The organism is Stenotrophomonas sp. YJH_SMC_16, from assembly GCF_059367875.1.
Window position 1 is genome coordinate 849660 of record NZ_JCAFRH010000001.1, and the last position, 56989, is coordinate 906648.

Sequence of the window (56989 nt, forward strand, 5' to 3'; positions counted from 1 at the left end):
TACTGGTCGGGCCGCTTGTCGTAGAAATCGCTCAGCGGAATCGCGTCGCGGCGGTACATGTTGACCGCACCGTAGATGTTGAAGCGGTTCTCGGCCAGGTCACCGAAGCCGGCGGTGATGCTGGCCTGGCGCTCGCCGTAGGAGTCGATGCGCGAGGAGGTGTCGTTGGTGAAGCTGACCTCGGCGCCCTGGAAGTTGCGCTTGGTGATCACGTTGATCACGCCGGCCACCGCGTCGGTGCCGTACACCGCCGACGCGCCGTCGGTCAGCACTTCCATGCGTTCGATGGCCGCAGCCGGGATCGCGTCGATGTTGACGAACTGGGTCTGGAAGCCGGCCGGTGCACCGTAGTACGACAGGCGACGACCATTCAGCAGCACCAGCGTTCCCTGGGCACCGAGGCCGCGCAGATTGGCCTGCGAGGCACCGTCGGAACCGGTGAACAACGAACGCGCATCCTGCTGCGCCGGACGTGCGGCAGGCAGGTTGTCGAGCACCTGCAACAGCGTGCGCGCACCCATGTTCTGGATGTCCTGCTTGCTGATCACCTGCACCGGCGAGGCGGTTTCAACGTCGGTGCGGCGGATGTTGGAGCCAGTGACCTCGATGCGGGCCAGGTCGGTGGCCTTGTCCTTGCTCTCCTGGGCGAAGGCAGGAACGGCGACCGACAGCAGCACGCCGGCGATGGCCAGCGACAGCGGAGCGATCGAACGACAGGGGGGGCGGTGGTGGCGGGCGGGCAACATCGGGGTTCTCTCCTGGCAGGGGTGCGGCGCGAATGGTGAGCGCGTGGGCGTTCGGCGGGCAAAACGCTCCCGGGCCACGGCCATGGGGGCCGTAGTCGGAATGGGCGGGGGGAGGAGCGGTGTTACGAGGGGGTCATGGGGCGACGATGCTGGCGGAGTCGCCCTCCTGGCCGATCAGTACGGCATTGGCCCAGTTGGCGCAGACCTGGGCGGGTTGACTGCCCTGCGCACCCAGCGTGCGCAGGCTCAGGGTGGAAAGGCCACGGATGTCCAGCTCCGGCTTGACCACGCCGGGTGCCTTCACCAGGCCGCTGTCGTACAGCAGGCGGTTGTCGCCCCAGACCTGGAACTGCAGGCCACCGGCACTGCGGCAGGCGTCGTCGATGCCGAGGTCGGCACGCAGCAGGTGCCAGCCGCCCTGCAGGCGCAGGTCGATGCGGCTGTTGGCGCCGACGCCCAGGCCACGGCGGAACTGCAGGCCGTTCATGCGCATGCCGGCATCGCCACGGAACGACTGGTCGGCGCGCACCTGGCTGGCCAGCGCGGCCGGCACCGGCAGCTCGGAGAGATAGCGCTGCCGGGCCGGTCGCTCCGGTTCCTGGTGTTCGAGGATGTGGAAGGTGGACAGTGCGATCGGGCCGACGTCGCGCGGCTGCAGCGCATCGAAGGCGCGGGCACTGCCCTGAGCGGCGGTGACCATCGGATCGGTGCTGCTGGCACCGTCGCCTTCCGGGTTCTGCACGCTCAACACGCGGAAGCGCAGCAGGCGGCCGGCATGGGCCGGGAAGTCGATGCGCTGCACGCCTTCCTTCAACTGCAGGCGGCCACGCGCGATCGGCTCGCCCCACTCGCCGTTGCTGTCGCCCAGGTAGACCTCGTAATCGCGTACCTGGCCGTGCTTCCAGTTCTTGTCGTTGCGCGGCGCGATGTCGATGCCATCGATCATCCTGCGCTCGCCGAACCCGATCACCCATTCATGCGCACCGGTGCGCACGGCCTGGTTGCGCACGCTGCGGAACCAGGTGTTGGGATCGTCATCGAAGGCGTTCTCCAGCGCATGGCCGGGCTCCTCGGCCGGGCGGTTGACCACCAGCAGGCTGTCGGCCGGCAGTTCGCGGCCGAGCACCGGCGCGGCCGGATAGGCGTCGTCGGCAGCGGCGGCGGCGACCGCGAAGTCCAGCTGCAGTTGCAGGGGCTGGCGGATGTCCTGGCTGGCGGTGCGCACATGCAGCGTGCCGCGTCGTTCGGCGGCATCGAAGTACCAGCCTTCAGCAGCAGCGTTGAACGCAGCGGCATCAGCCAGCGCCGGCAGCGCGCGGCCAGCGGCCTGCACCGCACGCGGCGCCTGGCGGCTGAGCACGCGCAAGCCGTAGCGGCGCTGCGGCAGCTGGCTGTTGTACTGGCCCTGCACCGCATCGATCTGCACCTGCACCGGGCCACTGCCCTGCGCTGGCGCCTGCACGCGGATCACCTGCGTGCTCGACTCGCCCTGCTGGTAGCGGCGCGTGTTGCCATCGTCTTCGTACAGCGTGTAGTGCGACTCGCCCTGCGGGTACAGGTCGAAGGTCACTTCATCGAGCGGCTTCTCACCGTCGAACAGCATCGACGGGTACATCGGCAGGATCGCTCCGGCACGCACGAACACCGGCAGCGTGGCCAGGTCCACCTGGCGGTCGAGCTGGCGGCCGTCGGCGCCGGCCTGCACGCGGCGGCCGTCCCAGTAGTCGATCCAGCCGCCGGCCGGCAGGTGGATATCGCGGCGCCAGCCACGGCTGGCCGCCTGGCTGCGGTACACCGGCGCCACCAGCAGATCGCGGCCAAGCAGGAACTGGTACTTGTAGGTTTCATCCTGCGCGTGCGGGTCGCGCGGGTTGTCCCACATCAGGCCACGCACCGGTGGTGCGCCGGTCTGCGCGGCCTCGTGCACCAGGCCGTACATGTACGGGGTCAGGCGCATCTTCAACTTCAGGTAATCGCGGTTGATGCTGCGGTAGGGCTCGTCGTACCACCACGGATGCTTGCGTGCGTTCGACGACCAGCCGCTCATGCCCATCAGTACCGGCGTGAACGCCTTCCACTGCAGGTCGCGGGTGAAGGTCTCGGCGCTGCCGCCGAAGATCGCATCGACGTCGCCGCTGGCATAGGCCATGCCGGACAGGCCGGAACCGACCAGGGTCGGCACGTGCCAGCGGATGTAGTCCCAGCTGCTGCTCTGGTCGCCGGTCCAGGCCACGGCATAGCGCTGGATGCCGGCCCAGCCCATCACCGTCCACAGGAACGGGCGCGAATCGGAATTGTCGAGGATGCCGTTGAACGCCTGGCGGTTGGCGTCCATCGCGAACTGGTAGCCCTTGCCGGTCCAGGCCACGTCCAGCTTCTGCACGCGGCTGCCGGCCTTGCCCACTTCCCAGGCGATCTTGTCGACGCCGTTCTCGGTCCACAGTCCGGTGCGGAAACCGTAGCCGGCCAGCCCCTTCACGGTTTCCGGCAACTGCTTGTAACCGCAGCCGTAGCCGTCGTTGGGCAGGATCCAGCCACCGGGCATGTCGTGGGCGCGGTACTGCTTGGCCACGCTGTCGATCACATCGGGGGTGGTGCCGGTCGGGCCGTCGCTCCAGCCTTCGGGTACGGTGCCGGGCTTCTTGCTGTTGTCGCCATCGTTGTAGCAATCGGCGTCGCCGTAGGACAGCGCCCAGCGCGCGACCATGTTCGGGCGGCCAGTCAGCTGGGTGTAGCGCTCGATCAGTTTCGGCAGGTCGGCGCCGACGAAGTAATAGGCATCGAAGCGGTCTTCGCGATGCAGCAGCGTGGACTGGTCGGCCTCGCGCAGATCGTAGCTGCCATCGCTCCAGGTATTGCGCAGCATGCCCCAGCCACGGCTGCTCAGCAGCATCGGTGCAGGGCTGGGGCGGTCGCCCTCTTCCCAGCCGCCGGAATAGGACACCTCCAGCTCGCGACCCTTGAACTGGTAGCGGCCGTTCTGCTGGCCGCCACCGAAGTAGCCCTCATCGGCCTGCGAGGACAGCACCTGCACGCTCTGCGTGGCATCCAGGTCCAGCGGCTGCAGTTCCTGCCACAGCGCGGTGGGCTGGCCGTTGTCCAGCCGTTCCAGGCGCATGCGCAGCGGCTGCCGCTGTACATGCAGCACCAGGGACTCGGTCCGCACGCGGATTTCCTGCGCGTCTTCTTCCAGCTTCGCCTGCACGTTGGCCTTGGGCTGCGGCAGTACGATCGGCGCGGCCTTGTCGCCGGCGCCGGTCAGCGTGCCGTTGCGGCCGGCCTGCACGCGGACGATGTCGGTGGCCGGCAGTTCGATGCGGAGGCGCGCGCCCTTGTCGGTCTGCAGGTCCCAGCCCTGCACGCCGTCGCGGCTGGCGCTGGCGGCAACCGAACGCAGGTTGCCGACCGGCTCGGCCTGGGCCGGCATGGACGCCAACATCAATGCCGGCAACAGAGCCAGCATCAGCGGCGAGCGACGAACGCAGATTTCCACACGGACTCCCAACCCGTTCACCGGGCGTTTCGAAAGCGGTTGGGCCGACTCTAGGGCAGCGATTCGAAAGATGTCAACAAATTGAAAGGAAAAAGGAAGATATATTCCACTGAAACGAAAGTTGTTGCGTCGCAATACTTTGTGTAATCGATTGCAGCTGCCTGTTAAGCATTGTGCGATACGGCATTCGCCCCGTTCTTTCGTTTTCCCGAGCGCCCGGCAGCGGGAAAAGTTATCGCGTCATTTTCTTTCTTTTTACTTTCGATGTTTGACATTTCGAAAGAAAACGCAGATGGTGCGCTGGCCCAACTGGAACCTCCGAATGGACGTCACCCTGCTTTCCGATGTGTCCGCCTGGCAGCGCCTTGGCGGAGCCGATACCGCTACCGAAATCGCCCAGCAGCCAGCGCTGTGGGAAGCCCTCGCCCAGGATCTGTCGCGTGCCCGCGACCGCCTGCAGGCCTTCCTCGGCGGCAGCCTCAACGATCCCAACCAGCGCGTGCTGTTCACCGGCGCCGGCAGCTCCGGCTTCATCGCCGAGATGGTGGCCGATGCGATCAACGCGCAGTGGCCGGCCGAGGTGCGCGTGGTGCACACCACCAGCCTGCTGACCCATCCGGCGCTGTACCTGCAGCGCGACCGCCCCACCCTGCTGGTCTCGTTTGGCCGCAGTGGTTCCAGTCCGGAAAGCGTGGCCGCGGTGGACCGCGTGCGCGCCGATGTGGATGAGGCACGCTTCCTCGACATCACCTGCAACGCCGATGGCGAACTCGCCCGTCGTGGTGCCGGCCGTGCCGATACCTGCACGCTGCTGATGCCGTCGGCCAGCTGCGATCGCGCCTTCGCCATGACCAGCAGCCTGACCTGCATGCTGCTGGCCGCACTGACCGTGTTCGATCGTTCGCCGTGGGATGCGCGCGTGGCGCGCCTGAAGCAGATCGCCGCGCTGGCCCGCGAAGGCCAGGCGCAGTGGGATGCACCGGTGGCGGTGCTGGCGCAGCGCCCGTTCAACCGCATCATCTACCTCGGCAGCGGCCCGCTGGAAGCGCTGGCGCGCGAGTGCGCGCTGAAGGTGCTGGAGCTGACCGCCGGCCGCGTGCTGGCGCTGGCCAACACACCGCTGGGCTTCCGCCATGGCCCGAAGTCGACGCTGGACGGCAACACCCTGGTGGTGGTGCTGCGCAGCGTGCAGCCGCTGGCGCGCCGCTACGAACAGGACCTGCTGGAAGAACTGCGCCGCGATGGCGTGGCCGGCCAGGTACTGGCGATCGGCCCGCATTCGGACATCGGCGCCGACGACGAATACACCCTCACCGTGCCGGCACTGGACGATCCGTGGCTGGCACCGGTGTGGCTGGGCTTCGCGCAGCTGTTCGCGCTGCAGCGCTCGGCCGCGCTGGGCCTGACCCCGGACAACCCGTTCCCGGACGGCACCGTCAACCGCGTCGTCAAGGGCGTCACCATCCACCATGGCTGAGCTGATCGCCCACGCCTGCTACGGCATCGACATCGGCGGCACCAAGATCGAGCTGGTGGCGTGCGATGCGGCGATGCAGGTCACCTGGCGCCGCCGCGTGGCCACCCCACAGGGTGACTACGACGGCTTCCTGAAGGCGGTGGTGGCGCTGGTGGCCGAGGCCGATGCGGCGCTGGGCCGCGGTGATGCCGCCATCGGCATCGCCCTGCCCGGCGTGCGCGACCGCCGCAGCGGCCGCCAGCTCAGCGCGAACGTGCCGGCACTGACCGGCCAATGCGTGGCGCAGGATCTGCAGGCACGCCTGCAACGCCCGCTGCACTTCGGCAACGACCTGCAGTGCTTTGCCCTGTCGGAAGCGCATGGCGGGGCCGCCGACGGCTACCCCAGCATGTTCGGCGCCATTCTCGGCACTGGTGCCGGCGGCGGCTTCTGCCTGCAGGGCCGCCTGCTATCCGGCTTCAACGGCCTGGCCGGCGAATGGGGCCACTGGAGCGTGCCCGGCCACCTGCTGCAGCGACATGGCCTGCCGCTGATCGACTGCGCCTGTGGCCTGCAGGGCTGCGTGGAGCGCTACGTGTCCGGCAGCGGGCTGGCAATGATCGAGCGCCACCTCGGTGGCAGTGCCGCAGACGCCAGCGCCGTGATCGCCCTGGCCGAAGCCGGCGATGCACATGCGCGCAAGGCGCTGGACATCCACCGCGATCTGCTTGGCCACAGCCTGGCCGCGCTGGTGCTGGCGCTGGATCCGCACGTGATCGTGCTCGGCGGTGGCCTCTCGCAGTACGCGCCGCTGTACCAGCAGCTGCCGGCGGCCATCGCCGCTCATCTGTTCAACGGCGTGCAGGTTCCGCCGATCGTGCCACCGCGCTTCGGCGATGCCGGTGGCGCACGTGGTGCCGCCCTGCTCGCCTGCCAACCCTCGTTTTCCTGATTGACCGGAGCCTGACCATGTCCCCGTTGCAGACCCTGCTTGCCTCCCACCGCGCCGGTGCCAACGTCGGCCTGTACAGCGTCTGCTGCAGCAACGAGCAGGTGCTGCGTGCGGCCATGCACGTGGCGCTGGCGCACGGCACCGTGCTGCTGATCGAGGCCACCTCCAACCAGGTCGACCAGTTCGGCGGCTACACCGGGATGACCCCGCCGCAGTACCGCGATTACGTCAGCACGCTGGCCGATGAAGAAGGTTTCCCGCGCGAGCGGCTGATCCTGGGTGGCGACCACCTCGGCCCGAATGCCTGGCAGAAGCGCCCGGCTGCCGAAGCGATGACCCACGCGCGCGTGCTGATCGAAGCCTACGTCGCCGCCGGTTTCCACAAGATCCACCTCGATTGCAGCATGTCCTGCGCCGATGACCCGGTGCCGCTGCCCGACGCCATCGTCGCCGCGCGCTCGGCCGAGCTGGCCGAGATCGCCGAACGCACCGCCGCCGATCATGGCCTGCCGCCGCCGGTCTACGTGATCGGTACCGAAGTGCCGATTCCCGGTGGCGAAGCCTCGCTGGCCGAAGGCCTGCAGGTGACCACGCCCGCTGCTGCCGCGCAGACCCTGGCGATTCATCAGCAAGCGTTCGATACGCCGCAGCTGCGCGATGCGTGGCAGCGCGTGATCGCCATGGTGGTGCAACCGGGCGTGGACTTCGACCACAGCAGTGTGCACGAGTACGACCCGGCCGCCGCCAGCACGCTGGCCGACTTCCTCGAACAGCAGCCGCGCATCGTGTTCGAAGCGCATTCCACCGACTACCAGCGCGAAAGTGGCCTGCACGCCTTGGTGCGCGACCACTTCGCCATCCTCAAGGTCGGCCCGGCGGCGACCTTCGCCTACCGCGAAGCGCTGTTCGCGCTGGCCGCGATCGAGGCCGAACTGCTGCCGGCCGCACAGTGCTCGCGCCTGCCGCAGGTGCTGGATGAAGTGATGGCGGCGCAGCCGAAGTACTGGCAGTCCTACTACCAGGGCGATGAGGCAGCGCTGCGCCTGCTGCGCAGCTATTCCTTCAGCGACCGCTGCCGCTACTACTGGGGCGAGCCCGCGCTGGTGCAGGCGGTGAAGACCCTGTTCGCCAACCTGGAACAGCACGCGCCGCCGCTGGTACTGCTCAGCCAGTACCTGCCGGAGCAGTACCGCGCCGTGCGCGAGGGCACCCTGGCCAATACGCCTACCGCGCTGGCACGGCATCGCGTCGGCCTGTGCCTGGGCGAGTACGCCCGTGCGTGCAGCGCCAACCAGGCCGGAACCCGCACGCATCACGCAGACGCGGCTGCCGCCGTTGCTGCGAACGGCTAATCTCTACCTTTCCCCGCGACACCGAGAATGGCCATGCGCAACACCCGCTCCCGCCGGCAACAGATCCTGCAGCTGCTGATCGAGCACGGCTCGGTGCAGGTGGCCGATCTGGTCGAGCGCTTCGGCGTGTCGGCGGTGACCATCCGTGCCGACCTGACCCACTTCGAATCGCAAGGCCTGGCCAACCGTACCCACGGTGGCGCCACGCTGGTACGCACGCCGCCGCAGGAACAGGACATCCACGAAAAGGACGCACTGAACCTGCCGCTGAAGGAATCGATCGGCGCGTGTGCCGCGCGCCTGGTGCGGCCCGGTGACAACATCATCATCGACTCCGGCTCGACCACGATGACCCTGGCCCGTCACTTGCGCACCCAGCGCGACGTGACGGTGATGACCAACGGGCTGAACATCGCCTGGGAACTGGCCAACGCGCCCGGCATCAACGTGCTGCTGACCGGTGGGCTGCTGCGCCAGCAGTCGCTGTCGCTGCAGGGCAGCCAGGCCGAAGCCAGCCTCAACTCCTACAGCTTCGACACCCTGTTCCTGGGCGTGGACGGCCTGGACCTGCAGTTCGGCCTGACCACCCACGATGAAGCCGAAGCCCGCCTCAACCACCGCATGGTCGAGCGCGCGCGCCGCATCGTGGTGCTGACCGACGCCTCCAAGTTCGGCCGCGTCAGCCTGCACCGCATCGCACTTCTCGATCAGATCCACGCCATCATCACCGACGCCGGCATCGACGACGCAACCCGTGAAGGGCTGCAGCGGCTGGGCATCGAAGTGATCATCGCCGAGCCCACTGCATGACCGACACCCGCACCCTGCATGGCCGCATCCTCACGCCGCTGGGTTGGCGGCGTGGCCACGTCCACTTCGATTCGCACATCCGCCAGCTGCAGGTGGACGACCACAGCGGCGCTGACGACCTGCAGCTGCCGGTGATCCTGCCCGGCTTCATCGACCTGCACGTGCATGGTGCGGCCGGCGTCGACCTGATGCAGGGCGGCGACGTGGCACGCACCATCGCCCGCACCCATCTGCGTTTCGGTACCACCACACTGCTGGCGACCACCATGACCGCCGGCCTGGATGAGATTGAGCACGCGCTGCACGGCGTGGCCGCAACCATCGCAGCGCCCGATGCCGATGCCGCCTGCATTGCCGGCGTACATCTGGAAGGGCCGTTCATCAGCCCGCAGCGGCTGGGCGCGCAACCCAACCGCACCATCGAGGCGACGCTGGCGCTGGTGCAGCAGCTGCACGCGCTGGCACCGATCCGGGTGATGACGCTGGCGCCGGAAATCGGCGAGCACACCGCACTGATTCCCGCGCTGGCGGCAATGGGCATTCGCGTGCAGCTCGGCCACAGCGCCGGCACTTACGAAGAGGGTGTTGCTGCCCTGCAGGCGGGTGCCTCCGGCTTCACTCACCTGTTCAACGGCATGACCGGCGTCGACCACTACCGGCCTGGCATCGCCGCGGCGGCACTGGCGCATGCGCAGTACGCCGAGATCATTCCCGACCTGCAGCACATCCATCCCGGCGTGATCCGCCTGGCCACACGGGCGATTCCGCGCCTGTACGCGGTGACCGACGCCACGGCGGCCACCGGCATGCCCGATGGTGAGTACGCGCTGGGCGAACAGCGCGTGCACAAGTGTGGAGGCTGCGTGCGCCTGGCCACCGGTTCGCTGGCGGGTAGTGCACTGACCATGGACCAGGCGCTGCGCAATCTGGTGCAGGTGGGACTGGAACTGGCCGATGCCTCGCATCGCGTGTCCACCTTCCCCGCCGATTACCTGGGCCTGGATGATCGCGGTCGCATTGCGCCCGACGCCCGTGCCGACCTGGTGGTACTGGATGCCGGATTGCGCCTGCAGCAGGTGGTGATCGGCGGGCGCGTCGTCGATCTGACCTGACGCAAGCGATGCGGCCCGGATGCCGCGCGGGCTCCCTGTAGAGCCGAGCCATGCTCGGCTCGCCGCGCGAAGCGCGGCATGGGGAACCTCGATATCGGAACGGAAAGCAGCCGAGCATGGCTCGGCTCTACAGAATGCACTCTGCGACGAACCGCCGCCGGGCCTGGCCCGGCGCTACCACAGGAACTGCCGATGACTGCAAGCACCGCCCCGCGCTGGCCCGTACGCTACCTGCTCTTCATCGGCGGCCTGGGGGGCCTGCTGTACGGCATCGACATCGGCATCATCGCCGGTGCCCTGCCCTATCTTGAAGCGACCGCCAGTCACGCCTGGCAGCTCAGCAGCCAGCAGCTCGGCTTCGTGGTGGCGGCCGTACTGCTGGGCAGCGTGCTGTCCTCGCTGTTCGCCGGCATGATCGCCGACCTGATTGGCCGCCGCGGCGCGATGCTGCTGGCCGGCCTGCTGTTCACCGCCTCGATTCCGATCATGGCACTGGCCTCCGGCTACACGCCGCTGCTGCTGGGACGCCTGCTGCAGGGCATCAGTGGCGGTTTGATCGGCGTCGTGATTCCGCTGTACCTGGCCGAAGTGCTCAGCCCCGAACGGCGCGGGCGCGGCGCGGCCATGTTCCAGCTGCTGCTGACCGTTGGCCTGGTGCTGGCAGCCCTGATCGGCCTGTACCACGCCCATGCCGTGGATGCCGCCGCCGAGGCCGTGCGCTCGCTGCCGGTCGCGCAGCAGGCGCAGGAACTGTTCACGGTGAAGGACCACGCTTGGCGCACCATCTTCTGGACCTGCCTGGCGCCCGGCCTGCTGTTCTGCGCCGGTATCTTCTGGCTGTCCGAATCACCACGCTGGCTGGTGCGCCGCGGCCGCATCGATGAAGCCCGCCGCAGCCTTCAGCGCGTCCTCCCCGCCGCAGACGTCGAGCCCACGCTGGCCCAGATCCAGGCGCCGGAATCGAGCAGCAGCGACGGCAAGCGCGACCCGCTGCCCAGCCGCCGCTACGTGGTGCCGTTCGTGCTCGCGTGCGTGGTGCTGGCCTGCACCCAGGCCACCGGCATCAACTCGGTGCTGGCCTACGCGGTCAACATCCTCAACCAGGCCGGCCTGTCCGGTTCGGTGGCCAACGGTGCCGACGTGGCGATCAAGCTGCTCAACGCGGTGATGACCGTGGTCGCGCTGCTGCTGGTCGACCGCAAGGGCCGCAAGTTCCTGCTGATGCTGGGCAGCGGTGGCATCTGCGTGGCCCTGCTGGCGGCGGCCACGCTGTTCTTCCAGGCCGAGCGCGGACGCGCCGATGTGCAGCCTCAGCTGCAGGCGGCGGCCAGCGGCGACGGCCTGCAGCTGGTGCTGGATGACGCGCAGTGGCAACGCCTGAGCAATGGCATCGACAGCCAGGGCCGACCGATGCAGCTGACCGTGTCGTACGCCTATGGTGATTTCACCAATGTGCGCGCCCTGCGCAGCGACAACCTGATTGATCGCGAACTGCGCATCGAGCGCACCGGCACCGTGCAGCCGGACAGCGTGATCGGTGCGTTCTTCCGCAAACTCCACCTGAATCCATTTGCCGACCCGGCCAGTGCCAGCCAGGCGCCATTGCGCATCGAGCAGGCCCGCATTGGCCCGGTGCCGCCACCGGCACACGGCTGGGCCGTGGCCACCTGCATCCTGGTGTTCGTCGCGTTCTTCGCCGTCGGCCCCGGCGTGTGCGTGTGGCTGGCACTGTCGGAGCTGATGCCGAACCGCATCCGTTCCAATGGCATGAGCATCGCGCTGCTGATCAACCAGTTCGTGTCCACCACCATCGCCGCCCTCTTCCTGCCCACGGTGGGCCACTACGGCTACGCCAGCATGTTCGTGTTCTGGGCGGCGTGCACCTTCGTGTTCTTCCTGGTGGCCGCATTCTGGCTGCCGGAGACCAAGGGCAAGTCACTGGAGGAGATCGAGGCACGGTTCGCCCGGTAGCAGTCGACCTTGGTCGACCTCCGCGCGCAACGCGTTGGTGTTGGCGCGCCCGTCACTGACCGGTGATGTGCTTCGCCAACGCCTGCGCCTCGGCGATGCTCGGCAACCCGCTCAGCATCATCGATTCACCGAACGGGCCTTTCACCGTCGCCACCATCAGCACGCGGCCGTCCACGCTGAGCGCCGCGCGCTGGCCCACCAGTGCTTCCGTACCATCGTGGATGCGCTGGTGCGCTTCGGGCCGATAGCGGATCTGCAGGCCCGGCTGCTTGGCCTCGTCCAGCACGTAGCGCACATCGGCGATGTCGGCGCTGCCAGCGATCGGCGGCTCGCGCAGGGCGAGCGTTTCGCCCTGCCACTGCGCCTGCCTGCCCTTGCCGTCCGCATCGACCGCGCTCAGGCGTACATCCACACCCGCGCGCGGCGCATGATCCTTGCCTGCCAGCGCACCGGGCGTGGCACCCGGCATGCATCCGGCCAGCACCAGCGCTGCGCCCAGCAGGAACGGAAACGCGCCCCTCACTTCAGCTTCCGCAGCTTGAACGCCACCAGCACCTGCAGCAGCCCGTACAGCAGGCTGCCAATGCCGATCCACAGAGTGGTCACCGCCACGCCTGCATACGGATTGGCCGCGAACAGCAGCCCCAGCACCACCGCCAGCACGCCACTGAGGATCAGCAGCCACTCGCCCTGGATCTGCTTGCGCACGCGGATCGCGAACACGATGCGATAGATGCCGGCCACCAGCAGCCACGCCGCCAGGAACAGCACCAGCACGCTGGCGGTGGCCAGCGGATTGATCACCGCCAGGATGCCGAAGCCCAGCGAGGCGATGGCATACAGCGCCAACCAGCCACGCGAGGCACCACTGCCGCCGCTGATCAGTGCGAACAGGCTGATGACGCCTTCAACGATGGCCATCACGCCCAGTGTCCAGGCCAGTGCCATCGCTGCGGACAGCGGCCAGCCAATGGCAACGATGCCGAAACCCAGTGCGACGAGCCCGTACAGCAGCAGGATCCACCAGCTGCGCCCAACCGCCGACAACAAGGGAGACAAGGGGGAATTCATGGCCACTCCTCCGATCCGGAACCGGCCTCATCCTAGCCCCTGTGGATGAAGAGGGCGATCACGGCGCCCGCGCACAGACCCACACGCGCACCTCCGCTGCTCCGGCCAGGCGTAGCGTCTCGGCGACCTCCATCACCGTGCTGCCAGTCGTCATCACGTCATCGACCACGGTCAGCCGCGAGGGCACGGAACCACGCACGTCGAACGCATCGAACAGGTTTTCCCTGCGCTGTTCGGCCGTGCGTTCGGACTGCGGCGCGGTGTGGCGGCGCCGGTACAGCCCTTGCCAGACCGGCATCGGCAGCAGGCGGCACAGCTCGCCCGCCTGGTTGTAGCCGCGCTGGCGCAACCGGCGATTGTGCAGCGGCACCGGCACCAGCGGTGGACACCACCAGGGCGGCGGTGCGCGTTGCATCAGCTGCGCGAGCAGGCGTCCGGCTGCGAGATCCTGATGGAACTTGTAGCGCACCAGCAGCTGATCCACGGGCGGCAGGTACAGCAGGCTGGCATGGGTGGCGGCCTGTGGCGGGACCTCCTCACGGCAGGTGCCGCAGACGATCAGCGCGGTGTCCGGCAACGGCAACGCGCAGCGCAGGCAGGCCCGGCGTGCCCAGGGCAGTCCGACCAGGCAGGCATCGCAGAGATCGAGTCCATCGTGGCCCGGGTCACCGCAGACCAGGCAACGAAGCGGTAGCAGCACGCGAAGTGCGGCCTGCACGTAGCAGCCCGGGTCGAAGAAGGCAGACATGCGCTTCAGCATGTCGCCGCCGTCAGCGCGTTGTTATCGGGGGTGCCCTCAATGAGCCGTAGGGGTTTTGTCGCCCACCCGCTGCCCCGATCACTTCACCGCGTTGGCGCAGGCTTCGCATCCACCCGGGTGCGATACACCATGTACGGCGTCTGCCGGCGATCCACGCCGCCATTGAATCCGGCCTGCCGATGCAGCTGGTTGGCGGTGAAGTACAGGTAGCCATCCGGCCCCATCGACAAGGTATCCGGCCACAGGATGCGTGGGTCGTGCACCACGGTCGTCCAGCGCCCCTGCGCATCGCGGGCATGGATGGCATTGTGCTCATAATCGCTGGCATACAGCTGCCCGTTGGCATCCATTTCCATGCCATCGGACGCCCCCTTGTCGCCCAGGTCAACCACGGCCGCAGCCAGCGCCGCTTCACTTACCTTGGGCTCGCGCAGCAAGGCGGTCGGCACGCTGTACAGATGGCGGCTGGACAGCGGGGTGTAGAACAGCGTGCTGCCATCGGGCGACAACGCAATGCCATCGGCAGCCACGGTGAAGGGCTGCGACGTTCCATCGGCGTTGCGCAACCGCATCTGCTGCCCCTCCACGATCGGTACGAACGCCGGATCGGCCGACGTGGACACATGTCCGATCAGGCGCTTGGACGCGGCGCCGGTGGCCAGGTCGATCACGATGATGCCGCCGATGCCGCTCAGCGACGAGTCGGTCACGTAGGCGACGCCCTCGCGGCCGACACGGAAATCGAAGCGGACATCGTTGACGTAGGTACGCGCGTCGATGACGTTGGCCGGGAACACCAGGGTCTTGGCCACGGTATTGGTGGCCAGATCGATTGCCACCAGCTTGGCGCCACCGGCCTGCGGGGCAGAGAACCCGGGCGCGGCGGTGTCCAGCACCCACAACCGGCCCTGGCCATCGGCCACCACACTCTGCACGCTGATGAAGTGGGCCGCCGGATCGGGACCGTCCTTGCGGTTGATGCGCGCATCCGGATAGGGCACGGCGCGGCCATCACGCCACTCGGCCACGCTGTAGGGCACCTCATCGCCCCAGCGCGGGAAGTTGACGAAGATCCGCCCGGTCTCGGACACCGCCACGCCGGTGGGCATGGCACTTTCGAAACGCGCCACCGGTTCGATGATGCCGATGCTGCGCTCGCTGGGCAGCAGGGGCGTTCCGGCCAGCGTCAGCGCGGGGGAACTGGCCAGGGCCAGGACGGCAGCCGCCAGGCTGCGGATACGGCAGTTGATCATGGTGGCTCTCGATGCAGGTCCGGGTGCAGCCCCGGGGGTCGACGCATCTTCAGCGGCGCACCTGGCATCGGGTAGACGGTGCAACGGGGAATCAGCTTCACTGCAAAAGTGAAGATTTCGACCTGATTGATCCTGTTGATCAAGGTAATCAGTGATGCCTATCCGCTGGCTCTGCTTTCGGCACCATCAACAACTCCGCCAACCCACGGTAGATCGGCACCCGGCAGACCAGCCCGGACACGCCACGCGCGATCAGCACCGTGGCCAGGATCGGCAGCAGCAGATCACCACTGTCGGTCAGCTCCAGCGAGATCACCGCCGAAGTCAGTGGCGCCTGAGTGACGCCGGTGAGGTACGCACACATGCCCAGCAGCACGAACGCGCGCGGGTCCACGCCGGGCATCAGCACCGCCAGGTTGTGGCCCAGTCCCGCACCGACCGCCAGCGCGGGCGAGAACAAGCCTCCGGGAATACCGGCCACGTACGATGCGAGGTTGGCCAGCAGCTTCATCAACCCGAACTCGTGGCCGACCATCGCCTGCCCCTGCACCAGGCTGCGCGCCTGCTCGTAGCCGGTGCCGAACGCGCCTTCACCGAAGACCAGGGCGAGCAGTACCACCACCAGACCGCAGCCTGCGGCCAACAGAACCGGATGCCGCTGCCGCAGTTGCCCGAGCCAGCGCGGGCGGCCCGCCGCACTGGCCAGCACCGCACGCGCGAACAGGCCACCCAGCAGGCCCGCCACCACGCCGCACAGCAGGATTGCCAGCCAGCCCTGGCCGAGCGGCAGGCGTGCGCTCACATGGCCGAAGTAGGTGTAGTTGCCCAACAGGCCCAGCGACACCACGCCACCGACGATCACCGCGGTCAGCAGGGTGCCTGAGAAGCGATGCTCGAAACGACCGCTGAGCTCCTCGATGGCGAAGACGATGCCGGCCAGCGGCGTGTTGAACGCCGCCGCGATACCCGCCGCACCACCGGCCAGCAGGAAGTGCGAGAGCTCGCGGGGATCCTTGAAGCCGAACCAGCGGCCGAACAGGTACATCAAGCTGGCGCCTACGTGCACAGTCGGGCCCTCGCGGCCCACCGAGGCGCCACCCAGCAGTGACAGCGAGGTCAGCAGCAGCTTGCCGGCCGAAACCGCGGGTGAAAGGTTGGTCTTCCGGAACGGCTCATCGGCCTTGTCCAACGCGGCGATGACCTGCGGAATGCCGCTGCCGCGCGTGGGCTTCAGCACACCGGCGGTCAACCAGGCCAGCAGCGCGAAGATGCCCGGCGTGAGCAGCAGGGCCCACCACGGCGAGTGCGACGTGATGCGCTGGAACAGATGGAACGCCGCGTCGCTGGCCTTGGCGAACAGGATCGCCACCAGCGCCACGGCCACGGCGCCGCCCCAGAGCGCGGCGCGGCGGCGCCAGGCTTCGCTGAGAACCAGCGCGGTGATGCGGCCGCGAAGGCGATGGAGATCGGTCATGGGAAAGAGTCTGCGCGCCAGCGCTTCCGTTGGGCAGCGGCCACTTTGGCCGCAGCCCTTGCAGGATGCGGTGAAATGCGGCGTTTCCGCCAGGCTTGATGGGAGCGGCCAACCGTAAACCACAATAACATCATTGAGGTTGACAGGGTTCATCAACGCACCCACACTGCCGCCCTCGCTCCACTCGTACCCAAGGTCCCGCCATGGCTGCTGCCATCCGCCACGACTGGCAACACGACGAACTGCAGGCGCTGTTCGATCTGCCGTTCCCCGAGCTGCTGTTTCGCGCCGCAGCGGTCCATCGCGAGCACTTCGACCCGTCGCAGGTGCAGGTGTCCACGCTGCTGTCGGTGAAGACCGGCGGCTGCCCGGAAGACTGCGCGTACTGCCCGCAGGCGCAGCGCTACAGCACCGGGGTGAACGCGCAGAAGCTGATGGAGACCGACGCGGTGCTGGCCAAGGCACGCCAGGCCAAGGCCGCCGGTGCATCGCGCTTCTGCATGGGTGCCGCATGGCGTTCGCCGAAGGATCGAGACATTCCGAAGGTCGCGGCGATGATCGCCGGGGTGAAGGCACTGGGTCTGGAGACCTGCGCCACGCTGGGCATGCTCAGCGGCGAGCAGGCGCGTGCGCTGAAGGACGCCGGCCTGGACTACTACAACCACAACCTCGACACCGCGCCGGACTACTACGATTCGATCATCCACACGCGCCAGTACCAAGACCGCCTGGATACGCTGGAACACGTGCGCGATGCCGGCCTGAAGACCTGCTGCGGCGGCATCGTCGGCATGGGCGAGACGCGCGCGCAGCGCGTCGGCCTGCTGCTGGCGCTGGCCACGCTGCCGGCGCATCCGGATTCGGTGCCGATCAACAAGCTGGTGCAGGTGGCGGGTACGCCGCTGCATGGCAGCGCCGAACTGGACCCATTCGAGTTCGTGCGCATGATCGCGGTGGCCCGCATCGCCATGCCGCGCTCGATGGTGCGGCTGTCGGCCGGGCGCGAGGCGATGAGTGACGAACTGCAGGCGCTGTGTTTCCTGGCCGGCGCCAACTCCATCTTCTACGGCGACAAGCTGCTGACCACCGGCAACCCGGAAAGCGAGCGCGACCTGGCCCTGTTCGCTCGGCTGGGGTTGCAGCCGATGGCGGTGCAGGTGGATGCCGAAGGCCACGACCACGGCGGTACCGTGCACGCCGATATCAGTGCCGATACGCCCGGCTGTGGCTGCGCTCACGCGGCCTGAGACGGGCCGCAAGCAGGCGCCGCGGCAACGCGCTACCCTAGCCGCCCCGTCGACGCATTCAGCCACCATGGCCCGCCCCGACCTGACCGCCCGCCTCCACGCCCAGCGCGCTCTGCGCGATGCCCAAGGCCGTCGCCGCCCGCGACGCACGGTCACCCGTCGTGATGGCGTGCGCCTGGAAGTGGACGGCCAGTGGCTGACCGGCTTCTGCAGCAACGACTACCTGGGCCTGGCCCAGCAGTTCAGCGTGGTCAACGCGCTTCAGGATGCCGCCGCACGCGAAGGCGCTGGCGCCGGTGCCTCGCACCTGGTCTGCGGCCATCATGCCTTGCATGAGGCGCTGGAACGCGAGGTGGCCGAGTGGCTTGGCTATCCACGTGCGCTGCTGTTCGGCAGTGGCTTCGCCGCCAATCTGGCGGTGCAGCAGGCACTGCTGAGCGAAGAGAACGATGTCTGCGTACAAGACAAGCTCAACCACGCCAGCCTGCTCGATGCGACCCGGTTGGCCGGTGCACGTCTGCGCCGCTATCCGCACCTGGATCCGGAAGGCGCAATGCGTCAGCTCAAGCACGCGCCCGATGGCGCGGCCATGCTGGCCACCGATGGTGTCTTCAGCATGGATGGCGACATCGCACCGCTGCGTGCATTGTCGCTTGTGGCACGCCTGCAGCAGGCGCTGTTCTATGTGGATGATGCGCACGGTGTCGGCGTGGTCGGTGATGGCCGTGGTGCCGTGGCCGCCGCCGGGCTGGGCGTGGACGACGTACCGCTGCAGCTGGTCACACTGGGCAAGGCACTGGGCGGTTCCGGTGCGCTGGTGCTGGGCCGCGACGACCTGATCGAGCATCTGGCCGAAACCGCGCGCCCGTACATCTACACCACCGCCGTGCCACCGGCGATGGCCGCTGCTGCGCTTGAAGCAGTGCGCCTGGCGCGCCGCGACCACTGGCGTCGCACAAAGCTGACCGACCTGATCGCGCTGTTCCGCACTGAAGCGCGTCGCCATGGCCTGGACCTGATGGCTTCGGAAACACCGATCCAGCCGCTGCTGTGCGGCGATGACCGCACCGCCGTGGCGATGTCCACGGCGCTGGAACAGGCCGGCTGGCTGGTCGGTGCAATCCGCCCGCCGACGGTGCCGGAAGGCAAGGCACGCCTGCGCGTGACACTGTCCGCGCTGCATACGCCGGAACAGGTGCGTGGCCTGGTGGAGGCCATCGCCAGCGCGCGCGATCGCGTGACCCTGGCCGTGCGTGAAGCCGCGCCACCGCCGCTGCCCGCTTTTGCCTGAGTTCCGTGTCGTTGCCCATGCATATTGACGTCACCGGCCGTGGGCCGGACCTGGTACTGATCCACGGCTGGGCCCTGCAGGGCGGTGTATTCGCGCCGCTGGTGCAGCGCCTGGCAGACCAGTTCACCCTGCACCTGGTCGACCTGCCCGGCCATGGCCACAGCCGCGACGACACCACGCCGCTGCGCCTGCCGTTCGTGGTCAGTGCCATTGCCGCGGCCACACCGCCGGCGGTGTGGTGCGGCTGGTCGCTGGGTGGCCTGTTCGCACTGCATGCGGCGGCCACGCTGCCGAAGGTCCGCGGCCTCGCGATGATCGCCGCCACGCCGCGCTTCGTGCGTGGCGAGGATTGGCCGCACGGGGTCGAACCGGCAGTATTCGAGCAGTTCGGGCGTGAGCTGGCGACCGACTTCGGCGGCACGCTGGAACGCTTCCTCGCGCTGGACGTGATGGGCTCGGCGCATGCCCGCGAGGAACTGCGCACCCTGCGCCAGCGCCTGGTCGAGCGCGGTGCGCCCACCGAACGCGCCCTGCTGGAAGGCCTGCGCCTGCTGGAGAGCACCGACCTGCGCGGGGCACTGCCGACGCTGGGCAAGCCCAGCCTGTGGATCGCCGGCCAGCGCGACCGCCTGGTGTCACCGGTCGCCATGGAGGCCGCTGCGGCGCTGGCCCCGGGTGCGCAGGCGCTGACCATCGCCCACGGCGGCCATGCGCCCTTCCTCGGCCATGCCGACGAAGTGGCTGCCGCCCTGCAACACTTCGTTGCCGGCCTGTCACCGGCCGATGGCGGACAATGAGCCCCCTCCGAATTCCGCAGGATTGACGCATGGATCTGGGTATCAACGGCCGCTGGGCACTGGTCTGCGGCGCAAGCAAGGGGCTGGGCCTGGGCTGCGCGCGTGCGCTCATACGCGAGGGCGTGAACGTGGTGATCGTGGCGCGTGGCGAGGCTGCACTGAAGGTCGCCGCCGACGAACTGCGTGCACTGCCCGGTGCCGGTGAGGTGCGCGCCGTCGCCGCCGACGTCACCACCGAGGCCGGCCGCACTGCGGCGCTGGCCGCCTGCCCGCAGGTGGACATCCTGGTCAACAATGCCGGTGGTCCGCCGCCCGGTGATTTCCGCAATTTCGAACGCGACGACTGGATTGCCGCGCTGGACGCCAACATGCTGGCGCCAATCGCGCTGATCCGCGCCACCGTCGACGCGATGATCGAGCGCGGCTTCGGCCGCATCGTCAACATCACCTCGTCGGCGGTGAAAGCCCCGATCGACATCCTGGCGTTGTCCAACGGCGCGCGCAGTGGCCTGACCGGTTTCGTCGCCGGCCTGGCGCGCCGCACGGTGGCCCACAACGTCACCATCAACAACCTGCTGCCCGGCCAGTTCGACACCGACCGCCTGCGCGCCAACTTCGCCCACAGTGCGGGCAAGGACGGCGATGCCGGCGAAGTCGCCGAACGCCGCCGCCAGCAGATTCCCGCCGGCCGCTTCGGCACGCCTGACGAATTCGGCGCCGCCTGCGCCTTCCTGTGCAGTGCACAGGCCGGTTACCTCACCGGACAGAACCTGCTGATCGACGGCGGCGCCTACCCCGGTACGTTCTAAGAGACTTCCGCAATGCCGTCCCACTTCGATGCCCGCCATGTCCGCCGCGCGTTCGCGCGTGCCGCCAGCAGCTATGACGCCGCCGCCGCCCTGCAGCGCGAGGTGCAGTCGCGGCTGATCGAATCGCTGGACTACCTGGAGGCACGCAAGCCCGAGGTGGTGCTGGACATCGGTGCCGGCACCGGCCACGCCAGCGCGTTGATGAAGAAGCGCTGGCCGAAGGCGCAGGTGATCGCGCTGGACGTGGCGCTGCCGATGCTGGACCAGGCCAAGCGCCAGGCCGGCTGGTGGAAGCCGTTCCAGCGCCTGTGCGGCGACGCCGCCGCATTGCCGTTGGCGGACAACAGCGTGGATGTGATCTTCAGCAACCTGTGCCTGCAGTGGGTGGACGACCTGCCGGCGGTGTTCGCAGGCTTCCGTCGCGTGCTCAAGCCCGGTGGCCTGCTGCTGTGTTCCACCTTCGGCCCGGAAACCCTGATCGAACTCAACGAAGCCTTCGCGGCCGCCGATGACCGCCCGCACGTGAGCCGCTTCGCGCAGATCGCGCAGTTCGGCGACGCACTGATGATGGCCGGCTTCCGCGACCCGGTGCTGGACCGCGATCTGTTCACCCTGACCTACGACGACCTGCCCTCGTTGATGCGCGAACTGCGCGCGATGGGCGCGACCAACGCGCGGGTGGACCGCCGCCACACACTGACCGGGCGTAGCCGTTTCGCGGCGGCGGCAGCGGCGTATGAACCGATGCGGCGCGCCGACGGCAAGCTGCCCAGCAGCTGGGAAGTGATCTATGCCCATGCCTGGGCACCGGACCCCGGCGCACCAATCCGCGAAGGCGGGCATGATGTGGCCTCGGTGCCGGTGTCGGCGATTCCGATCCGGCGCAAGCAGACCTGATCGAAAGCCGCCGGGCATGGCCCGGCGCTACCGGGCGCGCGATAGGGGCCGCGCCGGGTGCACCAATGGTAGCGCCGGGCCATGCCCGGCGAGCGCAGCGGCGCGGCAGCCGCTCAGGTGTTGGCCGGCGAACTCAGCGGCGGGCGCACCAGGTCACGGTGGAAGAAATAGATTTCCTGCACCAGGAAGCGCCAGCTGGTGTGGAAGCTGCGGAAGCGCGTGCTGGGCGTGGACGAGGCCAGCGCATCGATGCCCAGTGCCTTGCTCAGTCGCAGCGCGCGCGCCATGTGCAGCGGGTCGCTGACGATGATCACCCGGTGCAGGTCGCGCTGGTCCATCAGTCGCTTGGCTTCGACCAGGTTCTGCACGGTGTTGCGCGAAGCGGTCTCGATCAGGATCGCATCGTCCGGCACGCCATGCTTGAGCGCGTAGCGGCGCGCCACCTGCGATTCGGAGAAGCGCGCACCGGTGCCGCCATAGCCGCCGGTAAAGATCAGCAGCGGCGCGTACCGGGCCTCGTACAGGTCCAGTCCATGCCGGATACGTTCTTCGAACACCGGCGATGGCTTGGCGTCATAGGCGGCCGCACCCAGCACGATGATGGCATCGGCCTTGGCGGCCTGGTCGCGCTCGCCGACCCAGACGATCCAGGCAGTCACACCCAGCAGCCAGATCACCAGCAGGACAAACAGCCGCCACAGCCAGCCCAGCAGGCCGGTGCGAGGCCGATGGCGGTCGCGGCTCATGGCGCCCCCCAGCGCAACGCGGGCAGGTCGACGTTGCCGCCGGACAGCACCAGGCCCACGCGCAGGCCGGCAAAACGTTGCGGCTGTGCCAGCACCGCGGCCAGTACGGTGGCCGAGGATGGCTCGACCACCTGCTTGAGCACCTCCCACAGCAGGCGCATTGCGGCCATGGTCGCAGTGTCATCGACCACGATCACCTCGGCACCGGCCGCGCGCAGCAGTTCGAAATTCGGCGCGCCGATCAGGGTACGCAGTCCATCGCAGATCGTGTCCGGGGTGAACGCGCCCTGCCGCTCGCCAGCGGCCAGCGAGCGCGCGGTATCGTCGGCTCCGGCTGGCTCGGCCAGCACCAGGCGGGTCTGCGGGCTGGTGTGCTGCAGCGCCAGCGCAGTACCGCTGGCCAGGCCACCGCCGCCCACCGGCACCACCAGCACATCGAACGGGCCGTCGCTGTGCAGCAGTTCCAGGGCCGCAGTGCCCTGCCCGGCCATCACCGCCGGGTCCGTATAGGGATGCACCAGGGTCGCGCCGGTATCGGCCTGCACCCTGGCACAGGTGGCCTCGCGGTCGGCGATGGTCGGCGGACAGCGCCAGAGCGTGGCGCCGTGGCGGGCGATGTTCGCCAGCTTGGCGGCCACCGCCCCTTCCGGCACCACCACATGGCAGGGGATGCCCCGGGTGCGTGCGGCCAGGGCCAGCGCGGCACCGTGGTTGCCGGAGGAATGGGTCACCACGCCAGCGATGGCACGATCAGCATCAAGCGACCACACCGCATTGCAGGCACCACGGAACTTGAATGCGCCACCGCGCTGCAGGTGCTCGGCCTTGAACGCCAGCTGTGCGCCGGCCAGCGCATCGAGCGTGCGCGACCGCAGCACCGGCGTCACGCTGGCGTGCGGGGCGATCCTCGCCGCAGCAAGCAGGACGTCATCGGCGCGGGGCAACAGTGAATCGCTCATGACGCAAGATTAACGTATGGCTTCGCGCTGGCGACCGGGACACAGGTCATGCCAGCATGCAGCCCTACGCCTCCATTCATCCTGGCCGGCGGAATTAAGGGCCGATTCAACGCTGGCGCCCGAAGCTGACTGCACACCCGTCCTCTGGGGGGACCCACCATGAAAATGCGCCTGATGCTTGCCGGTGGCCTGCTGCTGGCCCTGACCGGCTGCACCACCTACGACTATGTCGGCGGCGGCCGCAGCGGCAGCTACTACCACGGTGCGCCGTCGGTGGAGTACCGCTACCCGGCCGGCTATCCCTACAACTACGGCCCCTACTACGGTGGCTATGGCGGCTACTACGGCGGCTACGGCAATCCGTATTACTCGCGCCCGATCTACCGCCCGCCGCACAACCATCGCCCGCCGCCGCGCCCGGGCAATGGTGGCGAGCACCGTCCGCCGCCGCCGTCGCGACCGTCGTACAACGGTGGTTCGCCGTGGCGGAACATGGACTCCATGCGCCGCCCGCCGCAGTCGAACGCGCAGCCGTCGGCGCCCCCGCCGCAGGCCCGTCCGGCACCGGCACCGAGTGCGCCGAGGATGAACGGTTCCCCCTGGCGCAACATGGATCGTGCGACGCAGCGCACAGTTGAGCGCTGAACCGTCTTGCATTTCACACGGTCTAAGCCGCAATCTACGCGGACAGTGACGGCCCGCGTCACAAAGTGACAAAAACGACACGGGCCGCCGCAAAAAGCTCTACGTCGATATCCGACAGGAACATCTGGATCCCCCCTGTTCCGGCCCTGTCGGATGTCGGCACCTCTGAAGGCAGACGGCCCCGCAATGCGGGGCCGTCTGTTTTGTCGGGTCGCCGACCGGCGAAGGCCCCAGCTTCAGTAGATCCACGCCATGCGTGGATGGCGCCTTCCCGACAGCCCAAAAAAACAGGGCCGGACAGTCCCCCGACTGCCGGCCCTCTGCTCCCCCACCGTGCGCCTGTACCGGCCCCTGTTCCAATTCCGGTCACGGGCGCCTACGGCGCCAGCCACGGTGGGTGCTATTGGGTTATCTGCAAAAATCCTGCCAACTTTAGGGCTGATTTCGCCGCCAACTGGCCGGCGCCGGCGTCCGGACCCCGAATGGCGCTAAAATCGCCACCCCGGCGGCGCCCCCGGCCGCGCCTGCCCCAAGCTGAACAGCCCCCATGAACCCGTCCTTCCATCGTTACGACGTCATCGTCATCGGCGGTGGCCACGCCGGCACCGAAGCCGCGCTGGCCGCGGCCCGCACCGGCGTGCGCACCCTGTTGCTGACCCACAACATCGAAACGGTGGGCGCGATGAGCTGCAACCCGGCCATCGGCGGCATCGGCAAGGGCCACCTGGTCAAGGAGATCGACGCCCTGGGCGGTGCGATGGCGCATGCCGCCGACCGCGCCGGCATCCAATGGCGCACGCTCAACGCATCGAAGGGGCCGGCCGTGCGTGCCACCCGCTGCCAGGCCGATCGCAACCTGTACCGCATGGCGATCCGCGCCATCGTCGAAGGCCAAGACAACCTGACGGTGTTCCAGGCCGCGGTCGATGACCTGGTCATCGAAGGCGATGCCGTGCGTGGGGTCATCACCCAGACCGGCCTGCGCTTCGACGCCGAGGCCGTGGTGCTGACCGCCGGCACCTTCCTGGCCGGCAAGATCCATGTCGGCCCGACCCAGTATGCCGCCGGCCGCATGGGCGACCCGCCGGCCACCACGCTGGCCGCGCGCCTGCGCGAGCGCCCGTTTCAGGTCGACCGCCTGAAGACCGGCACGCCGCCGCGCATCGATGGCCGCTCGCTGGACTACAGCGTGATGGACGAGCAGCCGGGCGACACGCCGCGCCCGGTGATGTCCTTCCTCGGCTCGGTGGACGAGCATCCGCAGCAGGTCAGCTGCTGGATCACCCACACCACCGAACAGACCCACCAGATCATCCGCGACGCGCTGCACCGCTCGCCGCTGTACAGCGGCCAGATCGAAGGCATCGGCCCGCGCTACTGCCCGTCCATCGAGGACAAGGTGGTGCGCTTCGCCGAGAAGGCCAGCCACCAGATCTTCGTCGAGCCGGAAGGCCTGGGCATCGTCGAGATCTATCCCAACGGTATTTCCACCTCGCTGCCGTTCGACGTGCAGCTGGAGATGGTGCGCAGCATCCGCGGTTTCGCCAACGCGCACATCACCCGCCCCGGTTATGCCATCGAATACGACTTCTTCGATCCGCGCGGGCTGAAGGCCTCGCTGGAAACCAAGCTGGTCAACGGCCTGTTCTTCGCCGGCCAGATCAACGGCACCACCGGCTATGAAGAAGCCGCCGCGCAGGGCCTGCTGGCCGGCCTCAACGCTGCACGCCAGGTGCGCGGGCTGGACGGTTGGTGCCCGCGTCGCGACGAGGCGTACCTGGGCGTGCTGGTGGATGACCTGATCACCCACGGCACCAACGAGCCGTACCGCATGTTCACCAGCCGCGCCGAGTACCGCCTGCAACTGCGCGAAGACAACGCCGACCAGCGCCTGACCCCGGCCGGCCGCGAGATGGGCCTGGTGGATGACCGCCGCTGGAACGCGTTCGAGACCAAGCAGGCCGCCGTCGCCGCCGAGCGCGCACGCCTGGGTGCACTGTGGGCAACCCCGGCCAATGCGCTGGGCCGCGAAGTGCAGGACACGCTGGGCGTGGCGGTCAGCCGCGAAACCAACGTGCTGGACCTGATCAAGCGCCCGGAGCTGGACTACGCGCAGCTGATGCAGGTGCCGTCGCTGGGCCCGGCGGTAGCCGACGCCAAAGTGGCCGAGCAGGTGGAGATCGGCGTGAAGTACGCCGGCTATCTGGATCGCCAGCGCGAGGAAATCGAGCGCCAGCAGCGGCACGAAGCCACGCCGATCGCTGAAGCCTTCGATTACGCGACGGTGCGCGGGCTGTCGGCCGAAGCACTGCAGAAGCTGGAGCGCGTACGCCCGCAGACCATCGGCCAGGCACAGCGGATTCCCGGCATGACGCCGGCGGCGATCTCGCTGCTGCTGGTGCATCTGGAACGCGCACGCCGCGGCCGCGTGGCGTAAGCGGTCGCACCTGCCTCTGGTGGGTGCCGACCTTGGTCGGCACATGAGTCTGCCTTGGTGGGTGCCGACCTTGGTCGGCACGGAAGCATGGAGTGTCGCGATCTGATGATCCGTGCCGACCAAGGTCGGCACCTACCAGAGCAGTTCGCGTTACTGCGCGTCCGCGCCGCCGCCCAGCACCTTGAACAAGGTCACCCGGTTGCCCGCTTCCTGCTGCTGCAACGCGATCAGGTCCTGCTGCGCGGCATACAGGTTGCGCTGTGCGTCCAGCGACTGCAGGTAGCCGTCCAGCCCGGTGCGGTAACGCGCATCGGCCAGCGTGTAGCTGCGCTGGCTGGCGGCCACCAGCGCGCGCTGCGCGTCCATCTGTGCGGTCAGGTGGTCACGCGTGACCAGCGCATCGGCCACCTCGCTAAAGGCCTGCTGGATCGCCTTCTCGTATTGCGCGATGCCGATGTCCTTGCCGATCTTCGAGGCATCCAGCGACGCCTTCAGTGCGCCGGCATGGAAGATCGGAGCGGTGATACTGGGCGCGAACGACCAGCCACGGGTACCAGCCGAGAACAGCGTCGACAACGCGGTGGAGCTGTGGCCGTAGTTGGCAGTCAATGTCAGCGTCGGGAAGAACGCGGCGCGCGCGGCGCCTATATCGGCATTGGCCGCCTGCAGCGCGTGTTCGGCGGACAACACGTCCGGGCGCTGCAGCAGCACGCTTGAGGGCAGGTCGGCCGGCAACGGCGCCAGTGCCACGCTGCCCTCCAGCGCCTGCGCGGTCGGCAGCAGGGCCGGATCCAGCGGCGCCCCCACCAACAGCTGCAATGCATCGCGATCCTGCGCCTGCTGCGTCTGCAGCTTGGCAAGCACGCCGCGCGCGGCTTCCACGCTGGTCTGCACCTGCGACAGGTCCAGCCCCGAGGCCAGCCCCTGCGCATGGCGGGCCTCGGTGCGCTGCAGGGTCTGCTGCTGGCTGTCCAGGGTCTGTTGCGTGAATGCCAGCGACTGCCCATCGGCGGCCAGCGCCAGCCACGCCGTCGCCACTTCGGCGACCAGACTGGTGCGCGCCGCACGCTGGTTCTCGGCACTGGCCAGCCAGTTCTGCAGGGCTTCGCTCTTCAGGCTGCGGATGCGCCCGATCAGGTCCAGCTCCCAGCTGCTGATGCCGACCTGCAGCGCGTCGGACTCGGTTACCTGGGTGGCCCCGGTCTCACTGTTGGCGTCACTGACCCGCGAACGGGTGACGCTGCCGCTGGTATTCACCGACGGCAGCAGCGCCGCACGCTGGATGCGGTACTGCGCCCGCTCCTTCTCCACCTGCAGCACGGCCACGCGCAGGTCGCGGTTGTTCTGCAGCGCCAGCGCGATCACCTGCTGCAGGCGTGGTTCCAGGAACACCTCACGCCATGCCGGCATCGCCAGCGCAGGATCAGCCTCGCCGGTGGCCGCATTGCCGAACTGCACCGGCACCGGTGCCCCGGGCCGCTGGTAATGCGGCGCCATGCCCACGCAGCCACCGAGCACGGTGGTCATCGTCGCGGCCGCCAGGGCGCGCAGCAGCATCGGCTTCATGGGCGTGCCTCCGGGACAGTGGCTTCGGTCGGTGCGCGGCCCGGGAACATGCGGCGAACCAACAGGTAGAACAACGGCACGAAGAACATGCCCAGCACCATCGAGGCGACCGTGCCGCCGGCCACGCCGGTACCCAGCGATCGGCGCGCGGCTGAACCGGCACCGGTGGCGAACACCAGCGGCAGCACGCCCATCAGGAAGGCCAGCGAGGTCATCACGATCGGCCGCAGCCGCAGGTAGACCGCCTGCAGGATCGCCTCGCGGGTGCTCTTGCCCTGCTGTTCGAGGATGCGCGCGAACTCGACGATCAGGATGCCGTTCTTGGCCGCCAGGCCAATCGTGGTCAACAGGCCGACCTGGAAGTACACGTCGTTGTTGAGGCCGCGCAGGTTCATCATCAGCACCGCACCGAACACGCCTACCGGCACCGCCAGCATCACCGCGAACGGCACCGCCCAGCTTTCATAAAGCGCGGCCAGGCACAGGAACACGAACAGCAGCGAGATGGCGTACAGCATCGGCGCCTGGTTGCCCGACAGCTGTTCCTGGTAGGCCATGTCCGACCACGCGTGGCTGAAGCCTTCCGGCAGCGTATCGGCCAGGCGCGCGATCTCGGCCATCGCCTCGCCGGAGCTGACGCCCGGCGCCGGCTGGCCGGTGATCTCCATCGCCGAGATGCCGTTGTAGCGCTGCAGCGCGGCCGGTGCGCTGGACCAGTGCGCGCTGACCAGCGATGACAGCGGCACCATCTGCCCAGCCTGGTTGCGCACGCTCCAGCGCTCGATGTCCTGCGGCTGCATTCGTGCTTCGGCAGCGCCTTGGATGAACACCTTCTTGATGCGGCCCTTGTAGATGAAGTTGTTGACGAAGTCGCCGCCCAGCGCCGCGTTCAAGGTGTCATTGATGTCCTGCGGATTCACGCCCATCGCCTGCGCCTTCGCGTCGTCCACCTTCACCGCATACACCGGTGCATCTTCCAGGCTGGCATAGCGCACGTTGACCAGCTTCGGATCCTTGGCAGCTTCCTTCAGCAATGTGTTGCGTGCAGCCACGGCGGCGGCATGGCCGGCACCGCCTTCGTCCTGCAGTTCCAGGGTGAATCCGCCCGCATCGCCCAGGCCGAGGATGGCCGGCGGCGAGGTGATGAACACCTGCGCATCGGGCACGCTGGCCATGGCCTTGGTCAACCGTACGGCGATGGTATCGGCATCATCCTTGCGGTCATCCCAGTCCTTCAGGCGAATGAAGGCCTGGCCGACATTCTGGCCGCTGCCGGTCACGCTGAAGCCGGCGGTGGCCTGGATCGACAGCACGCTGTCGTCTTTTACTGCGGCGGCACTGAGGCGATCCATCACAGCACGGGTCTGTTCCAGCGTGGCGCCGGCCGGCAGCTTCACCAGCGCGTTGAGCATGCCCTGGTCCTCGTCGGGCAGGAACGCGCCAGGCAGGTGCCACAGCAGCAGGCCGGTGACCACGCTCAGCACCAGGTAGAACACTACGCCGAGCGTGCGCCGACCGAGGAAGCCATCCACCCGACGACGCAGGCCGTTGGAGGTGCGCTCGAAACGGTGGTTGAACCAGATGAAGAACTTGCCCAGCAGGCTCGGTTCGCCGCCGTGGTCGCCGTGCGGATGGCCGCCCTTGGGAATCTGGTGCAGGATGCTGCCGCACAGCGCCGGGGTGATGGTCATCGCCACCAGCACCGACAGGATCATCGCTGCCGCAATCGTCACCGAGAACTGGCGGTAGATCACGCCGGTGACACCGCTGAAGAACGCCATCGGCAGGAACACTGCGGTCAGCACCAGCACGATACCGACCAGCGCGCCGGTGATCTGGCCCATCGCCTTCAGCGTCGCCGGCTTCGGCGCCAGCCCTTCGAAGGTCATCACCCGTTCCACGTTCTCCACCACCACGATGGCATCGTCCACCAGCAGGCCGATGGCCAATACCAGCGCGAACATGGTCAGCGTGTTGATCGAATAACCGAACGCGGCCAGAACGCCGAACGTGCCCAGCAGCACCACCGGCACTGCGATGGTCGGGATCAGGGTGGCGCGCCAGTTCTGCAGGAACAGGTACATCACCAGCACCACCAGGATGATCGCCTCGATCAGGGTGATCACCACTTCCTTCAGCGAGATGGTCACGAACGGCGTGGTGGTGAACGCCACGTGGGCGGTGTAGCCATGCGGCCAGTACTTCTGCAGCTGCTGAAGCCGTGCATCGATGGCCTTGGACACGGCGATGGCGTTGGCACCGGCATTGAGTTCGATACCCAGCGATGCAGACGGCTTGCCGTTGAAGGTGCTGATGCTGTCGTAGCTCTCCGGGCCCAGCCCGATCTTCGCGACGTCACCCAGATGCACCACGCTGCCGTTGGCATCGGCCTTCAGCACCACCTGCGCGAACTGTTCGGGCGTGTGCAGGCGGCTGCGCGCGGTCACCGTGGCGTCAAGCTGCTGGCCCTTCAGCGCCGGCTGGCCGCCGAGTTCACCGGCCGAGACGTCGGTGTTCTGTGCCTGCAGCGCGGTCTCGATGTCCGACGGCATCAGCGCGTACTGGCGTATCTTCTCCGGGTCCAGCCAGATGCGCATGGCGTACTCCTGGCCGATCGGCTGGATGTTGCCGACACCGCTGACGCGGCTGATCTGGTCATCGATGCGCGCTTCCATGAAGTTGGCGACATCGAAGTTGTCCATGCTGCCGTCTTCGCTGGTGAACGACAGCACCTCGAAGATCGAACCACTGGACTTGGTGATGGTCAGGCCGTTCTGCTGCACCGCCTGCGGCAGCGTGGCCATGGCCGCCTGCAGCTGGTTCTGCACCTGCACCTGCGCGGTGTCCGGATTGGTGCCGGTGGCGAACACCAGGTTGACCTGCGCCGAGCCGTCGGAGGCACTGGTCGAGGTCATGTACATCAGGTGATCGAGGCTCTGCTGCGACTGCTCGATGACCTGGGTGACCGCATTTTCCACGGTCTGCGACGAGGCACCGGTGTAGGTGGCACGGATGGTGATGGTGGGCGGGGCGATCTGCGGGTAGCGGTCCACCGGCAGGATCAGGATCGCAAGCAGGCCGAGCAGGCTGACCGCAATGGCGATCACCCAGGCGAAGATCGGCCGGTCGATGAAGAAACGAACCATGCGCGGCAGGCCTCAGTGCGACTTTTCGTCGGTGTTGCCGTTCGGGTCGATCGCCGGCATCGCCGCCAGCTGCGCCGTGGTGGCCGCCACCGCCTTCACCTGCTGGCCCAGTGATACCGCACTGCCGTTGCTGACGATCACCCGTTCGCCGGTCTTGAGACCATCGGTGATCTGCCACTGGTTGCCGACCACCTGGCCGGTGCGGACCCGGCGCTCGACCACATGATCCTTGGCGTCGAGCAGGCGCAGCAGCGGCTCGCCGCGTTCGTTGCGCGTCACCGCCTTCTGCGGCACCAGCAGCGCGCGCGCGTCGGTAGCCATCGGCAGCACCGCCTTCAGGTACATGCCGGGTAGCAACAGGCCGTCCGGGTTCGGGATGACCGCACGCAGCACCACATTGCCGGTACCCGGATCGACCGCGCTGCCGACGAACTCCAGCGTGCCTTCGTGCGCATAGGTGCTGCCGTCCTCCAACAGCACCTTCACCTGTGCCTTGCCATCGATGGCCTTCACCAGGCCGGCATCGAGCTGCTTGCGCAGTGCCAGCATCTGCGTGCTGGACTGGGTGACATCCAGGTACACCGGGTCCAGCCGCTGGATGGTGGTCAGCGCGGCGTCCTGCCCGGCCGCGACCAGCGCACCAGCGGTCACGCTGGAGGTGCCGATGCGACCGTCGATGGGCGCGGTCACCCGGGTGTAGTCGAGGTTGATGCGGGCGGCCTGCAATGCAGCGCGCGCGGCAATCACGTTGGCCTGCGCCTGCTTCAGCGCCGAGGTGGCGTCGTCGGCATCCTGCTTGCTGGCCGCATCCATGCTCACCAGCGCGCGGGTGCGCTCGGCCTTCGGCTGTGCCGACAACACGGTGGCCTCGGCCTGCGCCAGCTGCCCGCGGGCGGTATCGAAGGCCGCCTGGTATGGCGCCGGATCGACCTGGTACAGCAGCTGCCCCGCCTTGACCTGCTGGCCTTCGGTGAACAACCGCTGGCGGATCAGGCCGCCGATCTGCGGCCGCACCTCGGAGATCTCGAACGGCACGGCGCGGCCGGGCAGCGTCTGCTGTAGTGCCAGCGGCTGCGCGCTGGCCGTGATGACGCCCACTTCGGGCATGGCCGGTGCTTCAGTCCTGCCCGCCGAACAGGCCGCCAGGGCCAACAGCAGGGGCAGCAGCAGGGGACGCGGGGAACGGGACAGCGGGCGCAGGAGTGACATGGGGGGCGTGGGGGCCTTGCGTTGACCCGTGCACGCTGCCGTGGAACTGTGCAGAGAATATGGAGATTGTGCGACCGGCTCAGCTGGCGCTTGCTTTCGGCGCCGCATGCGCCGCTAATGGCCTCCGCGATGGCGAAGATTCGACTCAAATTCGGCCTGACCGCGAAGACCTTCCTCGCGATCTTCACCGCCTGCCTGCTGGTGCTGGCAGTGAACGGTATTGCCAGCCGCGTGGCCTTCCAGACCGGATTCCTGGACTACCTCAACGACCAGGGCGACCTGCGCATGCAGCGGCTGATGCCCCACCTGCAGCGTGAGTACCGCGAGCACGGTGGCTGGGGACATCTGCATGGTGATGGCGACCGCTGGGCGCGGTTGCTGCGCCCGGATCTGGCCCATGGGCACGAAGGGCCGGTGCCGCCGCTGTCCGACCAGACCGGCGTGCCGTCGCGTCTGGGCCTGTTCGATGCGCAGCACCACTTCGTGGCCGGCAACCCCGACGCCACCAGCGATGACGAGCCGCATGCGGTGCAGGTGGACGGGCAGACCGTAGGTTGGCTGGGCATGGTGCCGTTCCAGACCGTCATCGCCACCAACGACCTGAATTTCTACAACACCCAGGTGCGCGCCTGGTGGGTGATCGGCATCGCCCTACTGCTGGTGACGGTACTGCTGGCCTGGCTGGTATCGCGGGCGCTGCGCCAGCGCCTGGCCAAGCTGGCCGCGGCCACGCACCGGCTGGCGGCCGGTGACTACGCCACCCGCATCGAGCGCACCAGCGACGATGAGCTGGACGCACTGGTCAACGACTTCAACCGGATGGCGCAGGCGCTGGACGATACCGAGCGCAACCGCCGCGCCTTCATCGCCGACATCTCGCATGAGCTGCGCACGCCATTGGCGGTGGTGCGCGCCGAGCTGGAGGCGATCGAAGATGGCATCCGTCCGCTGGACCGCGCCAACCTGGTGGGCCTGCAGGGCGAGATCCGCCAGCTGGGCAAGCTGATCGACGACCTGCACGACTTGTCGATGACCCAGTCTGGCGGCCTGGCGTACCGCTTCGCGCCACTGGACTTGGCGGCACTGCTGCGCAGCGAACTCAACGGCATGCGCGTGCGCTTCGCCAATGCAGGCCTGGCGCTGGAGGAAGATCTGCCCGCCATGCCGTTGCAGGTGTCCGGTGACGAACGGCGCCTGCAGCAGGTGCTGGCCAACCTGCTGGAGAATGCACTGCGCTACACCCACGCCGGTGGCCGCGTACTCGTGCAGGCAGCGCACGTGCCTGCCGGCGTGCAGCTGATCGTGGAAGACACCGCGCCGGGCGTGCCGGCCGACAAGTGCGCGCTGTTGTTCGAACGCTTCTACCGCGTGGAGAGTTCGCGCAATCGTGCCAGTGGTGGCAGCGGGCTGGGCCTGGCCATCAGCCACAACATCATCCTCGCCCACCACGGCGTCATCCACGCCGAGCCTTCGCCACTGGGCGGGCTGCGCGTGGTCATCACCCTGCCGGAGCCTGCATGAGCACGTCGCCCGCCACGTCCGCGAAGATCCTGATCGTCGAGGACGAGCCACGCCTGGCCTCGGTACTGCGCGACTACCTGGCCGCTGCCGGCATGGCCAGCGAGTGGGTGGACGACGGTGGCCAGGTGATCGACGCGTTCGCGCGCTACCAGCCCGATCTGGTGCTGCTGGACCTGATGCTGCCGCAGCGCGACGGCGTGGACCTGTGCCGCGAACTGCGCGCCAGCAGCGATGTGCCGGTCATCATGGTCACCGCACGGGTGGAAGAGATCGACCGCCTGCTGGGCCTGGAGATCGGTGCCGACGACTACATCTGCAAGCCGTTCAGTCCGCGCGAAGTGGTCGCTCGGGTAATGGCGGTGCTGCGCCGCTACCGCCCAGACCCCGGTGCGCGCGCCAACGGCGGCCTGCACATCGACGAGCCGGCCGCACGCGCCACCTGGAACGGCAAGGGCCTGGACCTGACGCCGGTGGAATACCGCCTGCTGCGCACGCTGCTGGCCACGCCAGGCCGGATCTGGGCGCGCGATGAACTGCTCGACCGGCTGTACCTGGACCATCGCGTGGTGGTCGACCGCACTGTCGACAGCCATGTGCGCAACCTGCGCCGCAAGCTGGCCGACGCCGGCATGGAAGGCGAGCCAATCCGTTCGGTGTACGGCATGGGCTACAGCTACGAGCCGTGATCGCGTTCGCCGGGCTTGGCCCGGCGCTACCCCGTCATGCCTCGTCGACGAACGTCACCCCCTGGTAGCGCCGGGCCATGCCCGGCGAGCGCAGCGATGCAGACCTGCGCTACAGTCGAGAACGCTCGACATCAACGAATCACGACTGCATGGACGACATCCACCCGATCGCGCCGGACAAGCGCGCCGCCATCCTTTCGACCCTGGCCGACATCGAACAACGCTACGACGTACGCGTGCTGCTGGCCTGCGAGTCGGGCAGCCGCGGCTGGGGCTTTTCCTCGCCGGACAGTGACTACGACGCGCGCTTCATCTACGTGCATCGCCAGCCGTGGTATCTCAGCGTCAACGAGAGCACCGGTCCCGGCGAAGCGCAGCGCGATGTGATCGAACTGCCGATCGACGATGAGCTCGATGTCAGCGGCTGGGACCTGCGCAAGGCACTGCGGCTGGTCTCAAAATCCAATCCGACACTGATCGAATGGCTGCGTTCGCCGATCATCTACCAGCAGGATCACGCTGCGATGTCGCAGCTGTGGAAGGCAGCTGAGTCGTTCTATTCACCACTGGGAACGTGGTGGCACTACTTCAACATGGCGCGCTCGAACCATCGCGGTTACCTGCGTGGCGAAACGGTACGCACGAAGAAATACCTGTACGTGCTGCGCCCACTGCTGGCCTGCCAGTGGATCGAACACGAACAGACACCCCCGCCGATGGCCTTCGAGGATCTGCTGGACCGGCTGCTGCCGCTTGGCCCGGTGCGTGAAGCCATCGATGCCCTGCTGGCCGTGAAACGCGCCAGTGCCGAGTTCAGTGCCGGACCACGCATCGCGGCGATCAGCGATTTCATCGATCGTGAACTAGCCGCCCGCGCCGGGCAGGCCCCACGGCTGCCTGCTGGCCAGGGCGACAGCGCCTGGCTGGACGCGCTGTTCCGGCAGATGCTGGCCGAGCACGCGCCGTCCTGAGCGGTTGCACCCGTTTCTGGTAGCTGCCGACCTTGGTCGGCACCGAGATCACCATCCACGCATGGCGTGGATCTACTGTGTATCCGCGCGGCCCCAGGGCGGTACCTCCCCCAGCGTTCGCACGCGTATCATCGTCGCGAACGCCCTGATTTCCGGAGACTTCGATGAACCCGCTGCGCCCCTTCCGCGACAAGATGCCCGTCCTCGGCGAGCGCGTGTACATCGACCCGGCCTGCACCGTCATCGGTGACGTGGAGCTGGCCGACGACGTGTCGGTGTGGCCGGGCACGGTCATCCGCGGCGATGTCAACTACGTGCGCATCGGTGCGCGCACCAACGTGCAGGACGGCACCATCATCCATGTCAGCCACCACAGCCCGTACAACAAGGCCGGCTACCCGACCCTGATCGGCCAAGGCGTGACCGTCGGCCACGGCTGCATCATCCACGCCTGCACGATCGGCGATTACAGCCTGATCGGCATGGGCGCCTGCATCCTCGACGGCGCCCGCGTGGAGCGCCATGGCTTCGTCGGCGCCGGTGCGGTGGTCGGCCCGGGCAAGGTGGTGGGCGAAGGCGAGCTGTGGGTCGGCAACCCGGCCCGGCCGGCGCGCACGCTGAGCGACAAGGAGATCGAGTCGCTGCACTATTCGGCCGACCACTACGTGCGGTTGAAGGACGAATACCGGGGCTGAGCAGCCAACGCCGCCACGCGGCTCTGCTAAAGTCTGGGCCCGACCAGGACCTGTCGAGACCCCCATGCCTGTGGCTGCCTGCCGGAGAGGACTCCGGCGCCCACAACGAAGGCCATCGCGCTGATGGCCGCACCGATGCTCGATACCTACCGCGAGGTGGTGACGCCAGAGGGTGTGCCGCTGCAGTTGCCTGCCGCCGGCCCGGTACCGCGGGCGATGGCCTGGCTGGTCGATCTCGGCGTGCGCATCGCGGCACTGGTGTTGGTGTCCATTCCGCTGGCGCTGCTGGACAAGTTCGGCTCCGGCCTCTACCTGGTGCTGATGTTCCTGGTCTACTGGGCCTACCCGATCGTCTGCGAAGCAGTGTGGGGACGCACCCTGGGCAAGCGTGCGCTGGGGCTGCGCGTGCTGTCTCGCGATGGCGCGCCGGTAGGCTGGATGGCGGCGATCACCCGCAACCTGCTGCGCACGGTGGACATGCTGCCCTTCGGCTATGCGCTGGGCCTGATCAGCAGCCTGTTCGATCCGCATGGCCGCCGCCTGGGCGACCTGGTGGCCGGCACCGTGGTGGTGCATGCACCCGCGCTGTATCTGCCACCGCCGCCGACCATCGACAGCGTGCTGGCCCCGCCGCAGCCCCTGCGACCAGAGGAACAGGCCGCGCTGATGGCCTTCGCCGAGCGCGCGCCACGCTTGTCGGCGGCGCGCCAGCAGGAGCTGGCCGGTATTGCCGAGCCACTGACCGGCACCCACGGCCAGGTCGGCGTTCTGCGCCTGTATGCGATGGCCAACTGGCTGCTGGGGCGGCGATGAAACAGGAGCAGTTCGTCGCCCGCTACCAGCAGGAATGGCAGGACCTGGAGCAGTGGCTGCTGCTGCGTGCCGGCGCCTCACGCCGCACGCGCCGCAAGGCCAGCGGCCTGGCACTGGACGACACGACCTTCCCGCAGCGCTACCGGCGGCTGTGCCAGCAGCTGGCGCTGGCCCGCGAGCGCGGCTACAGCCCGCAGCTGGTGCAGCGCCTGCAGCAGCTGATGCAGCAGGGCCACAGCGTGCTGTACCGCACGCCGCCGACACGTTGGCGGGGTGCCCTGGAGTTCCTGGTGGCCGACTTCCCGCTGCTGGTGCGCAGCCAGGCGCGCAGCATGTGGGTAGCGCTGGCGATGTTCGCGCTGCCGGCGGTGGCCTGCTTCGTGCTGGTGCAGGTCTATCCGGACCTGATCCACATGCTGATGGACAACCGCCAGATCGCAGAGATGGAGCGCATGTACGATCCCGCCGCCGAGCGCCTGGGGCGTGACAGCGGCACCGACTGGATGATGTTCGGCCACTACATCATGAACAACATCAGCATCGCCCTGCGCACCTTCGCCAGCGGACTGCTGGCCGGGCTGGGCACGCTGCTGGTGCTGCTGTTCAACGGCGTGATCATCGGTTCAGTGGCAGGCCACCTGCAGCACATCGGCCATGGCGACCCGTTCTGGCGCTTCGTGGTCGGCCACGGCGCCTTCGAGCTGACTGCGATCGTGATCGCTGGCGGTGCCGGCCTGCAGCTGGGCATGAAGCTGCTGGCGCCGGGCCGGCGCAGCCGCCTGGATGCACTGGTCGACGGCGGCCGCATCGGCGCGCGGCTGTGCCTCGGCGTCGCCTTCATGCTGTTGGTGGCCGCCTTCATCGAAGCCTTCTGGTCATCGATCGCCGAAGTACCTGCATGGGGCAAGTTCAGCGTGGCCGGTGTGTTGTGGGCCGGCGTGCTGCTGTGGCTGTGGCGCGGCGGACGTGGAGCTGGCCATGCGCATTGACCACCTGGACGTGGCGCTGCGTGCCCGCAGTGGCTGGGAAGCGATGGAGCTGGGCACCGCGCTGTCCCGCCGTCACGCGCGCGCGCTGTGGGGCAGCTGGCTGCTGGCCAGTGCACCGCTGTTCGTGATCTTCAACGCGCTGGGCTGGTGGCTGGATGCCTTCGGCTGGGCCTGGCTGGCGATGTGGTGGTGCAAACCGCTGTTCGAACGTGCGCCGTTGTATGTGCTGTCGCGCGGCATCTTCGGTGAACCAGTCGGCACGCTGGCCGCGCTGCGTGCGCAACGTCACTGGGGCAACAGCGGCTTCTGGGGCTACCTGGGTTGGCGTCGTTTCAGCGTGCTGCGCAGCCTGTGCCTGCCGGTGAACCTGCTGGAAGGCAACACACCGGGCCAGCGCGGCCCACGTCGTCGTGCAGTGGCAGCCGGCGCAGCGGGCGCGGCACTGGTACTGACCGTGACCTGCATGGCGTTCGAAGCCGTGCTGGTGTCCGGCGCGATCGGTGCGGTGTTCATGTTCATGCCACTGGAGCTGATGTCCGAATCATGGCGCGCCGCATGGGACATGATCGGCCAGGACACACCCGCATGGGCACGGCTGGGCTTCAACCTGGCGTGCTGGCTGGCCTCGGTGCTGATCGGCCCGTTCTTCGTCGGTGCGGGCTTTGGCCTGTACTTGAACCGGCGCACGCAGATGGAAGCCTGGGATGTGGAGATCGCCCTGCGCCGCCTGCGCGAGCGGCTGCTGCCGGCGGCATCGACGCTGGCCCTGCTGCTGTGCCTGGCACTGCCGCTGGTCTCCGCACCGGTGCATGCGCAGGACACAGACGCCGAGCCCGAACGCGCCATGGGCAAGCCCAACGACCGTGGCATCGACGCCGAGGAAGGCGACGAAGCACCGACCATCGACCCGGGCAACACCCCGGCAACGATCTTCGGCGGTACGCCGGTGGACACCGCCGGTTTCCGTCAGGCAGTGAACCGCGCCTATGAAGACCCGCTGCAGCGCCCGACCCGCCAGGTCACCCGCTGGAAGCCGATCGAACAGGCCGAGGAAGAGAAGAAGGAAGACAAGCAGCTGCAGCGTGACACCAACAGCAACGGTGAACGCAAAGCGCGCAAGGACGGCATCGCCTGGCTGGCGCGGCTGGCCGAATGGGGCCTGTGGGGGCTGCTCGGCGTCCTGCTGCTGGTGCTGCTGCTGACCGCACGGCTGTGGCTGCCGTGGCTGCGGGGCAGTGGCCGACGCAAGGCCGAGGCCGCACCGCCGGTGGTGGAGGAACAGGTGGAGTTGCCGGTGGTGCTGCCGCCGGACGTGGCCACCCAGGCCGGCCTGCTCTGGGACCAGGGCCGGCCGCGGCAGGCGCTGGCCCTTCTGTACCGCGCCAGCGTGCGCACGGTGGGCGAGCGCAGCGGTATCGCGCTTCCACCCGGTGCCACCGAAGCGCAATGCCTGCGCGCGTCGCGGCGCATGCCCGAGGCCAGCGACCGTGACCTGTTCGCGCGCATCGTGCGCATGTGGCAGTACGCCGCCTACGGTGGCCGCCTGCCCAGCCGCGCCGATTTCGATGCATTGGCCGATACGCTGCGCCAGCAGTACCGGTGGCAGGCATGAGCCCGCGCCTGTTCTGGTCGCTGCTGCTCGGTGCATTGGTGCTGTTCGGTGTACCGCTGACGATCCTTTACCTGCGCACGCATGAGCGGGTGACCGAGACCGTGCAGCTGCCGCCGCAGGGCGAAGCTGGCTACAACCCGCTGTACGTGCTCGGCCAGGCCCTGCGCGCCGACGGCATTGACGTGCACTCGCGGCCACGGCTGGAACTGCGGCAAATGACGCTGGGGCCGCACGACACGGTGGTGCTGCTGCAGGACAGCAGCGAACTGCCGCCGCCCGTCGCCAGCGCGCTGCTGGACTGGGTCGATGGGGGCGGCCACCTGCTGGTGCGGACGCCGCCACCGGCCGAGGACGATGCCGGCAGCACGCAGGGGCCCCTGCTGGATCAGCTGGGCGTGGACAGCCTGTTCCAGCGCAGCGACTGCCAGCCGTTCCATGTCGACGACGATCCTGGTCACGTTGAGTTCTGTGGAGGCCGCCGCTTCACCCTGGGTTTTGCCGCCAGTGCACAGGCCGAACGTCGCTGGGGCACGGATCGCGACCTGGTGTTTGCGCGCCTGCGCCATGGCCAGGGCAAGGTGAGCGTGCTGGCCGACATGGAGTTCATGCGCAGCGAGGTGGACTCACCGGCAGCGCGCCTGGCATCGGCAGGGGGCAAGGCCAGCGACGGCCTGCACGACGCGTCGCACCGCGACCTGACCCGCTATCTGCTCGATCCGAACTACGGCAAGGGTGCGGTCTGGCTGATCTACGCCAGCCGCCCGCCGTCGCTGTGGTCGCGCATGTTCTACCAGGGCTGGCCACTGTGGGCGCCACTGCTGCTGACCCTGCTGGGCTGGTTGTGGGGCCGCTCGCAGCGCTTCGGCAGCCTGCTGCCGTCACCGGTACTGGAACGCCGTTCGCTGCTGGAACACGTGCGTGCCAGTGGTGAACTGCTGCTGCGTTTCGGCCACGGTACGCGCCTGTACGAGGCCGTACTCGCCCTGTTCCTGCACCGCCTGCGCCTGCGCGCACCGGTTGCGGCCGCACTGGTTGGTGCGCCACGCGATCAGGCCATCGCCGAGCTGCTGAAGTGGCCTCAAGGCCGCGTTGCCAGCGCGCTCACGCCCCCTCCGCCGCACGATTCCTCCGCCCTGCGCGAGCGCATCCGCTTGCTGCTCCAGATGAGATCCCTGCTATGACCGAAGTCCCCGAGCTGCCGGCGGCCGCCAACGCCCGCCTGATCGAACGCGTCGATGCCATCCGCACCGCCGTCGGACACGCCTTCATCGGCCAGGCCGATGTGCTGGACCAGATTCTGGTGGCCCTGCTGGCCGGCGGCCACGTGCTGATCGAAGGCGTGCCCGGGCTGGGCAAGACGTTGCTGGTGCGCGCGCTGGCCCAGGCCCTGGAGCTGGACTACGGTCGCGTGCAGTTCACCCCCGACCTGATGCCCAGCGACGTCAGCGGCCACGCGGTGTACGACCCGAAGAGCGAGAGCTTCAAGATCCGCCGCGGCCCGGTGTTCACCAATCTGCTGCTGGCCGATGAGATCAACCGTGCACCGGCCAAGACCCAGTCGGCGCTGCTGGAAGTGATGCAGGAAGGCCAGGTGACCATCGAAGGCAAGGCCTTCACCCTGGCGCCGCCGTTCATGGCGCTGGCCACGCAGAACCCGCTGGAGCAGGAGGGCACCTACCCGCTGCCGGAAGCGCAGCTGGACCGTTTCCTGCTGAAGGTGCTGATCGACTATCCGCAGCTGGAGGACGAGAAGCGCATGGTGACCGCGATCACCAGTGGTCGTGCTGCCAGCGATTTCGACCTGAGCCAGGTGCCGCGCGTGCTCGGTGCCGGCGAGTTGCTGGAACTGCAGCGTGCCACTGCGGCGATCACCGTCGATGACGAAGTGATCGACTACGCGGTGCGCATCGTTGCCGCCACCCGGCAGTGGCCGGGTATCGCGGTCGGTGCCGGCCCCCGTGGCAGCATCGCGCTGGTGCGTGCTTCGCGCGCGCAGGCGGTGCTGGCCGGCCGTGATTTCGTCACTCCGGATGATGTGCGCGACATCGCACGCCCGGCGCTGCGCCACCGCATCGCGCTGGCCCCGGAACTGCAGATCGAAGGCCAGGACGCCGACGACGTGCTGGGCGCGTTGCTGGCCAAGGTGGAAGCGCCGCGCCGATGAGGCCGGCCCCGCTGCTGCTGGCGCTGCTGCTGGCCTGGGCCGCCTTGGGTGGCCTGGTGCTGGGCGGGTTGCTGCCGCGCTGGAGCTGGGCGCTGGCGGCACTGGCGATTGCCGTGCCGGCGTTGATGGATCTGTGGCGGCAGTCGCGGCGTCCGTCGCCGCAGGTGCAACGCGAACTGCCCGAAGCGCTGGCACTGGGCGTGCGCCGCGAGGCCGCGCTGCGGCTGCAGGCAGACACGTCGATGACGGTGCAGGTGTTCGACCTGGTGCCCGGCGGCTGGCCGCTGGAATCGCTGCCGCAGCGCGTGCGCCTGCAGGCCGGCAGCGCCTCCACCCTGCACTATCACCTGCACCCGCTGCAGCGTGGGCACTTCCGCTTTGAAGGCGTGCACCTGCGCATGCGCTCGCCGTGGCGCCTGTGGTGGCAGCAACGCACCCTGCCACCGGCGCTGGACGTGCGCGTCTACCCGAACTTCGTGCCGCTCACCCGCTTCGCGCTGTTCAGTGCGGACCAGGCCTCACGGCTGGTGGGTGCGCACGTGAAACGCCGGCGTGGCGAAGGCACCGACTTCCACCAGATGCGCGAGTACCGCATCGGCGACAGCCTGCGCCAGCTCGACTGGAAGGCCACGGCACGGGCACGCAAACTGGTCTCGCGTGAGTACCAGGACGAGAAGAACCAGCAGCTGCTGCTGATGCTCGACAGTGGCCGGCGCATGCTGGCCAGCGAAGGCGGGCTCTCGCATTTCGACCACGCCTTGAACGCTTCGCTGGTGGTGGCGTACCTGGCGCTGCGCCAGGGCGACGCCGCCGGCCTGTTTGCTGCCGGTGGTGAACGCCGCTGGGTGGCGCCGCAGCGTGGCATGGGCACGGTCGAGCACCTGTTGCGTGCCAGCTACGACCTGCAGCCGCGCGCGGTGGCCACCGACTACCTGGCCGCCGCCACCGAGGTATCGCTGCGCCAGCGTCGGCGCGCGCTGGTGATGCTGGTCAGCAACGTGCGCGACGAGGACATCGAAGACCTGCTGGCGGCAGTGCGCCTGCTGCAGCGGCGCCACCTGGTATGCGTGGCCAGCCTGCGCGAGCGCGAGCTGGACGGCGTGCTGGACAGCGAAGTGCAGACACTGGAAGACGCCACCCAGGCCGCTGCCGCCGCACTCTACCTGCAGCAGCGCGCGAAGGCGCACGACGCACTGCGCAGCGAGAAGGTGATGGTGCTGGACGTGACCGCCGATGCCCTGCCCGGCGCGCTGGTGGAGCGCTACCTGGCGGTGAAGCGCGAAGGATTGCTCTGATACCAACGATCGCGCTGGTGGGTGCCAACCTTGGTTGGCACGAAACCCACAGCGCCGACCAATGTCGGCATCTACCAACGGCGATTGCCGGCCAGCGGCCGGCACTACCCCTGCAGCAATCGCCGCTGCAACCGCTCCACCGCACGCTGCAGCAACACCCGGTTGCGGGCCAGCTTCATCCACTGCGGCAGGCGCGAGAACATGGATCGGTGATGGCCGCGGCTTTCCCGCAACGTCGCGCTCGCGTACTCGTGCAGTGCCTGCAGATGTTCAGTGTTATAGGCCCAGAGCAGGCCCGCGCGGGTCGGTTCGACCAGGCGCAGCGGCAATCCGAAGTGCGGATCGGCAGGCTCGGCGTCACGCAACGGACGCACCACGACCGAAACATCGGTACTGCGATCACATTGCGCACATAGAGCAGCGAAGGACGCCGGTGCAGGCACGCCAGCGGGAACCCGGCGGCGCACATGCAGCCACTGATGCCCACAGAATCCACAAGGTTGGCGGCCCAGGATGTAGACCGCACCGACCCAGTCACCACTGTCCAGCGCTGAACTGCAGCCTGTGCAGCGGAATCGCGCCGTCCACCGGTAGGGTTTCCAGCTGGCGATCACCCAACCGGGGGTGTCGCAGCGATGGCAACGCACAGCGACGCGGTCCGCGAAGGCCTGCAGGCTGCGCCCGTCATCGAAATGCCGGCCCGGCACGGGCGTGGGACGCCCATGCCGGCCAGGCCAACGCCGCACCGTCATCAGACGTAGATCCGCGTCGGCGCCTCATCAACGATCGCGTGCGGCACGAAGCGCGCACTGTCGCGGGTGATCGCGCTGTCGTCCTCGCGGATGCCGATGCCGCAGGCGTGGTCGCCGATCACCCAGCTGCCGATCAGCGGGTAGCCGCCTTCGAAGCGGGTCAGCGGATGCGCGCGCTGGATGATCGCCGGGCCGTCGTAGGGACCGTCGCTGCGCTGGGTGCTGCCATCGGCCAGGTGCATCTCGATATTGGCGCCCTCGCGCGAGAACAGCGGCTTGCGCACCCAGCCCGAGGCCAGCATGCTGCCGTCATCGAAGTGCGCTTCCAGCAGGTTCGGATGGCCCACGTTGCGCTGCCACAGCAGCGGCAGGATGCCCTTGTTGCTCAATACTGCCTTCCAGGCCGGTTCCAGCAGCTGCACGCCCGAGCCGGGCAGCGCGCGACCGAATTCCTCGGCCATCAGGTCTTCCAGCGGATACAGCTTGAACAGCGTGCCGATCACCGAATCATCCAGCGCGGTGAAGCGGCCGTCCTCGGACAGACCGATATCCTCGATGGCGATGGCCTGGCCATGCAGGCCGGCCTGCGAGGCGCAGTCGCGCAGGTACTCGACCGTGCCACGGTCTTCCTCCGAACTGCCCACCGCGCTGAAGTACAGCGGCGGCGGCAGCTGTGAAGCCAGTTCGCCGAAACGCTCGACCAGCGCCTCGTGGATCGCATTGAACTGGTCGGCGTGCTGCGGCAGGCGACCGGCGTTGCGCTGGTCTTCCAGCCACTGCCACTGGAAGAAGCTGGCCTCGAACAGCGAGGTCGGCGTGTCGTAGTTCAGTTCGTACAGCTTGGCCGGGCCGGTACCGTCGTAGGCCAGGTCCAGGCGCCCGTACAGGTGTGGCTGGCGCTGGCGCCAGCTGTCGGCGATCCAGTCGCGGTAGTGCGACGGAATCGCCAGCTGGTCCATCAACCGTTCACTGGCGATGACATCGCCCACCAGGTCCAGCGCCATCTGGTGCAGCTCGGCGCTGGGGTCTTCGATGTCCTGTTCGATCTGGCGCAGGGTGAAGGCGTAGTACGCGCTTTCATCCCAGTACGGCTGGCCGTCGATGGTGTGGAAGCGGAAACCCGCCTCTTCCGCGCGTACCCGCCACTGGGCACGCTCGGCAATCCGGATGCGCTGCATGGGTCGATCAGCCGCCGTAGCTGCCGCTGGTGCTGCGGCGTGCGCTGGTGTTGCCGAAGCCACCACGGCTGGCAGTGACCGCACGGTTCGGCTCGCTGGTGACCGGCGCCAGGCCAGCCTTGCCGGCACCGATGCCGCTGGCGGTGTTGAGGCCACCGGTGCCGCCCGGTGCCGGGCGCGCCCAGCCAGCGTTCTTGTCCTGGTAAGCCGGTGCCGACGCCGGCGCCTGCGGGGCGAGGCCGCCGCGGTTGCTCAGCATCTGCGACATGAAGAAGCCCATCATCATCGGGCCGATGAACGAGGTCCCCGCCGAAGTGTGCTGCTGCACGCACTGCTCCGGCTTGTAGTCCTTCTCGCAGGCTTCCTTGCTGGCGTACTTCGGCGCCGCATCGGCGGCCTGCTTCTGCGCTTCGGCGAAGGCATTGCGGCACGACGACGGATCGCCGGTGGCCTCGGTGCAGGCTTCCACCGAGGTGTACAGGCCTTCCTGCACCTTCACCTCCGGCTCCTTCTGGCAGGCGGTGAACAGCAGCGGCGCGGCGCTCATCAGCAGCAGCGCGGTGGTGCGGGAACGTTTCATGGCCTCATGCCCTGTCGACGGATCAATGCCCCAATGATGCCAAATCCGGGCCAGCAACCGGAATCGGCAAAGTGGGAAAGATGAACGGCCTTTCATTTTCGTCGTTCCCCATCATCCACGCGTGGCGTGGATCCATCGTGTCGACCAAGGTCGACACCTACCACGAGCAGCGCAGAGCGCCGGCCCCGACAGATCGCGGGAAACTGTCGAAGGCGGGGTGGGTCCGCTGGCGGGGGTGTCCGCGGCATGGATGCCGCGGTCAAGCCCCCAAGGAAGGGTTTACGGCGTCCCCCGCCAGCGGACCCACCCCGCCTCCCGCAGGAAGCCCGCTGTTGCTTCGGCTGTTGCTTCGGCGGGTGCCGGGCGCAGCCCGGCCGGACCACCTCCGGTGGTTGCAGCAGCAACCGAAAAAATTGGCCATGATCGGCTGACTCCCACGTCGTACGGCCCGCCCGTTCCGCCAGCCATGCCCGAATACCGTTCCCGCACCTCCACCGCCGGCCGCAACATGGCCGGCGCCCGCGCCCTGTGGCGTGCCACCGGCATGAAGGACGGCGACTTCCACAAGCCGATCATCGCCATCGCCAACTCCTTCACCCAGTTCGTGCCCGGCCACGTGCACCTGAAGGACCTCGGCCAGCTGGTCGCGCGCGAGATCGAACAGGTCGGCGGCGTCGCCAAGGAATTCAACACCATCGCCGTGGACGACGGCATCGCGATGGGCCACGACGGCATGCTGTATTCGCTGCCCAGCCGCGAGATCATCGCCGACGCCGTGGAGTACATGGTCAACGCGCATTGCGCCGACGCACTGGTGTGCATCAGCAACTGCGACAAGATCACCCCCGGCATGCTGATGGCCGCGCTGCGCCTGAACATCCCGGTGGTGTTCGTGTCCGGCGGGCCGATGGAAGCGGGCAAGACCAAGCTGTCCGAGCACAAGCTGGACCTGGTCGATGCAATGGTGGTGGCCGCCGATGACAGCGCCTCCGACGAGAAGGTGGCCGCATTCGAGCGCAGCGCCTGCCCCACCTGCGGCTCCTGCTCGGGCATGTTCACCGCCAACTCGATGAACTGCCTGACCGAAGCACTGGGCCTGTCGCTGCCCGGCAACGGCACCACGCTGGCCACCCACGCCGACCGTGAGGCGCTGTTCCGCCGTGCCGGGCGCCTGATCGTCGAACTCTGCCATCGCTGGTATGGCGGCGAAGACCCGAGCGCGCTGCCGCGCGGCATCGCCACCCAGGCCGCGTTCGCCAATGCAATGACCCTGGATATCGCCATGGGCGGTTCCACCAACACCATCCTGCACCTGCTGGCCGCCGCGCAGGAAGCGGAGGTCGACTTCGACCTGACCCACATCGACGCGCTGTCGCGGCGCGTACCGCAGCTGTGCAAGGTGGCGCCGAATACGCCGAAGTACCACATCGAGGACGTGCACCGCGCCGGAGGCGTGTTCGGCATCCTCGGTGAACTGGAGCGCGCCGGCCTGCTCGAAACCACGGTGCCGACCGTACACAGCACCAGCCTGGCCGAAGCGCTGGAACGCTGGGACGTGGTGCGCAGTGACAACGACACCCTGCACACCTTCTTCAAGGCAGGCCCGGCCGGCATTCCCACCCAGGAAGCCTTCAGCCAGGCCACGCGCTGGCCGACGCTGGACATCGACCGCGCTGAAGGCTGCATCCGCTCGCTGCAGCACGCGTACTCACTGGAAGGCGGCCTCGCCGTGCTGCGCGGCAACCTGGCCGTGGATGGCTGCGTGGTGAAGACCGCCGGCGTGGACGAGTCGATCCACGTGTTCGAAGGCCCTGCGCGCGTCTATGAAAGCCAGGACGCGGCCGTCGCCGGCATCCTCGCCGACGAAGTGCAACCCGGCGAGGTGGTGGTGATCCGCTACGAAGGCCCGAAGGGTGGCCCGGGCATGCAGGAAATGCTGTACCCGACCAGCTATCTGAAGTCGAAGGGGCTGGGCAAACAGTGCGCGCTGCTCACGGATGGCCGCTTCTCCGGCGGCACCTCGGGCCTGTCGATCGGCCACGTCTCGCCGGAAGCGGCCAGCGGCGGCGCGATCGGCCTGGTGGAAGATGGCGACCGCATCCGCATCGACATTCCGGCCCGCCGCATTGATCTGCTGCTGGATGAGGCCACCCTGGCCCAACGCCGCGCCGACGCCGATGCCCGCGGCTGGAAGCCGCGTGCGGCGCGCCCGCGCAAGGTCACCAGCGCCCTGAAGGCGTACGCCCTGCTCGCCACCAGCGCAGACAAGGGTGCCGTGCGCAACACCGCGCTTCTGGGCGATTGACCGCCATACGGTAGTGCCGGCCGCTGGCCGGCATCTGTACTGCGACGCTCCACATCAATGAGGTTGCCGGCCGGCGGCCGGCGCTCCCCATCCTGATCCGTTATGGTGGTCCAGGAAGTCACCAACACGGAGGTTGAGATGATGTTGCTTTCCTTTGCGCTGGCCGCTGCCATGGGTGCAGCAGCCGAACCGCCAAAAGCACCCGACTGCAGCTACGACCGTGCAGCGATGCTGGCGATGGAACCTGGCCGGTTCGATCAGGACCTGGAAGGTGGCTGGCGCCCGTTGGCCGACCGCGGCTGTACCCGCGAAGCGGCCGACCTGCTGTCCGCCTACGGCGCACTGTCCAAAGCGGAAGGCAATGTCATCATCACGTGGCACGAGGGCCAGCTGCGCGCGGAGCTGGGGCAGACCGCGCAGGCGATTGCGCTAATGGAACGCAGCCACAAGCCAGTAAACGGGAGCGACCCGGGTTACTGGAATGCCTACGTGGACGGCATGGTCGCGTTCCTGCGCCAGGATCGCAGCGCCCTGGAGAAGGCTCGTGCGAGGCTGGTCGCGATACCGACGCCCACCGCGATCGCGGAGAACATCAAGGACGGCCGCTACCACTTCACCACCGAGGGCGGGCAGCAGGTGCAGATGCCGTGGCCGCCGAACCTGGACGTGCTTGATGGACTGCTGCGCTGCTTCGGCAAACCCTACGTGGAGGCCTATGGGCCAGGCTGCCGGAATCCGGAAGGCCGTTGAGGCCCTCCGCCGGGCATGGCCCTGCGCTACCAGCACCCGTCAACCAATCACGCGCTTGAACGGCGGCAGGGCGTCGATGATGCGCTTGCCGTAGCGGCGGGTCAGCAGCCGCGAATCGAGGATGACCACGCGGCCGGTGTCGGTGGAGGTGCGGATCAGCCGGCCGGCGAACTGGGTCAGCGTGCGCAGCGCGTGCGGAATGGCGATCAGGTTGAACGCATTGAGCCCGCGTCCCTCGAACCATTCGCTGAGCGTGGCGGTCTGCGGATCGGTCGGCACCGCGAACGGCACCTGGGTGATCACCACCGTGGTGCAGGCCTCACCCGGCAGGTCGAGGCCTTCGCCGAACGAGTTCAGGCCGAACAGCACCGAGCCCTCGCCCGCCGCGACACGGCGCAGGTGTTCGTCGATCAGCCGGGTCTTGGACATCTCGCCCTGCACCAGCACCTGCTTGCGGCGCGCGGCCGACATCAGGCCGGCCACCTTCTCCATCTTCCAGCGCGAGGTGAACAGCACCATCGAGCCCTTGGCCCAATCCAGCTCGGTGTCGAGGTAGCGTGCCACTTCGCGCGGATGGCCTTCGCGGTCGTCCGGGGTGACCGGGAACCTGGGCACGATCAGTTCGGCCTGGTTGGGCAGGTCGAACGGCGACGACAGCGAGACCATCTCGGCCTCTTCGGGGATGCCGTTGTCGATCGCCAGCGACTGGAAATCGCCGCCGCCGGTCAGCGTCGCCGAGGTCATCACCACTGAATCCACTTCATCCCACAGCAGCTTGCGCAGCACGTGCGCGGCCGACACCGGCGAGCCGTGCAGCACCAGGTCGCCATCGCGGGTAGCGGTGACCCAGCGCGCCATCGGCGGCGCGCCGTCCTTGTCCTCGCGGCGCCACGCCTGCCACAGGTTGTACTGCTGCTCGATCATCTCCAGCGCCATGCCCAGGTTGCGCTGCAGGCGCTCGCGCGCGGCATCGTCCGGCTTGCCCTTGGCCACCTGCGCGGTGGCGGCGTGCGCCCAGTTGTAGAGGCTGCGGGTATCGTCGGCGAGGGCCTCGATCGGCTCGCGCCAGGCCTCGGGCAGGCGCCCGTTGGCCGCGCGCCACATCGGCTCTTCGTCCGCCGGTGCCGGCATCCACACGCGCTCGATATGATCGCGGAACGCGCGCAACTGCTTGGCCACGTTGCTGGCCACTTCGATCGCTTCGTTCGGCAGCAGGTTGCCGAGGCGGTCCTTGTCGACCGCGCGGTAGGCACCGGCGATCAGGATCTGCAGGCGGCCGGTGCGCTTGGCCATTTCATCCAGCGCCAGGCTGGCCGCGCCCTGGTCGATCGCCACGTTGCCGATGTGATGGCCTTCGTCCAGCACCAGCAGCATGTCCGACGGCGGCGCGATCAACGGCTGGCCGTTGTCGCTGTCGCCGATCGACAGCGCCGACAGCAGCAGCGCGTGGTTGGTAACGACGATCTGCGCATCACGCACGGTGTTGCGCGAACGCAGCACCGCACACTGCGCCGAATAGGCACAGCGGCGCCCGGCGCAGCCCGAGGCCGGCGTGGTGATGCGGCTGCGCAGGCCGGGGCTGATGGTCTCCGGTGCGTTGTCGATGTCGCCATCCCAGCTGCCGCTGGTGAAGGCGTCGGTCAGGCGCTTGGCGATGTCCATTTCGATCGGCGCCAGCGGCCGATCAAACAGCGGCGCGTCATCCTCGAACATGCCGCCCTGCGAGCCCTCACCCTGTGCCTCGGCAGCATTGCGCGTGCACAGATAGCGGGTGCGGCCCTTGGCCAGCGCCACGGTCGCTTCCAGGCCGGTGGCCTTGAGGAAATTCGGGATATCGCGCTCCACCAGCTGCGACTGCAGCGCCACGGTACCGGTGCTGATCACCAGCTTCTTCTTGCTGGCCAGCGCGATCGGTACACCTGCGGTGAGGTAGCCCAGGCTCTTGCCGACGCCGGTGGGCGCCTCGACCACGCCGACGCCGCCGCTTTTCGACAGCGCGCGCGACACCACGCCGATCATCTGGCTCTGCGAACGGCGGGTGGAGAAGCCGGGGGTATTGGCCTGCAGCGTCGTGTACGCCTTGCGGATCGCATCCTTCAAGGTGTCATCGAGCGTGCGCGGAGCGGCAACGGTTTCGGTCACGCCGGGAAGTACCGTGGCTGGATCAGGCCGGTCATTGTCGCATGGCCGGCCACGTTCACCGCCGCTGGCACCCTGAACGGGCCAGCGACGACGCCTGGCGGCGGTCACGGTCCGGTGGCCGGACCTCTCAGGGGCCAGATACGCCGGGCATGGCCCGGCGCGACCGGTCAGGCCGCCGGGATCGTACGGCTACGCAGCAGGCGCACCAGTGCCCACACCAGCAGCACCACGCCGATGGCCTCGACCATCGCCAGCGCGAAATGCAGCACGCCGAGGATGGCGCCCATGCCCGAGATGGCGCTGAAGTTGCCACTGCTGACCAGCCACATGGGCAGGATGCCCGCCGCCAGGCCACCCAGGCTGGACAGCAGCAACAGCCCCAGGCCGACCAGGGCGCCGGTGCGGGTGGCATCGCGCGGTGCGCCGATCACCCAGACCAGGCCGATGCACAGCGCGATCAGTACCGGCAGGCGCACGCCGACCATGCTCAGCACGGTCACCATCAACGTTGTGCTGTCCATCGATCAGTCCTCGCCGGCCAGCACGGCCGAGCCCTGGCGCAGCGACTGGTAGATCTCGTCGGTCTGCGGGCGCACGCCATGCCACTGCAGGAAGCTCTCGGCCGCCTGTTCGACCAGCATGCCCAGGCCATCCACGGTATTGCGGCAGTTCGCCGCACGCGCCCAGGCCAGGAAGGCGATGGCGGCCTCGCCGTAGTTCAGGTCGACGGCGGTGGTCATCGAATTGACCAGCGACAGCGGCAGCTTGAACTCGACGTCGCGGTCGCGGCCGGCCGAGGTGGCATTGACGATCAGTTCGAAGTCGCCCAGATCACGCAGGTCTTCCCAGTAGCGGCTGATCGCGCGGCCCGGTTCGCCCATCGCGTCGATCAGTTCATCGGCGCGTTCCGGCGTGCGGTTGACCACCACCAGCTCGGTGATGCCGGCATCGAGGAAGGCCGGGGCGACGCTGCGCGCGGAGCCACCGGCACCGATCAGCAGCATGCGGCGGCCACGCAGGTCCAGGCCATGACGGTCGGTCAGGTCACGCACCAGGCCGATGCCATCGGTGGTGTCGCCATGCCAGCGGTCGCCCTTGCGCAGCAGCGTGTTCACCGAGCCGGCGCGGCGCGCACGTGCGGTCAGGGTGGAGCACACCGAGAACGCAGCCTCCTTGTGCGGCGAGGTGACGTTGGCGCCGACACCGCCTTCGGCGGCGAAGGCTTCCAGGCCGGCCAGGAACGCATCCGGCGCCAGGTCGATCGCGCGGTAATCCACCGCGATGCCTTCCTGGCGACCGAACGTCGCGTGGATCTGCGGCGACTTCGAGTGGGCAACGGGGTGTCCGAAGACGGCGTAACGGTCGGTCATGGAATCCTCAAGCTGGCTAGACTGATGCTCTTTCGTGCACGGACCCGGATGATGCGCATCACCCCGCCCCTGCTGGTGCTTGCCGCCAGTCTACTCTCTGCCCCCGTGGCGAGGGCGTTGAACGAGTACGGCATCGAAGGCATGGGCGTGGTCTCGACCCGTGCCGACGAGGGCCGCGCCACGATCAGCGCCGATGGCCAGCGCATCGTGTTCGCACGCCGCGGCGAGGCGGGCTGGGGCCTGTGGCAGGCACGCATGGTCGAGGGCCGCTGGCAGCAGGCGCAGGCGCTGCCGGTGGGCGTGGCCGGCGAGGCCCGCGATCCCTACTTCAGCCGTGATGGCCGCTGGCTGCTGTTCGCGGCCGGCCGCGAGGGCGCGCTGGCGCTGTACCGGGCCACGGTGGAAGCCGACGGCCAGCTCGGGAAGGCGCAGCCCTTGGCGGGCGATGGTGGGCGCCGGGAAGAGCGCGGGCCGGCCCTGAGTGCGGACGGCAAGCGGCTGTTGTTCGCCCGCGAGCAGGGTCGCGGCGCGGGCTGGGACCTGTTCGTGGCGTCATTGGACGCGCAGGGCGTGCGTGGCCCAGCCACCGCGTTGGCCGCGTTGAACAGCGCCGACGACGAGACCGACGGCGACTGGCTGGGCAACGACGGCGCCGTGGTGTTCAGTCGTGGCGGCGGCGCGACCGCGCAGGTGTGGAGCAGCGGCTGTGCGTGGACCAGCGCGGCGCTGCAGCCATTGGGGCTGTCATTCAACCAGGCCGGCGGCTGGACCGGCGCGCCGGTGATCGACAACGCCAAGCCGGGCGAGATGATGGTTGCCAGCAGTGCGGCGAAGGCGCCACGTGCCGGTGGCGTGGATGTGTACCGGTTGGCGGTGCCGAAGGTGGCGGCGGTTGCGGGGTGCGTGCCTGCCGCCCGGTAGATGCCAACCTTGGTTGGCATGCGGGAAAGTGCCAACCAAGGTTGGCACCCACCCGTCAGCGCGACAACACCTTCGCGCGCTGCTGCTCGTACTCGACTTCGCTCAACTGGCCGTTGTCCTTGCGCTGGTTCAGCGCGGCCAGCTCGGCCTGCACGCTCTCCGGCAGGGCCTGCTCACGGGCCACGTGGCGGGCGGCGGAGAGCTGCTCCGGCGGGCGCTTGCCCGCGCGCCATGCGGCGATGAAGACACCGACGATGATGGCGCCGAACACCAGCGTACCGATGCCCCAGATCAACCATTGCATCCATCCCAGTTCGGGTCCCATCGCGCAGTCCTCCGTCTATCGTGGCGCTATTGTCAGCGCTCGCGCAGCCATCGCGCCACCTGCGGCGCGAAATAGGTCAGCACACCGTCGGCACCGGCCCGCTTGAAGCCCAGCAGCGACTCCAGCACGCAGGCGCGCTCGTCCAGCCAGCCGTTGGCGAAGGCGGCCTTCATCATCGCGTACTCGCCACTGACCTGATAGGCGAAGGTCGGCACGCTGAACGTCTCCTTCACCCGGCGCACCAGGTCCAGGTACGGCATGCCCGGCTTGACCATCACCATGTCGGCGCCCTCTTCCAGGTCCAGCGCGATCTCGCGCAGGGCCTCGTCGCCATTGGCCGGGTCCATCTGGTAAGTCTTCTTGTCGGCCTTGCCGAGGCTGGCCGCGCTGCCCACTGCATCACGGAACGGACCGTAGAACGCCGAGGCGTACTTGGCCGAGTACGCCATGATGCGCACGTTGATGTGGTTGCCGGCATCCAGCGCACGGCGGATCGCGCCGATGCGGCCGTCCATCATGTCCGACGGCGAGACGATGTCCACACCGGCCTCGGCGTGCGACACCGACTGCTTGACCAGCGCTTCGACCGTGATGTCGTTCAGCACATAGCCCTTGTCATCGATGATGCCGTCCTGGCCGTGGGTGGTGTATGGGTCCAGCGCCACGTCGGTCATCACTCCCAGCTCCGGGAAGCGCGACTTCAGCGCGCGGATCGCACGCTGCGCCAGGCCGTCCTCGGCCCACGCCGCCGACGCATCCAGCGACTTCAGCGACGGGTCGATCACCGGGAACAGGTCGATCACCGGAATGCCCAGCTCCAGCGCTTCTTCGGCCACCTTCAGCAGCTCTTCGATCGACAGCCGCTCCACGCCCGGCATCGACGGCACCGCGGTGCGGCCGGCCAGTTCGTGCACGAACACCGGGTAGATCAGGTCGTCGGTGGTCAGCGTGTTCTCGCGCATCAGGCGGCGCGAGAACTCGTCATGGCGCATGCGGCGCGGGCGGTAAAGCGGGTGGGACATGGCAGGCTCCGAGGAGTGGCTATTGCAACAGGTAACCCTGCGGCAGCAGGGGTTCGGGCAATGGGCGTTCGCCGAGCGCGTCGAGCTGGTCGATCTCGATCGTGCGCACCAGCGCGTCCAGCGGCAGGTCGTTCGGCTCCAGGCCGAACGGGTCTTCCATTTCTTCGCCCAGCTGGTCCAGGCCGAAGAAGGCATAGGCCAGCACCGCCGACAGCACCGGCGTGCCCCAGCCCAGCGAACTGGCCAGGCCGAACGGCAGCAGCACGCAGAACATCCACGCGCAGCGGTGCAGCAGCAGGGTGTAGGCGAACGGCAGCGGGGTGGTGAGGATGCGCTCGCAGCCGGCCTGGATCGACGACATCGCGTGCAGGCGCTCTTCCAGCTGGGTGTAGAGGATCGGGTCGAGGTCACCGGCGCGCAGGGCCTGGGCCAGCTCGGCCGCGATCATCGACAGCAGCGCGTCGGGCACGTTCTCACGCTGCCCGAGTTGTTCGCGCTGGCGCTTGTCCAGCCACGGCAGGGCCATCAGCGCCACGATGCGCCCGCGCAGGCGACCGGCCAATGCATGGGCGAAGGCGGTGGTGAGATAGGCGATGCGGCGGCGACGGCCGGTGTCATCGGCCAGCAGCAGGTTCACCTGGCGGGCCAGCGAGCGCGATTCGTAGACCAGCTGGCCCCACAGCTTGCGGCCTTCCCACCAGCGCTCGTAGCAGGCGCTGTTGCGGAAGCTGAGGAAGATCGACAGCACCAGGCCAAGCAGGGTGAACGGCGTGACCGACACGCGTTCGATGCCGGTGGGCGGCGCCAGCTCGACCACCGCGGCCACGGCGATGGACAGGATCAGGATGGCCAGCACCTTGGGCGCGATCGCTTTGACGATCGAACCGCGCAGGATGTACAGCAGTTGCCAGCCGTGGGGACGGGGTCGGATGATCATGGGGCAGCCGCGCCGGGCGCGGATTCACAGGCACGCGTGGGGCTCGCGCAGCCATTCATTGTACGCCCCTGCCCGGCCACCGGCCGTGCGCCTGCGACGCCCTGTCGCACCCGGGCGCGGGCTCAGATCACGCCGCCACCCAGGCCGAGGCGGAGGATGCCCACCACCACCACGATGCCGTTCAGGACCAGGCCGGCCCAGGCCCGGCCACGCTTGCTCGGGTGGGTGAACAGGATGCCCAGCGCGGCGATGACCGCGCCCACCGCAGCGAACGGGATCAGGAACCAGTTGCCCCAGCCGAGCAGCGGAATCAGCGCCAGGATCATCCACAACAGCGCCAGTACGCCCCACAACAGACTGATCACACCCATGCCGCTCTCCCGCAGTTGGTTCCTGCCCCAACCATAGACGTTCCCGCTGCCGCCGCCTACTGCCATTGGCGGAGCTGTCACCCGCACCGTGCTAGCGTGCTGCCGTGCGTGCCCTGGCCCGGGTGTTGGCGCCGATTCAGAGTGGCCCGCCGATGATCGCAACCAGTCCTACAGGGGTCGTGCCATGAACATCCGTTGGGCCGCGTTGGCGGCCATCCTGCTGGTCGCCGCTGGCTGTGCCAGCACCTCCAAGGTGATGCTGGGCCGCGCCCGCGCACCGATCGATCCGGCGCTGGTGCAGATCTACTCGACGCCACCGGCCGGTTCCCAGGAAATCGCCCAGCTGGAATCGGCGTCCGCCGTCGGCTTCGGCACCCAGGGCCAGACCGATGCCGCTGTGGCACGCCTGAAGCGTGAGGCCGCCGCGCTCGGCGCCAATGGCGTGGTGCTGATGGGCGTGGGCAGCAGCGGCTCGCCGGTGGGCATGTCGGTGGGCGCCGGCACGTTCGGTTCGCACGTCGGTGGCGGCGTCGGCATCGGTATTCCGACGACGCAGAAGCGCGCCGCCGGCGTCGCCATCTGGGTGCCGAATCCGGCACCGCCAGCGCGGTTGCCGACACAGGTGATCACCCCGCAGCGGTGACGCGGCAGCGTCACCGCGGGCAGTGCCGGGCCATGCCCGGCGTCTCTCCCGCTGCGCTCGCCGGGCATGGCCCGGCGCTACCGATTATTTCTGCCGGTACTTCGGCACGAACACCTTGTTCACCGCATCGGCGAGCTGGTCCGGCGGCAGCAGGCCTTGGTCGAGCAGGAAGTTGTTGAACGCCAGGCGGTCAAACTTCGCGCCCAGTGCCAGCTCGGTCTGCATGCGCAGCTCCAGGATGCGGGTGTAGCCGTAGAAGTAGCTGCCGGCCTGGCCCGGCATGCGCACCATGTAGCGGTCCAGCTCCTGGGTGGCCATCGCCTTGGACAGGCCGACCTGCTCCATCAGCACGCGCTCGCCGTTGGCGCGATCGGTCAGGCCGAGGTTGAGCATCGGGTCCAGCATCGCGCGCGCGGCACGCAGCAGGCGGAACTGCAGGGCGATCATCTGACCGTCCAGCGGTTCGTAGGGCACCATCTCGGCCTCGGCATACAGTGCCCAGCCTTCCACGTTCACCGAATTGAACGCGAACATGGTGCGTGCCAGCGACACGCCACGCTCGACCATCGCGGTGAACTGCAGCTCGTGACCGGGGCGGCCTTCATGCGCGCTCAGCGTCCATGCCGCCGCACCGAAGTTGAAGTCGTCGTACTGCGCGCCCGGGCCCGCTGCCGGGTTGCCCAGCGGCAGCACGAAGGTGCCCTGCTGCCCGGTGTTGTTGACCAGCGGTGCCGGCAGGAAGTGCGGC

The 56989-nt window shown here is 68.3% G+C and carries 50 protein-coding genes (2 of these 50 only partly in view); 27 read left to right on the forward strand and 23 right to left on the reverse strand.

The window, feature by feature from the left end:
* Positions 1-746, reverse strand: partial view of a TonB-dependent receptor domain-containing protein gene (locus AC5P6E_RS03820; protein ID WP_235652250.1) — the 5' end (the start) only. 2230 nt of this gene lie to the left of the window's left edge; only the first 746 of its 2976 coding nucleotides appear in the window; its start codon is at positions 744-746; its stop codon lies off the left edge, out of view.
* Between the two features lie 133 nt (positions 747-879).
* A complete protein-coding gene (locus AC5P6E_RS03825) occupies positions 880-4239 on the reverse strand; it encodes a TIM-barrel domain-containing protein (protein WP_329834361.1) in 3360 nt (1119 codons plus the stop codon).
* A gap of 322 nt (positions 4240-4561) precedes the next feature.
* Between AC5P6E_RS03825 and AC5P6E_RS03830 the strand changes: the two genes are divergently transcribed.
* The 6 genes from AC5P6E_RS03830 to AC5P6E_RS03855 all read left to right on the forward strand — a co-directional run bounded on the left by AC5P6E_RS03830 (position 4562) and on the right by AC5P6E_RS03855 (position 11892).
* The gene (locus tag AC5P6E_RS03830) at positions 4562-5716 is read left to right on the forward strand and encodes an SIS domain-containing protein (protein WP_143994158.1); all 1155 of its coding nucleotides are present in this window, start codon (positions 4562-4564) and stop codon (positions 5714-5716) included.
* Positions 5709-6647, forward strand: a complete 939-nt coding sequence (locus AC5P6E_RS03835) for an ROK family protein (protein WP_241877500.1) — start codon at positions 5709-5711, stop codon at positions 6645-6647. Before AC5P6E_RS03830 ends, AC5P6E_RS03835 begins: the two co-directional genes overlap by 8 nt.
* A 17-nt stretch (positions 6648-6664) precedes the next feature.
* Positions 6665-7999, forward strand: a complete 1335-nt coding sequence (locus tag AC5P6E_RS03840; protein WP_490849046.1) for a D-tagatose-bisphosphate aldolase, class II, non-catalytic subunit — start codon at positions 6665-6667, stop codon at positions 7997-7999.
* A gap of 33 nt (positions 8000-8032) precedes the next feature.
* Positions 8033-8809 carry a DeoR family transcriptional regulator gene (locus AC5P6E_RS03845; RefSeq protein WP_010482152.1) on the forward strand — a complete coding sequence of 259 codons (777 nt, stop codon included), beginning with the start codon at positions 8033-8035 and terminating at the stop codon, positions 8807-8809.
* Entirely contained in the window at positions 8806-9921 is a 1116-nt protein-coding gene (gene nagA / locus AC5P6E_RS03850) for an N-acetylglucosamine-6-phosphate deacetylase (protein ID WP_049454062.1), read from the forward strand. Before AC5P6E_RS03845 ends, nagA begins: the two co-directional genes overlap by 4 nt.
* A gap of 192 nt (positions 9922-10113) precedes the next feature.
* Complete coding sequence (locus tag AC5P6E_RS03855; RefSeq protein WP_329834355.1) at positions 10114-11892, forward strand: MFS transporter; 1779 nt, start codon at positions 10114-10116, stop codon at positions 11890-11892.
* Between the two features lie 52 nt (positions 11893-11944).
* Here AC5P6E_RS03855 and AC5P6E_RS03860 read toward each other — a convergent pair whose 3' ends face one another.
* The 5 genes from AC5P6E_RS03860 to AC5P6E_RS03880 form a co-directional block, all read right to left on the reverse strand.
* Positions 11945-12415 (reverse strand): SecDF P1 head subdomain-containing protein, encoded by a 471-nt coding sequence (locus tag AC5P6E_RS03860; RefSeq protein ID WP_049454066.1) that lies wholly within the window; start codon positions 12413-12415, stop codon positions 11945-11947.
* Positions 12412-12963 (reverse strand): HdeD family acid-resistance protein, encoded by a 552-nt coding sequence (locus AC5P6E_RS03865; protein ID WP_021203354.1) that lies wholly within the window; start codon positions 12961-12963, stop codon positions 12412-12414. Before AC5P6E_RS03865 ends, AC5P6E_RS03860 begins: the two co-directional genes overlap by 4 nt.
* Before the next feature lie 58 nt (positions 12964-13021).
* Positions 13022-13711, reverse strand: coding sequence for a ComF family protein (locus AC5P6E_RS03870; RefSeq protein ID WP_224328760.1), 690 nt, complete (start codon positions 13709-13711; stop codon positions 13022-13024).
* A 95-nt stretch (positions 13712-13806) separates the two neighbouring features.
* Positions 13807-14976, reverse strand: a complete 1170-nt coding sequence (locus AC5P6E_RS03875; protein WP_329834352.1) for an L-dopachrome tautomerase-related protein — start codon at positions 14974-14976, stop codon at positions 13807-13809.
* Between the two features lie 148 nt (positions 14977-15124).
* Entirely contained in the window at positions 15125-16450 is a 1326-nt protein-coding gene (locus tag AC5P6E_RS03880; RefSeq protein WP_197654049.1) for a chloride channel protein, read from the reverse strand.
* 203 nt (positions 16451-16653) lie between these two features.
* Here AC5P6E_RS03880 and bioB point away from each other — a divergent pair, with 203 nt between their 5' ends.
* From bioB to bioC, 5 genes are all read left to right on the forward strand, one after another.
* Complete coding sequence (gene bioB, locus AC5P6E_RS03885) at positions 16654-17697, forward strand: biotin synthase BioB (RefSeq protein ID WP_049412416.1); 1044 nt, start codon at positions 16654-16656, stop codon at positions 17695-17697.
* A gap of 67 nt (positions 17698-17764) precedes the next feature.
* Entirely contained in the window at positions 17765-18988 is a 1224-nt protein-coding gene (gene bioF, locus AC5P6E_RS03890; RefSeq protein ID WP_049480069.1) for an 8-amino-7-oxononanoate synthase, read from the forward strand.
* A gap of 17 nt (positions 18989-19005) precedes the next feature.
* Entirely contained in the window at positions 19006-19785 is a 780-nt protein-coding gene (bioH, locus tag AC5P6E_RS03895; RefSeq protein ID WP_191863824.1) for a pimeloyl-ACP methyl ester esterase BioH, read from the forward strand.
* A 29-nt stretch (positions 19786-19814) separates the two neighbouring features.
* The gene (locus AC5P6E_RS03900; protein WP_049480070.1) at positions 19815-20594 is read left to right on the forward strand and encodes an SDR family oxidoreductase; all 780 of its coding nucleotides are present in this window, start codon (positions 19815-19817) and stop codon (positions 20592-20594) included.
* A gap of 12 nt (positions 20595-20606) precedes the next feature.
* Positions 20607-21491: a malonyl-ACP O-methyltransferase BioC gene (gene bioC / locus AC5P6E_RS03905; protein ID WP_010482174.1), complete on the forward strand. Its 885-nt coding sequence runs from the start codon at positions 20607-20609 to the stop codon at positions 21489-21491.
* Between the two features lie 113 nt (positions 21492-21604).
* Here the strand turns inward: bioC and AC5P6E_RS03910 are convergent, their stop codons facing one another.
* Both AC5P6E_RS03910 and AC5P6E_RS03915 read right to left on the reverse strand, forming a co-directional pair.
* On the reverse strand, positions 21605-22249 hold the full coding sequence (locus AC5P6E_RS03910) for a YdcF family protein (RefSeq protein WP_029379804.1): 645 nt from the start codon (positions 22247-22249) through the stop codon (positions 21605-21607).
* Positions 22234-23196 carry a pyridoxal-phosphate dependent enzyme gene (locus AC5P6E_RS03915; RefSeq protein WP_329834348.1) on the reverse strand — a complete coding sequence of 321 codons (963 nt, stop codon included), beginning with the start codon at positions 23194-23196 and terminating at the stop codon, positions 22234-22236. Before AC5P6E_RS03915 ends, AC5P6E_RS03910 begins: the two co-directional genes overlap by 16 nt.
* 159 nt (positions 23197-23355) lie before the next feature.
* On the opposite strand from AC5P6E_RS03915, the gene AC5P6E_RS03920 reads away from it, so the two are divergent.
* On the forward strand, positions 23356-23841 hold the full coding sequence (locus tag AC5P6E_RS03920) for a hypothetical protein (protein WP_019337023.1): 486 nt from the start codon (positions 23356-23358) through the stop codon (positions 23839-23841).
* Positions 23842-24388: 547 nt separating this feature from the next.
* Entirely contained in the window at positions 24389-26278 is a 1890-nt protein-coding gene (gene mnmG, locus AC5P6E_RS03925; RefSeq protein WP_241885637.1) for a tRNA uridine-5-carboxymethylaminomethyl(34) synthesis enzyme MnmG, read from the forward strand.
* Positions 26279-26428: 150 nt separating this feature from the next.
* Here mnmG and smeC read toward each other — a convergent pair whose 3' ends face one another.
* The 3 genes from smeC to smeA are packed head-to-tail and all read right to left on the reverse strand — an operon-like array spanning position 26429 to position 32199.
* The gene (gene smeC / locus AC5P6E_RS03930) at positions 26429-27844 is read right to left on the reverse strand and encodes a multidrug efflux transporter outer membrane subunit SmeC (protein WP_329834345.1); all 1416 of its coding nucleotides are present in this window, start codon (positions 27842-27844) and stop codon (positions 26429-26431) included.
* A complete protein-coding gene (gene smeB / locus AC5P6E_RS03935; protein WP_329834343.1) occupies positions 27841-30990 on the reverse strand; it encodes a multidrug efflux RND transporter permease subunit SmeB in 3150 nt (1049 codons plus the stop codon). Before smeB ends, smeC begins: the two co-directional genes overlap by 4 nt.
* Before the next feature lie 12 nt (positions 30991-31002).
* On the reverse strand, positions 31003-32199 hold the full coding sequence (gene smeA / locus AC5P6E_RS03940; protein WP_329834341.1) for a multidrug efflux RND transporter periplasmic adaptor subunit SmeA: 1197 nt from the start codon (positions 32197-32199) through the stop codon (positions 31003-31005).
* A 117-nt stretch (positions 32200-32316) separates the two neighbouring features.
* Between smeA and baeS the strand changes: the two genes are divergently transcribed.
* The 10 genes from baeS to AC5P6E_RS03990 all read left to right on the forward strand — a co-directional run bounded on the left by baeS (position 32317) and on the right by AC5P6E_RS03990 (position 42945).
* Positions 32317-33720: a sensor histidine kinase efflux regulator BaeS gene (gene baeS, locus AC5P6E_RS03945; protein WP_019337018.1), complete on the forward strand. Its 1404-nt coding sequence runs from the start codon at positions 32317-32319 to the stop codon at positions 33718-33720.
* Positions 33717-34406, forward strand: coding sequence for a response regulator (locus AC5P6E_RS03950; RefSeq protein WP_019337017.1), 690 nt, complete (start codon positions 33717-33719; stop codon positions 34404-34406). The genes baeS and AC5P6E_RS03950 overlap by 4 nt, the downstream gene beginning before the upstream one ends.
* A 149-nt stretch (positions 34407-34555) precedes the next feature.
* Positions 34556-35377, forward strand: a complete 822-nt coding sequence (locus AC5P6E_RS03955; protein ID WP_010482192.1) for a nucleotidyltransferase domain-containing protein — start codon at positions 34556-34558, stop codon at positions 35375-35377.
* Positions 35378-35541: 164 nt separating this feature from the next.
* A complete protein-coding gene (locus tag AC5P6E_RS03960; RefSeq protein WP_019337016.1) occupies positions 35542-36072 on the forward strand; it encodes a gamma carbonic anhydrase family protein in 531 nt (176 codons plus the stop codon).
* Between the two features lie 123 nt (positions 36073-36195).
* Complete coding sequence (locus tag AC5P6E_RS03965) at positions 36196-36885, forward strand: RDD family protein (protein WP_010482196.1); 690 nt, start codon at positions 36196-36198, stop codon at positions 36883-36885.
* Positions 36882-37874, forward strand: coding sequence for a stage II sporulation protein M (locus tag AC5P6E_RS03970; RefSeq protein ID WP_019337015.1), 993 nt, complete (start codon positions 36882-36884; stop codon positions 37872-37874). The genes AC5P6E_RS03965 and AC5P6E_RS03970 overlap by 4 nt, the downstream gene beginning before the upstream one ends.
* Positions 37864-39486: a DUF4129 domain-containing protein gene (locus AC5P6E_RS03975; protein WP_019661652.1), complete on the forward strand. Its 1623-nt coding sequence runs from the start codon at positions 37864-37866 to the stop codon at positions 39484-39486. The genes AC5P6E_RS03970 and AC5P6E_RS03975 overlap by 11 nt, the downstream gene beginning before the upstream one ends.
* Positions 39483-40667, forward strand: a complete 1185-nt coding sequence (locus AC5P6E_RS03980) for a DUF4350 domain-containing protein (RefSeq protein WP_312661483.1) — start codon at positions 39483-39485, stop codon at positions 40665-40667. The genes AC5P6E_RS03975 and AC5P6E_RS03980 overlap by 4 nt, the downstream gene beginning before the upstream one ends.
* Positions 40664-41650: an AAA family ATPase gene (locus AC5P6E_RS03985; protein ID WP_014648782.1), complete on the forward strand. Its 987-nt coding sequence runs from the start codon at positions 40664-40666 to the stop codon at positions 41648-41650. The genes AC5P6E_RS03980 and AC5P6E_RS03985 overlap by 4 nt, the downstream gene beginning before the upstream one ends.
* Positions 41647-42945 (forward strand): DUF58 domain-containing protein, encoded by a 1299-nt coding sequence (locus AC5P6E_RS03990; protein WP_329834336.1) that lies wholly within the window; start codon positions 41647-41649, stop codon positions 42943-42945. The genes AC5P6E_RS03985 and AC5P6E_RS03990 overlap by 4 nt, the downstream gene beginning before the upstream one ends.
* Positions 42946-43049: 104 nt before the next feature.
* Here the strand turns inward: AC5P6E_RS03990 and AC5P6E_RS03995 are convergent, their stop codons facing one another.
* Genes AC5P6E_RS03995 through AC5P6E_RS04005 form a run of 3 tightly spaced genes read right to left on the reverse strand, consistent with a single transcriptional unit; the run spans position 43050 to position 45455 of the window.
* On the reverse strand, positions 43050-43697 hold the full coding sequence (locus AC5P6E_RS03995) for a hypothetical protein (RefSeq protein ID WP_164191645.1): 648 nt from the start codon (positions 43695-43697) through the stop codon (positions 43050-43052).
* Positions 43697-44875 (reverse strand): glutathionylspermidine synthase family protein, encoded by a 1179-nt coding sequence (locus tag AC5P6E_RS04000; RefSeq protein ID WP_197598253.1) that lies wholly within the window; start codon positions 44873-44875, stop codon positions 43697-43699. Before AC5P6E_RS04000 ends, AC5P6E_RS03995 begins: the two co-directional genes overlap by 1 nt.
* A gap of 7 nt (positions 44876-44882) precedes the next feature.
* Positions 44883-45455 carry a DUF1190 domain-containing protein gene (locus AC5P6E_RS04005; RefSeq protein WP_005420172.1) on the reverse strand — a complete coding sequence of 191 codons (573 nt, stop codon included), beginning with the start codon at positions 45453-45455 and terminating at the stop codon, positions 44883-44885.
* Between the two features lie 466 nt (positions 45456-45921).
* On the opposite strand from AC5P6E_RS04005, the gene ilvD reads away from it, so the two are divergent.
* Positions 45922-47760, forward strand: coding sequence for a dihydroxy-acid dehydratase (gene ilvD, locus AC5P6E_RS04010; protein ID WP_010482206.1), 1839 nt, complete (start codon positions 45922-45924; stop codon positions 47758-47760).
* 138 nt (positions 47761-47898) lie between these two features.
* Complete coding sequence (locus tag AC5P6E_RS04015) at positions 47899-48510, forward strand: hypothetical protein (RefSeq protein ID WP_052148841.1); 612 nt, start codon at positions 47899-47901, stop codon at positions 48508-48510.
* Between the two features lie 39 nt (positions 48511-48549).
* Here AC5P6E_RS04015 and dinG read toward each other — a convergent pair whose 3' ends face one another.
* The 3 genes from dinG to aroE form a co-directional block, all read right to left on the reverse strand.
* Positions 48550-50652 carry an ATP-dependent DNA helicase DinG gene (gene dinG, locus AC5P6E_RS04020; RefSeq protein ID WP_329834333.1) on the reverse strand — a complete coding sequence of 701 codons (2103 nt, stop codon included), beginning with the start codon at positions 50650-50652 and terminating at the stop codon, positions 48550-48552.
* A 167-nt stretch (positions 50653-50819) separates the two neighbouring features.
* Positions 50820-51173, reverse strand: a complete 354-nt coding sequence (locus tag AC5P6E_RS04025) for a hypothetical protein (protein ID WP_029379808.1) — start codon at positions 51171-51173, stop codon at positions 50820-50822.
* A 3-nt stretch (positions 51174-51176) separates the two neighbouring features.
* Positions 51177-52022, reverse strand: coding sequence for a shikimate dehydrogenase (gene aroE / locus AC5P6E_RS04030; RefSeq protein WP_049454105.1), 846 nt, complete (start codon positions 52020-52022; stop codon positions 51177-51179).
* 48 nt (positions 52023-52070) lie between these two features.
* Here aroE and AC5P6E_RS04035 point away from each other — a divergent pair, with 48 nt between their 5' ends.
* A complete protein-coding gene (locus tag AC5P6E_RS04035) occupies positions 52071-52943 on the forward strand; it encodes a hypothetical protein (RefSeq protein WP_329834331.1) in 873 nt (290 codons plus the stop codon).
* Positions 52944-52998: 55 nt separating this feature from the next.
* Here AC5P6E_RS04035 and AC5P6E_RS04040 read toward each other — a convergent pair whose 3' ends face one another.
* From AC5P6E_RS04040 to AC5P6E_RS04055, 4 genes are all read right to left on the reverse strand, one after another.
* Entirely contained in the window at positions 52999-53268 is a 270-nt protein-coding gene (locus AC5P6E_RS04040) for a gas vesicle protein GvpG (RefSeq protein ID WP_010482214.1), read from the reverse strand.
* 32 nt (positions 53269-53300) lie between these two features.
* Positions 53301-54290, reverse strand: a complete 990-nt coding sequence (gene hemB / locus AC5P6E_RS04045; protein ID WP_019336564.1) for a porphobilinogen synthase — start codon at positions 54288-54290, stop codon at positions 53301-53303.
* Positions 54291-54309: 19 nt separating this feature from the next.
* On the reverse strand, positions 54310-55227 hold the full coding sequence (locus AC5P6E_RS04050; RefSeq protein ID WP_010482217.1) for a bestrophin family protein: 918 nt from the start codon (positions 55225-55227) through the stop codon (positions 54310-54312).
* A 122-nt stretch (positions 55228-55349) separates the two neighbouring features.
* Positions 55350-55598: a hypothetical protein gene (locus AC5P6E_RS04055; protein ID WP_006475755.1), complete on the reverse strand. Its 249-nt coding sequence runs from the start codon at positions 55596-55598 to the stop codon at positions 55350-55352.
* Positions 55599-55782: 184 nt separating this feature from the next.
* Between AC5P6E_RS04055 and AC5P6E_RS04060 the strand changes: the two genes are divergently transcribed.
* On the forward strand, positions 55783-56241 hold the full coding sequence (locus tag AC5P6E_RS04060; RefSeq protein WP_010482223.1) for a hypothetical protein: 459 nt from the start codon (positions 55783-55785) through the stop codon (positions 56239-56241).
* 84 nt (positions 56242-56325) lie between these two features.
* Here AC5P6E_RS04060 and AC5P6E_RS04065 read toward each other — a convergent pair whose 3' ends face one another.
* On the reverse strand, positions 56326-56989 hold the 3' end of the coding sequence (locus tag AC5P6E_RS04065) for a DUF885 domain-containing protein (RefSeq protein ID WP_495230708.1). 1139 nt of this gene lie beyond the right edge of the window; the window shows 664 of its 1803 coding nt (coding positions 1140-1803); its start codon lies beyond the right edge, outside the window; it ends in the stop codon at positions 56326-56328.

Bases quoted from the DNA above. Each gene is read 5' to 3' on its own strand.
- AC5P6E_RS03955 (WP_010482192.1), top strand. From the start codon at position 34,556: ATGGACGACATCCACCCGATCGCGCCGGACAAGCGCGCCGCCATCCTT.
- bioH (WP_191863824.1), top strand. From the start codon at position 19,006: ATGCATATTGACGTCACCGGCCGTGGGCCGGACCTGGTACTGATCCAC.
- AC5P6E_RS03865 (WP_021203354.1), bottom strand. From the start codon at position 12,963: ATGAATTCCCCCTTGTCTCCCTTGTTGTCGGCGGTTGGGCGCAGCTGG.
- AC5P6E_RS03990 (WP_329834336.1), top strand. From the start codon at position 41,647: ATGAGGCCGGCCCCGCTGCTGCTGGCGCTGCTGCTGGCCTGGGCCGCC.
- AC5P6E_RS03900 (WP_049480070.1), top strand. From the start codon at position 19,815: ATGGATCTGGGTATCAACGGCCGCTGGGCACTGGTCTGCGGCGCAAGC.
- AC5P6E_RS03995 (WP_164191645.1), bottom strand. From the start codon at position 43,697: ATGACGGTGCGGCGTTGGCCTGGCCGGCATGGGCGTCCCACGCCCGTG.
- AC5P6E_RS03960 (WP_019337016.1), top strand. From the start codon at position 35,542: ATGAACCCGCTGCGCCCCTTCCGCGACAAGATGCCCGTCCTCGGCGAG.
- AC5P6E_RS04000 (WP_197598253.1), bottom strand. From the start codon at position 44,875: ATGCAGCGCATCCGGATTGCCGAGCGTGCCCAGTGGCGGGTACGCGCG.
- smeB (WP_329834343.1), bottom strand. From the start codon at position 30,990: ATGGTTCGTTTCTTCATCGACCGGCCGATCTTCGCCTGGGTGATCGCC.
- smeA (WP_329834341.1), bottom strand. From the start codon at position 32,199: ATGTCACTCCTGCGCCCGCTGTCCCGTTCCCCGCGTCCCCTGCTGCTG.
- AC5P6E_RS04055 (WP_006475755.1), bottom strand. From the start codon at position 55,598: ATGGGTGTGATCAGTCTGTTGTGGGGCGTACTGGCGCTGTTGTGGATG.
- AC5P6E_RS04015 (WP_052148841.1), top strand. From the start codon at position 47,899: ATGATGTTGCTTTCCTTTGCGCTGGCCGCTGCCATGGGTGCAGCAGCC.
- AC5P6E_RS04025 (WP_029379808.1), bottom strand. From the start codon at position 51,173: ATGGACAGCACAACGTTGATGGTGACCGTGCTGAGCATGGTCGGCGTG.
- ilvD (WP_010482206.1), top strand. From the start codon at position 45,922: ATGCCCGAATACCGTTCCCGCACCTCCACCGCCGGCCGCAACATGGCC.
- bioC (WP_010482174.1), top strand. From the start codon at position 20,607: ATGCCGTCCCACTTCGATGCCCGCCATGTCCGCCGCGCGTTCGCGCGT.
- nagA (WP_049454062.1), top strand. From the start codon at position 8,806: ATGACCGACACCCGCACCCTGCATGGCCGCATCCTCACGCCGCTGGGT.
- AC5P6E_RS04060 (WP_010482223.1), top strand. From the start codon at position 55,783: ATGAACATCCGTTGGGCCGCGTTGGCGGCCATCCTGCTGGTCGCCGCT.
- AC5P6E_RS03920 (WP_019337023.1), top strand. From the start codon at position 23,356: ATGAAAATGCGCCTGATGCTTGCCGGTGGCCTGCTGCTGGCCCTGACC.
- smeC (WP_329834345.1), bottom strand. From the start codon at position 27,844: ATGAAGCCGATGCTGCTGCGCGCCCTGGCGGCCGCGACGATGACCACC.
- AC5P6E_RS03975 (WP_019661652.1), top strand. From the start codon at position 37,864: ATGCGCATTGACCACCTGGACGTGGCGCTGCGTGCCCGCAGTGGCTGG.
- aroE (WP_049454105.1), bottom strand. From the start codon at position 52,022: ATGACCGACCGTTACGCCGTCTTCGGACACCCCGTTGCCCACTCGAAG.
- AC5P6E_RS03840 (WP_490849046.1), top strand. From the start codon at position 6,665: ATGTCCCCGTTGCAGACCCTGCTTGCCTCCCACCGCGCCGGTGCCAAC.
- AC5P6E_RS03830 (WP_143994158.1), top strand. From the start codon at position 4,562: ATGGACGTCACCCTGCTTTCCGATGTGTCCGCCTGGCAGCGCCTTGGC.
- bioF (WP_049480069.1), top strand. From the start codon at position 17,765: ATGGCCCGCCCCGACCTGACCGCCCGCCTCCACGCCCAGCGCGCTCTG.
- AC5P6E_RS03870 (WP_224328760.1), bottom strand. From the start codon at position 13,711: ATGTCTGCCTTCTTCGACCCGGGCTGCTACGTGCAGGCCGCACTTCGC.
- AC5P6E_RS03880 (WP_197654049.1), bottom strand. From the start codon at position 16,450: ATGACCGATCTCCATCGCCTTCGCGGCCGCATCACCGCGCTGGTTCTC.
- hemB (WP_019336564.1), bottom strand. From the start codon at position 54,290: ATGTCCCACCCGCTTTACCGCCCGCGCCGCATGCGCCATGACGAGTTC.
- AC5P6E_RS04050 (WP_010482217.1), bottom strand. From the start codon at position 55,227: ATGATCATCCGACCCCGTCCCCACGGCTGGCAACTGCTGTACATCCTG.
- AC5P6E_RS03915 (WP_329834348.1), bottom strand. From the start codon at position 23,196: ATGAGCGATTCACTGTTGCCCCGCGCCGATGACGTCCTGCTTGCTGCG.
- AC5P6E_RS04035 (WP_329834331.1), top strand. From the start codon at position 52,071: ATGATGCGCATCACCCCGCCCCTGCTGGTGCTTGCCGCCAGTCTACTC.
- AC5P6E_RS04005 (WP_005420172.1), bottom strand. From the start codon at position 45,455: ATGAAACGTTCCCGCACCACCGCGCTGCTGCTGATGAGCGCCGCGCCG.
- bioB (WP_049412416.1), top strand. From the start codon at position 16,654: ATGGCTGCTGCCATCCGCCACGACTGGCAACACGACGAACTGCAGGCG.
- AC5P6E_RS03835 (WP_241877500.1), top strand. From the start codon at position 5,709: ATGGCTGAGCTGATCGCCCACGCCTGCTACGGCATCGACATCGGCGGC.
- AC5P6E_RS03950 (WP_019337017.1), top strand. From the start codon at position 33,717: ATGAGCACGTCGCCCGCCACGTCCGCGAAGATCCTGATCGTCGAGGAC.
- AC5P6E_RS03855 (WP_329834355.1), top strand. From the start codon at position 10,114: ATGACTGCAAGCACCGCCCCGCGCTGGCCCGTACGCTACCTGCTCTTC.
- AC5P6E_RS03985 (WP_014648782.1), top strand. From the start codon at position 40,664: ATGACCGAAGTCCCCGAGCTGCCGGCGGCCGCCAACGCCCGCCTGATC.
- AC5P6E_RS03970 (WP_019337015.1), top strand. From the start codon at position 36,882: ATGAAACAGGAGCAGTTCGTCGCCCGCTACCAGCAGGAATGGCAGGAC.
- AC5P6E_RS03965 (WP_010482196.1), top strand. From the start codon at position 36,196: ATGGCCGCACCGATGCTCGATACCTACCGCGAGGTGGTGACGCCAGAG.
- AC5P6E_RS03875 (WP_329834352.1), bottom strand. From the start codon at position 14,976: ATGATCAACTGCCGTATCCGCAGCCTGGCGGCTGCCGTCCTGGCCCTG.
- AC5P6E_RS03980 (WP_312661483.1), top strand. From the start codon at position 39,483: ATGAGCCCGCGCCTGTTCTGGTCGCTGCTGCTCGGTGCATTGGTGCTG.
- AC5P6E_RS03845 (WP_010482152.1), top strand. From the start codon at position 8,033: ATGCGCAACACCCGCTCCCGCCGGCAACAGATCCTGCAGCTGCTGATC.
- AC5P6E_RS04040 (WP_010482214.1), bottom strand. From the start codon at position 53,268: ATGGGACCCGAACTGGGATGGATGCAATGGTTGATCTGGGGCATCGGT.
- baeS (WP_019337018.1), top strand. From the start codon at position 32,317: ATGGCCTCCGCGATGGCGAAGATTCGACTCAAATTCGGCCTGACCGCG.
- mnmG (WP_241885637.1), top strand. From the start codon at position 24,389: ATGAACCCGTCCTTCCATCGTTACGACGTCATCGTCATCGGCGGTGGC.